Genomic DNA, 56,979 nt, shown 5'->3' with positions numbered 1-56,979 from the left:
TGCCCGGCTTGATCAGATTGAGCTCGTCCCAGGTGTCCTGGCCGAACTCGGAGGCCCACAGCCGTTTGTCGCGGTCCCAGGCCAGGCCCTGGACATTGCGGTGGCCGTAGGAATAGACCACCGAATCGGGATCCGGATTGCCATGGACGGGCTCGCCCTCGGGGGTCATCCGCAGGATCTTGCCGCCGAAGGAGTCCAGGTCCTGGGCGAGTCCGCGGTCCCCGCTCTCGCCCGTGCCCGCGTAGAGCATCTTGTCCGGGCCGAAGGCGATCCGCCCGCCGTTGTGGATCGCGCCCTTGGGGATGCCCTTGAAGATGGTGTCCGGGGCGCCCAGCTGATCGCCCGCGGGGCGCTTGTCGTCGTACATCATCCGCGCGATGCGGTTGTCCGAATCGGTGGTGAAGTACGCGTACACCATGTGGTCCGAGCCGAAGTCGGAGGAGACCGCCAGCCCCAGCAGACCGCCCTCACCCGCCGGGGAGACCCCGGGGACCGACCCCAGCTCGGTCTTCTTCCCGGTGTCCGCCGCGATCTTGAAGATCTTCCCGGTGTCCCGCGAGGACACCAGCAGATCCCCGCCGGGCAGCGGAGCCACTCCCCAGGGCGAATCCAGCTTGGTGGTCAGGGTGCGCTCGACCTTCACCGACCCCTTCCGGGGCGCGGCGGAGGCGGTGGGCGACGGTGCGCCGGGCGAAGCGGAATCGCTCTCGGAACCCGGCTTCGCCGGAGACGACCTCCGGTCCTCCGGTCCGGTGGTGCTGTCACCGTCGGACGAGCAGCCGGCCACGAGCAGCAGCGTGGCGGCAGCGGCGGCGATGACGGGGATGACGCGGGGACGTCGCACGGTGGGATTCCTCTCCATGGGCACAGGTGCCGCGGCGCGACACTGATTCTTATACACCGCGGCCCCGCGCCGGGTTCCCTTCACCGATCATGCAGGATCCCGGCCCCCGGGCCTCAGTCCCACGACCCCCGCGCCCGCGGCAGCCGCTCGATCTCCACCAGGTCCTCGCCGGTCAGCATCACCCCGGCCGCCGCGCAGTTCTCCGCCGCCCACCGCTCCCGCTTCGTACCCGGCACCGGCACCACATGCGGTCCCTGCGCCAGCAGCCACGCCAGCGCCACCTGCGCCGCCGTCACCGACTCCCCGTGCCGCCGCGCCACCCTCCGCAGCCCGACCACGATCGGCTGGTTCGCCGCCATCATCTCGGCCGTGAAGCGCGGGTGGCGGGCGCGCATGTCGTCCGGTTCGAACCCCGACCCCGGGGTCAGCGTGCCGCTCAGGAAGCCGTTGCCGAGCGGCATCGCGGCCAGGAAGCCGACCCCGCGCGAGGAGCACCACGGCACCAGCGTCTCCAGCGCCTCCGGTGACCACACCGACAGCTCCGCCTGCACACAGGCCACCGGGAAGACCTGCTGCACCCGCTCCAGCTGCCGCACCGTGGCGTCGTGCATCCCCGCGCCCGTCCGCCGCGGCCGCTGCGCCCGCGCGCCCACCGCGCACAGCCCCAGCGCCCGTACCTTCCCGGCGGCGACCAGCTCCGCCATCGCGCCCCAGGTCTCCTCTATCGGCACCTCCGGGTCGGCCCGGTGGAGCTGGTAGAGATCGATCACATCGGTCTGGAGCCGTCGCAGCGACGCGTCACAGGCCCGCTTCACATAGCCGGGCCGACCATTGGCCACGATGTGCTGGTCGCCCACCAGCAGTCCGCATTTGGTGGAGACGAACGCGTCCGCCCGCCGTTCCTTGAGCACCCGCCCCACCAGCAGCTCATTGGTGAACGGTCCGTACATGTCGGCGGTGTCCAGCAGGCTCGCGCCCGCGTCGAGCGCGGTGTGCACGGCGCGCACCGAGTCCTCGCCGTTGCGCTGCGAAGCGGTGTACGCCCAGCTCATGGGCATGCATCCGAGGCCGATCGCGCCCACCTCGAGCGCCGCCGGTCCGATTGTCCTGCGCTCCACCTGGCCTGACCCCTCCCGTTCCTCGCACCAAAACTAACCTCTGCCGGGAACCTCTTTTCGCATAGCCTCCTGGCATGAGCGCAGACCACAGCGATACGTTCCGGCACCGCGATCCGTCTCACGGTTCTCCGGGGGACTCCGCGCGTCCGCTGGCCTGGCTGCCGATCCCGCCCGAGGAGATCGACGGTCTTCCCGACGGCCTCTCCTACGCCTTCTGGGACGGCGGTCCGGACTTCCCCACCGACCCCGCCCGCTGCGCCTTCTACTGCGTGCCGTACCTGAAGGGCGTGGAGGTGGCCGTCCGCCCGCTGCCCGAGATGACCGAACTCCAGGTGATCCAGACCCTCACCGCCGGAATAGACCACATGCGGCCCGCGCTCGACGGTCTCCCGCCCGGCGTGCGGCTGTGCAACGCGCGCGGGGTGCACGACGCGAGCACCGCCGAGCTGGCGCTGACCCTGATCCTCGCGTCCTTGCGCGGCATCCCCGACTTCGTCCGCGGCCAGGACGCGGGGGAGTGGCGGGCCGGGTTCCGTCCGGCGCTGGCCGACAAGTCCGTTCTGATCGTCGGATACGGATCCATCGGCCGTGCGATCGAGGACCGGCTTGTGCCTTTTGAATGCGAGCGGGTGATGCGCGTCGCGCGCTCCCCGCGCACCACCGAGCGCGGTCCGGTGCACCCGATCGATTCCTTGCCCCAACTGCTCCCGGAAGCCGATGTGGTGGTGCTGGTGACCCCGCTGACCGAGGCCACCCGCGGTCTGGCCGGGGCGGACTTCCTGGCGCGCATGAAGGACGGGGCGCTGCTGGTGAATGTCTCACGGGGCCCGGTGGTGGACACCAAGGCCCTGCTCGCCGAGGTGGAGACCGGTCGGCTGCTCGCCGCGCTGGATGTCACCGACCCCGAACCGCTGCCCGCCGGGCATCCCCTGTGGCACGCTCCTGGAGTGCTCATCACCCCGCACGTGGGCGGTCCCTCGTCGGCGTTCCTGCCGCGTGCCAAGCGGCTGCTGCGCGACCAGTTGACGCGCTTCGCGTCCGGCGAGTCGCTCCGTCATCTGGTGGCCACGACGGGGTAGACATGCCTCTGGCACCACATACAGGCACCGAATGACTGCACTCCGTATATACAACGCCGAAGTCGGTTACGGTGTGTAGATGACCTATGTCCCTGAGTGACCAGTCTGGTGTATCGTCCCGAGCGGGGGCTGCGCCACTGACCTGACGGCGTCAGCGATGGACCGGAACTCGAGGGGGGCGACGGGCGATGTATGGCCGATGGACCAACGACCCGACGCAGCTCAGGCGTCGACCGCGACTTTTCCGCGCAGCCGCGCGGCTCTCGAACTCGATGAGGCTCACGGGGATACGGCTCCCGGAGCGGCGGTCCCTCACGCAGTGGACGGGCGTCCGGTGACCGCCACCGGAGCGGTGCTCGCCCGCCCGTCGGTGTCCGGCGGCGGCGCGAGGCTGCTGCCTCAGGTCGTCCTCGCCGTGATCTGCGGCGGCTATGCGGCGGGCGCCGTGCTCGGCTGGGGATCGCCGGAACTGGCCGTCGTCATGGGGGACTTCGGGCTGAGCGCCGCCGCGCTGGCCGCCGCCGCCTCCTGCCTGTGGTACGGCCGCAGGCACTCCGGCCGGATGCGCCCCGCCTGGCTGCTGTTCGCCGCCTCCTCCGCCATGGCGGCGCTGGGGAACGGCGTATGGGGCTGGTACGAGGTGGTGCTCGGCCGTACCGTGCCGACGCCCTCGGCCGCCGACTTCTGCTTCCTGCTCTTCGCGCCGCCCGCCATCGTCGGCATGCTGGTGCTCGCCAAGCGCCCGGTCACCCGGGCCGGATGGATCTGTCTGGCGCTCGACGCCTGGCTGATCGCCGGATCCCTGGTCACGCTCTCCTGGAGCCTGGCGCTCGCGCACACCGGACAGACCGGCGCGGACGGCGGGTCGGTGGCCCGCAGAGCGCTGTCACTGGCCTATCCGCTGCTGGACATCGTGCTGGTCAGCATGGTGATCGTGCTGCACTTCCGGCGTGCGTCCGGCAATCGCTCCACGATCAACACGGCCATCGCCGCCTTCGCGCTGACCGTGCTGTGCGACGCGCTGTTCACCTCCCCGATGCTGCGCGAGCACTACCGCTCGGGGCAGATCCTGGACGCCGGATGGTTCGCCGGTTCGCTGCTGCTGGCGTACGCCCCGTGGGTGGCCCGGCGCGAGGCCGCCGAGGCCCCGCCCCCGGTGCGCCGCACGGCCCAGCCGACGCGCCCGATCGCGGGATCCCTCGGCGCGCTCGCGCCCTACCTGGCCGCGGCCGTCTGCACCCTGGGAATCCTGTTCAACGTGATGGACGGGCGGCCGATCGACGGGGTGGTGCTCTTCACCGCCTGCGCGGTCGTGCTCGCCCTGGTCGTACGGCAGGCCATCATGCTCCTGGACAACATCACCCTCACCCAGGAACTCGCCCAGAAGGAGAACCACTTCCGCTCCCTGGTGCAGAGCTCCAGCGATGTGATCATGATCGCAGCGCCCACCGGCATCCTGCGCTACGTCAGCCCCGCCGCCTCCGGTGTCTACGGCCGTGACGCGGACGAGCTGGTCGGCTCCGAACTGGCCTCGCTCATCCACCCCGAGGACCTCGGATCGGTCGTCCACGAGGTGCGCCGGTTCCTGGCCGCCTCCCCGGGGGAGGAGCCCACCACCCGGATCGAGTGCCGCTTCCGCTCCGGCTCCGGCGACTGGCTCAACGTGGAGTCCACGATCAACCGCCACCACGGCGGCCTGATCTTCAACAGCCGCGATGTCACCGAGCGGGTGCGCCTCCAGGCCCAGTTGCAGCACAACGCCGAGCACGATCCGCTCACCGACCTGCCCAACCGCGCCCTGTTCACCAAGCGGGTCCGGCACGCCGTCGCCGGACGCCGCCGTACCGACGCGGGCACCGCCGTGCTCTTCATCGATCTCGACGGTTTCAAGGCCGTCAACGACACCGTCGGCCACCAGGCGGGGGACGAGCTGCTCGTCCAGGCCGCCCGCAGGCTCCAGGAGTCCGTGCGCTCCGGTTCCGGCGACTGCGCCGCCCGCCTCGGGGGCGACGAGTTCGCCGCCCTCATCGTCGGCGACGGCGACGGGGCCGCCGGTGACCGCGAGTGCCGCATCCTGGAGATCGCCGACCGGCTGCGCGCCCGGCTCTCCCAGCCCTACAAGGTCGAGGCCGGCACCGAGGTGAGGGTCGCCGCCAGCATCGGCGTCGCCTTCGCCGAGCCCGGGATCAGCCCCGGTGCCCTGATGCGCAACGCCGATCTGGCGATGTACCGCGCCAAGGCCGGGGGCAAGAACCGCGTCGAGCTGTACGCACCGCAGATGCAGGCCGAGGTGGCCCGCCGCGCCGAGGTCGCCACCCGGCTCCGGGCGGCCCTGCACGACGGCGAGTTCGTGCTGCTGCACCAGCCCGTGGTGGAGCTGGCGAGCGGCCGGATCACCGCCGTCGCCGCGCAGGCCCGCTGGCGCTCGGCGCAGGGCATCCTGTTCACCCCCGCCGAGTTCCTCCGGGTCGCCGACAACGGCCGGGGCGGCGGCGACGAGGCCGCGCGCGCCGCCGAGCTCGCCCGCTGGATGCTGGAGGCCGCCGTCGAGCAGGCCGCCCAGCGCCGCCGGGACGGCCACTCCGTCCCCGTCTGCGTCCGGCTGCCCGCCGGACGCCTGGTGGACAAGTCGATGCCGCCCAAGAGCGTGGAAACGCTGCTCGCCCTGCACGGACTGCCCTCCGGATCGCTGATCCTGGAGCTGACCGACAGCGGTCCGCGGATGGCGCTGGAGGAGCTGGAGCACCGGCTCGGCGCGCTGCGCCGCCTCGGGGTGCGGATCGCCCTGGACGGCTTCGGCAGCGGCTATGCCGCGATCAGGTCGCTGCGCAGGCTCCCCATCGACGTTCTCAAACTGGACCCCGGGCTGGTGGAAGGCGTCCTGGAGTCCTCCCGGCTGCATAAGATCACCTCAGGGCTGCTGAGGATCGCGGGCGACCTCGGGATGCAGTCCATCGCCGAGGGAGTGGACCTCCCGGAGCAGCTCGTCACCCTCCGCGGAATGGGATGCACCCACGCCCAGGGGATGGCCTTCAGCGGTCCGCTGGATGAGCACCGGCTGCGCCGGGCCCTGGCCCGGGGCGCCTATCCGGTGCCGCGCTCGGACGCTCCGCTGCTGGTCGGGGGCGCGCTGGCGGTACGTCACGGCGGCCACGGCGGCCTCCACGGACCGCGCCGGACGGAGTCCCACACCCACCCTCCGACCCGCTCAAATACTGAGACGCCCGTCCCACCCACTTGACACCCGATATGCGCCGGGTGGAGGGTCGGAGCCATGCGCACCCGAATTCTCGTACTTGGACAGCGCGTCGGCTGAGCAGGGCCTCCTTCAAGCCCTGCGGACCCTCCCGGCGCGCTCCCCTCGCTTGCCTCCTGGCACGAGGGGTTTTTTGTTGCACAAGCACCTGGTGCAGCGCCCTCTCCCTCCCGCACAAACCCTCATTCGAGAAGAGAATGCCGATGACCGAGCAGGCCACCGGGGCCCATCATCCCCAGCCGCGGGCCCGTAACGGCGGATCGCAGTCCGCCACCGTCGAGCACGTCACGGGCGCGCAGTCCCTCATCCGCTCGCTCGAGGAGGTCGGCGCCGACACCGTGTTCGGCATTCCCGGCGGTGCGATCCTCCCGGCGTACGACCCGATGATGGACTCCTCGAAGGTCCGGCACGTGCTCGTCCGTCACGAGCAGGGCGCGGGTCACGCCGCCACCGGTTACGCGCAGGCCACCGGCAAGGTCGGCGTCTGCATGGCGACCTCGGGTCCGGGCGCCACCAACCTCGTCACCCCGATCGCCGACGCCCATATGGACTCGGTGCCGATCGTCGCGATCACCGGTCAGGTCGCCTCCAAGGCCATCGGTACGGACGCCTTCCAGGAGGCGGACATCTGCGGCATCACCATGCCGATCACCAAGCACAACTTCCTGGTCACGCGGGCCGAGGACATCCCCCGGACGATCGCCGAGGCGTTCCACATCGCCGCCACCGGCCGCCCCGGTCCGGTCCTGGTCGACATCGCCAAGGACGCGCTCCAGGCCCGGACCACCTTCTCCTGGCCGCCGCAGACCGATCTGCCCGGCTACCGCCCGGTCACCAAGCCGCACGCCAAACAGATCCGCGAGGCCGCCCGGCTGATCACCCAGGCCGAGCGTCCGGTGCTGTACGTCGGCGGCGGTGTGATCAAGGCCAACGCCACGGCCGAGCTGAGGGTCCTGGCCGAGCTGACCGGGGCACCGGTCACCACCACCCTGATGGCGCTGGGCTCCTTCCCCGACAGCCACCGGCTCCATCTGGGCATGCCGGGGATGCACGGCACCGTCGCCGCCGTGACCGCCCTCCAGAAGGCCGATCTGATCGTGGCGCTCGGGGCCCGCTTCGACGACCGCGTCACCGGCAAGCTGGACTCCTTCGCCCCGTACGCCAAGATCGTCCACGCGGACGTCGACCCGGCCGAGATCGGCAAGAACCGCGCCGCCGATGTGCCGATCGTCGGCGACGCCCGTGAGGTCATCGCCGATCTGGTGGTCGCCGTCCAGGCCGAGCACGACGCGGGCCACACCGGCGACTACACCGGCTGGTGGGAGGATCTGAACCGGTGGCGGGAGACCTACCCGCTCGGTTACGACCAGCCCGCCGACGGCAGCCTGTCCCCGCAGCAGGTCATCCAGCGGATCGGCCGGCTGGCGCCGCAGGACACGATCTTCGCCGCGGGCGTCGGCCAGCACCAGATGTGGGCCGCCCACTTCATCGACTACGAGCAGCCCGCCACCTGGCTGAACTCGGGCGGCGCCGGGACCATGGGATACGCCGTGCCGGCCGCCATGGGCGCCAAGGCCGGCGCCGAGGGCCGTACGGTCTGGGCGATCGACGGGGACGGCTGCTTCCAGATGACCAACCAGGAGCTGGTCACCTGTGCGCTGAACAACATCCCGATCAAGGTCGCGATCATCAACAACGGCGCGCTGGGCATGGTCCGCCAGTGGCAGACCCTCTTCTACAACCAGCGCTACTCCAACACCGTGCTGCACTCCGGCCCCAACACCCCCGCTCAGGCGAAGGGCACCCGCGTCCCGGACTTCGTCAAGCTCGCCGAGGCCATGGGCTGTGTGGGCCTGCGCTGCGAGGACCCGGCCGACCTCGACGCCGTCATCGAGAAGGCCAACGCGATCAACGACCGCCCGGTGGTCGTGGACTTCATCGTCCACGAGGACGCCATGGTCTGGCCGATGGTCGCGGCCGGTACCTCCAACGACGAGATCCTGGCGGCGCGTGACACCCGCCCGGACTTCGGCGACAACGAAGACGACTGAGGCCAGGACCGAGCCGAGAGAAGAAGAGAGACCGAGCCCATGTCCAAGCACACGCTCTCCGTCCTGGTGGAGAACACCCCCGGCATCCTGGCCCGGATCGCCGCCCTGTTCTCCCGCCGCGGCTTCAACATCGACTCGCTCGCGGTGGGCGTCACCGAGCACCCCGACATCTCCCGCATCACCATCGTGGTCAATGTCGAGGAGCTGCCCCTGGAGCAGGTCACCAAGCAGCTCAACAAGCTGGTCAATGTGCTGAAGATCGTCGAGCTGGAGGACAGTGCGGCGATCCAGCGGGAACTGGTCCTGGTGAAGGTCCGCGCCGACAACGAGACCCGTTCCCAGATCGTCGAGATCGTCCAGCTCTTCCGCGCCAAGACCGTGGACGTCTCCCCGGAGGCCGTGACCATCGAGGCCACCGGCAGCAGTGACAAGCTGGAGGCGATGCTCCGGATGCTGGAGCCGTTCGGCATCAAGGAGCTGGTGCAGTCCGGCACCATCGCCATAGGGCGCGGCGCCCGCTCCATCACCGACCGGAGCCTGCGCGCCCTCGACCGTTCCGCCTGACCGGCGGGCCCGCGGCGGGCACCCCGCCGCGGCCCCGACCGCATCGCGAGACCCTCAGACCATTCCCCGCCCGCCCGTCATACGGTGGGACGCACAACCCAAACGCTAGGAGAATCCCGAAGTGGCCGAGCTGTTCTACGACAACGACGCCGACCTGTCGATCATCCAGGGCCGCAAGGTCGCCATCCTCGGCTACGGCAGCCAGGGCCACGCCCACGCGCTGTCGCTGCGCGACTCGGGCGTCGATGTGCGGGTCGGCCTGCACGAGGGCTCGAAGTCCAAGGCCAAGGCCGAGGAGCAGGGCCTGCGCGTGGTCACCCCGGCCGAGGCGGCGGCCGAGGCCGACGTGATCATGATCCTGGTCCCGGACCCGATCCAGGCCAAGGTCTACGAGGAGTCCGTGAAGGAGAACCTGAAGGACGGCGACGCGCTGTTCTTCGGCCACGGCCTCAACATCCGGTTCGACTTCATCAAGCCCCCGGCCAACGTGGACGTCTGCATGGTCGCCCCGAAGGGCCCGGGCCACCTGGTCCGCCGGCAGTACGAGGAGGGCCGCGGCGTGCCGTGCATCGCGGCCGTCGAGCAGGACGCCAGCGGCAACGCCTTCGCGCTGGCCCTGTCGTACGCCAAGGGCATCGGCGGCACCCGCGCCGGAGTCATCAAGACCACCTTCACCGAGGAGACCGAGACCGACCTCTTCGGTGAGCAGGCGGTGCTCTGCGGTGGTACCGCGGCGCTGGTCAAGGCCGGGTTCGAGACCCTGGTCGAGGCCGGTTACCAGCCCGAGATCGCGTACTTCGAGTGCCTCCACGAGCTGAAGCTGATCGTGGACCTGATGTACGAGGGCGGCCTGGAGAAGATGCGCTGGTCGATCTCCGAGACCGCCGAGTGGGGTGACTACGTCACGGGTCCGCGGATCATCAACGACTCCACCAAGGCCGAGATGAAGAAGGTCCTCGGCGAGATCCAGGACGGCACCTTCGCCAGGAACTGGATGGCCGAGTACAACGCGGGTCTGCCGAAGTACAACGAGCTGAAGAAGGCGGACGAGAACCACCTGCTGGAGACCACCGGCAAGGAGCTGCGCAAGCTCATGAGCTGGGTCGACGACGAGGCGTAAGCGCCTGGTGGCGCGGGTGGCCGTGCCCCGGGCGCGGCGGGGGTTCCCCGGAACCCCCGCCGCGCCGGTACGCGCCTTGTCCACCCCGCACCACCACGTGCGGGTGATCCTGCCGTATTGGCGCAAGACACACGCCGGACCGCCACTACACTCAAGTGCAACAAGCGCGTCAGGCTCACAGCGTCGTGCGTCTTCCACGCGGCTGACCCCTTCACCGCCAGCGGCCGTCGGGACGGCCGTCCGCTGAGGACTAGTGAGGACTGAAGACCACGTGAGCACTGCTTCCACCGGTAAACCCGTCGTACTCATCGCCGAAGAGCTGTCGCCGGCCACCGTCGACGCCCTGGGCCCGGACTTCGAGATCCGGAGCTGCAACGGCGCGGACCGCGCCGAGCTGCTTCCCGCCCTCGCCGATGTGGACGCGATCCTCGTCCGCAGCGCGACGAAGGTCGACGCCGAGGCCATCGCCGCGGCGAAGAAGCTCAAGGTGGTCGCTCGCGCGGGCGTCGGTCTGGACAATGTGGACGTCTCGGCCGCCACCAAGGCGGGCGTCATGGTCGTCAACGCCCCGACGTCCAACATCGTCACCGCCGCCGAGCTGGCGTGCGGTCTGCTCGTCGCCACCGCCCGTAACATCCCGCAGGCCAATGCCGCGCTGAAGAACGGCGAGTGGAAGCGCAGCAAGTACACCGGTGTGGAGCTGAGCGAGAAGACCCTCGGTGTGGTCGGGCTCGGCCGGATCGGCGTTCTGGTGGCCCAGCGGATGTCCGCGTTCGGGATGAAGATCGTCGCGTACGACCCCTATGTGCAGCCCGCGCGCGCGGCCCAGATGGGCGTGAAGCTGCTCACGCTGGACGAGCTGCTCGAGGTCTCCGACTTCATCTCCGTCCACCTCCCCAAGACGCCCGAGACCCTCGGCCTGATCGGTGACGAGGCGCTGCGCAAGGTCAAGCCCGAGGTCCGGATCGTCAATGCCGCGCGCGGCGGGATCGTGGACGAGCAGGCGCTGGCCGCCGCCCTCAAGGAGGGCCGGGTCGCCGCCGCCGGTCTGGATGTGTTCTCCCAGGAGCCGTGCACCGACTCCCCGCTGTTCGAGTTCGACAATGTGGTGGTCACCCCGCACCTGGGCGCCTCCACCGGTGAGGCCCAGGAGAAGGCCGGTATCGCGGTCGCGCGCTCGGTGCGGCTGGCGCTCGCGGGTGAGCTGGTCCCGGACGCGGTGAACGTCCAGGGCGGTGTGATCGCCGAGGACGTCCGCCCCGGGCTGCCGCTGGCCGAGAAGCTGGGCCGGATCTTCACCGCGCTCGCGGGCGAGGTCGCGGTGCGGCTCGATGTCGAGGTGTACGGCGAGATCACCCAGCACGACGTCAAGGTGCTGGAGCTCTCCGCGCTCAAGGGTGTGTTCGAGGACATCGTCGACGAGACCGTGTCGTATGTGAACGCCCCGCTGTTCGCGCAGGAGCGCGGTGTCGAGGTGCGGCTGACCACCAGCTCGGAGTCGTCGGAGCACCGCAATGTGGTGACCGTGCGCGGCACCCTCGCCGGTGGCGAGGAGGTCGCGATCTCCGGCACGCTGGCCGGCCCCAAGCACCTCCAGAAGATCGTCGCGGTCGGTGAGTACGACGTCGATCTGGCCCTCGCCGACCACATGGCCTTCCTGCACTACACCGACCGCCCGGGTGTGGTCGGCACGCTCGGCCGCATCCTGGGCGAGGCCGGGATCAACATCGCGGGCATGCAGGTCTCGCGTGCCGCGGCCGGTGGCGCCGCCCTGGTGGCGCTGACCGTCGACGACACCATTCCGCCGGCCGTCCTCACCGAGATCGCCGGTGAGATCGGGGCCACCTCGGCCCGTTCGGTCAATCTGGACGGCTGAGTTCCGCACCGCGGACCCACCTGGGGCCCGGTTCCCGCATCGGCGGGGACCGGGCCCTTTCGCATGCGCACATCCGTGGTGCGCGGGGACTTCCCGATCTTTTCTTCGCGTGTTGAATATTGTGGGCGGCCTCGCTACGCTGACAGCTATGTGGAGAAAAAATCTCCACATAGCCAGGTGGCTCTCCCGACGCATGTCCCGCAGGAGTACGCACGTGTCCACTGACCTCCCCACCGACGGCGCGCCCCGGATGCGGGCCGACGCCCGGCGCAACCGTGAGCAGATCCTGCACGCCGCCCGCCAGGTCTTCGTCGACGAGGGGCCCGACGCCCCGCTCGACGAGATCGCCCGGCGCGCCGGCGTCGGCATCGCCACGCTCTACCGGCGGTTCCCGCAGCGCGCCGATCTCTTCCGCGGGGTGGCCACCGAGGTCCTCGCCGCCCTCACCGAGGCCGCGCGGGAGGCCATCGCCGACGAGGGCGACCCGGTCGAGGCGCTGCGCGTCTTCATGCACCGGGCCCTCGACCTCAAGCTCGGCTCGGTGATGCCCCTGCTGCTGGGCCGGATCAGCCTCGATGAGGTGCTCGACGGGGTGGGCGGCGATGCCGTGGACCCGATCGACGAGCTCCTGGTCCGTGCTCAGGCCGCCGGGCAGCTCCGGCCCGATGTGGTCTTCGGCGACATCACCATGATGATCATGCGGCTGTCCCGGCCGCTGCCCGGCGGGGGGCGTGTCCCGGAGGACGACGCCCTCGCCCACCGCCATCTGGATGTGTACGTCGACGGGCTGCGCCCCAGCGGCTCGCCCCGGCCCACCACCATGCTCAGCGGCCCGGCCGTGGACGCCCCCGCGTTCAAGCGGCTCCGGGAGCGAGTGCTCGGCGACGCCCGCGCCGACGACTGACTCCCTTTCTCCCCGCTCGGCTTTCGGAGCGCTCAGAAAGATCAGAAAGGCAACCCCTCATGTCCCAGCCCACCGGCATACAGCCCGAGGCCAACCCTCGGCGCTGGCTGGCACTGATGTTCATCGGCCTCGCCCAGCTGATGATCGTCCTCGATATCACCATCGTGAACATCGCCCTGCCGTCGGCCCAGAAGGACCTCGGCATCACCGACGGCGACCGCCAGTGGGTGATCACGGCCTACACCCTGGCGTTCGGCAGCCTGCTGCTGCTCGGTGGCCGGATCGCCGACTACACCGGCCGCCGGCGCACCTTCCTGATCGGTCTGCTGGGCTTCGCCGGGGCCTCGGCGCTGGGCGGCGCCGCCTCCGGCTTCGAGACGCTGCTGCTGGCCCGTGCCCTCCAGGGCGCGTTCGCCGCGCTGCTGGCCCCCTCGGCGCTCTCCCTGCTCGCGGTGAACTTCACCGAACCGCGGGAACGCGCCAAGGCGTTCGGCATCTTCGGTGCCATCGCCGCGGGCGGTGGTGCGATCGGGCTGGTCGTCGGCGGTGCGCTGACCGAGTACCTCGACTGGCGGTGGTGCCTGTACGTGAACGTGCCGATCGCCGCGATCGCGGTCATCAGCTGGTGGGTGCTGCCCGTCGACACCCGTGCCCAGGGCCGGGCCCGCTTCGACATCCCCGGGGTGTTCCTGGCCGTGACCGGCGTGGTGGCCGTGGTCTACGGATGCAGCGAGGCCGAGTCCGAGGGCTGGGACTCGGGCCCGGTGGCCGGACTGCTCACCGCGGGCGTGGTGCTGCTCCTCGCCTTCATCCTGGTGGAGAAGCGGGTCAGGAACCCGCTGCTGCCGATGCGGGTGCTGGCGGACCGCACCCGGGGCAGCGCCTATCTGGCTGTCGGCCTGTCGGTGGTCGGCATGTTCGCCATGTTCCTGTTCCTCACGTACTACATGCAGGTCGTCAAGGGGTACTCGGCCCTGACCACCGGTCTGGCGTTTCTGCCGATGACCGCGTCGGTGCTGGTCTCCGCGGGCGGTCTCGCCTCGCGGCTCATCCCGAAGGTGGCGCCGCGGATGCTGGCCGGCCCCGGTCTGCTGATCGCGGCCACGGGTGTGGCGCTGCTCGTCCCGCTGGACGTCGACAGCTCCTACGCGGCCGGTGTGCTGCCCTCGGAGATCCTGGTCGGCTTCGGTATGGGCCTGGTGATGGCCCCGGCGATGAACTACGCGACGCACGGGGTGAGCGAGCGGGACGCCGGTGTCGCGTCCGCCACCGTCAACACCGCCCAGCAGATCGGCGGTTCGATCGGCACGGCGCTGCTCAACACCATCGCCACCAGCGCGACCGATGACTACAAGGCCGAGCACCTGCACGAGATCACCCGGCAGAACATGGACGCGCATATGAAGACCGGGCTGGTCGAGGGCTTCTCGGAGGCGTTCGTCTGGTCGTCCGCGATCCTCGCCGGTGCGGCCGTCGTGGTGACCCTGCTGATGAACACGCCGCGGCCCTCCCGGGAACCGGGCGCGCGGGACGCGCTGCCGAAGGCCGTGCACGTGGGCTGACGGCGGCACCCCCGGCCGCTGTCCCACGGGCCCTCCGTTCCGCGCTCTCCCGCGGAACGAGGGCCCTTGTGGGCTTTCCGCCCGGAGCCGTCCGCCCGGAGCCGGGCGTCAGGCCGCGGGGTCCGGCTGCGGGGCGCGGGCCGTCGGCGCGCAGTGGCCGCGATCCTCGCCGAGGCGGGGATCGAGGGCGAGCGGCGGGTCATCGCGCTGCGCACACTGCTCGGTCATGTCATCGGGGCGATCCAGCTGGAACATCTCGGCCCGCTGTCGGGTGAGGGCGCCGTTGTCCTCCGAACTGCCGCCCGCCGGCTTCCCGTACATGGCCTACACGGCGCGGCACCCCCTCGGGGCGGACGCCGACCGGGAGTTCTTCGGGGGGGCTCGCGGTGGTGCCGCGCGGTCTGGGCGACTGACCGGGACGCCGGAGGGCCGCGGTGCCCGGGGTCCGGGATCAGTGGCCGGAGGCGGAGGTGGAGGCCGCGGCGTCACCGGTGTCGGCGCCGGTGGAGGCTTCGGAGGGGCCCGCGGCCGGGGCGGTGGTCTTGGCGATCCGCAGCTGGCGCAGGGTCATGGTCGACAGAACGGCGCCCGCGACCAGCACACCGGCTCCGGTGATGCTCGCGATCTGCATGCCGTGGGTGAACCCCTCGCGTGCGGCATCCAGCACCAGGTCCCCGGTCCGTCCGGGCAGCCGCTCGGCCACCGCGTTGGCGATGCCCAGCGTTTCGCGCACCGCGTCCACCGCGACGGGCGGCAGCCCGTCCGGCAGCGTGTCCTTGACGTCGGCGCGGTAGACGGCGGTGCCGACGCTGCCGAGCACGGCCATGCCCATCGCGCCGCCGAACTCCTGGCCGGTCTCCAGCAGGGCGGCTGCCGATCCGGCCCGCTTCGGCGGTACGGAGCCGATCGCCATGTCGGTGACCAGCGCCATCACCATGACGATGCCGCTGGCGAGCAGGGCGGCGCCGATGAGCACGGTCCACAGCGCGTCCGTCCCGGCCATGGCCAGTACCCCGTAACCCACCGCTCCGAGGACGAAGCCACCGCTGATCACATAGGCGCGGTTGGCGCCGCGCTGGACGAGCACGCTCGCGATCGGCCCGGCGAACGCGACGGAGACCGACGGGACCAGACTCCACAGCGCGGCCTCCAGCGGGCCCTTCCCCAGCACCGATTGCAGGTACTGGGTGGTGAAGTAGGCCGAGCCCATCATGGCGAAGGTGGCCAGTGAGTTGATCGCGATCGACGGTCCGAAGCCGCGGTTGCGGAACAGCTCGGGGCTGATCATGGCGTCCCGCCGGGTGAGCTGACGCCGTACGAAGACCGCGCCGATCGCCAGACCGGCCACGATCGACAGTACCGGGACCAGGCTCACGCTGTTGTCGGCCGACATCTTCTTCAGCCCGTAGATCACCGGGAGGACTGCACCCATCGACAGCGGCACGCTCAGCAGATCGAACCGGCCGGGCTTGGGGTCCTTGAACTCCGGTACCAGGACGGGCACCAGCACCAGCAGCAGCGCCATCGCCGGGACATTGACCAGGAAGACCGAGCCCCACCAGAAGTGATTGAGCATCACCCCACTCATCACCGAGCCGAGCGCGACCCCGCCCGCCATGGCCGACGACCAGATCGCGATGGCCTGACCGCGCTGCTTGTCGTCCTGGAAGATATTGCGGACCAGCGCCATGGTGGAGGGCATCAGGGTCGCGCCGCCGATGCCGAGCCCGGCCCGCGCGGCGATGAGCATCTCGGCGTTCCGCGCGTACGCCGCAGCGACGGACGCGGTGCCGAACGCCACGGCGCCGAACAGCAGCAGCTTCCGGCGTCCGATCCGGTCCCCCAGCGACCCCATCGTGATCAGCAGCCCGGCCAGCGCGAAGGCGTAGATGTCGAAGATCCACAGCTGTTGCGTCGAACTCGGGTCCAGTTCACGGCTGATGGCCGGAACCGCGAAGTACAGCACCGACACATCCATGGAGACCAGGAGGAGCGGAAGCATCAGGACCGCGAAGGCGATCCATTCCTTGCGTCCGGCGCGGGAGTCGGGAGAAGTGGTCGTCATGCCCAAGAAATATACGGTCGTATAAAACGGTTGTCTAGTACGAACGTGTAAGACGTATGTCTAGGACGGCCGTATGGCTTCGGGATAGGCTGGAGTCATGGGACATCGAGAGGATCTGCTGGCCGGGGCGAAACGTTGCCTGCTGGAAAAGGGCTGGTCGCGTACGACGGCGCGGGACATCGTGGCCGCCTCCGGCGCCAACCTGGCCTCCATCGGCTACCACTACGGCTCCAAGGACGCCCTGATGCGGGAGGCGCTCTTCGCCGCCATGGGCGACTGGGCCGATGACGTCCAGCGGTCCCTCGCGGACGACGCCGCGACCGGCAGCGATCTGGTCGGCCGGTTCGAGTCGGGCTGGACCCGGGCCCTGGAGCTGTTCAACAAGCACCAGGCGGTGTGGCGGGCCCAGTTGGAGGCCATCATGCAGGTCGAGCGCGATCCCGAGCTGCGGGAGGCGTTCGCCAAGGCCCAGCCGGAAGGGCGGCTGGGGCTGGTGGCGCTCTTCCACGGCATCGACGAGCGCGAGGTCGACGAGGAGACCGCCCGGACCCTGGGCTCCTTCTACATGACGCTGGTGAGCGGCATGGTGGTCCAGATGGCCATCAACCCCGACCTCACCCCGGACGCGCAGGAGCTGATCGAGGCCATGCGGCGGATCCTCAGCGGCACCCGCCCGGGGCCGTCGGACTGACTCCGGCCGCCGGGACCCGGCCGGGGGCGCGGGCGCTTGACCTTGCCCAAGGGTCGGACTCCAGCGTGTGGGTCACCGGGCGCGGTGCCCGGACGGAGGAACGCAACCCTGGAACCACCCCTGCTCAGTATTGGCGCGTTCGCACGCAGAACGCGGCTGTCGCCCAAGGCGCTCCGGCTCTACGACCGGCTGGGGCTGCTGGCCCCCGACCAGGTCGACGGGACCACCGGCTACCGCTGGTACGGCGTCGACCAGGTGGAGCGGGCACGGCTGGTGGCGCTGCCGCGGCGGCTGGACATGCCGCTGGAGCGGATCGGCCGGGTGCTGGAGCTCCCGGGGGAGTGGGCGGCGCGCGAGGCGGCGGACTACTGGGCCGTCGCCGAGGGCCGAGGCGTGTGTCCCGGTCGCCGACCGTGCCGCCGCCGAGGAGCACGCCGCCGCCCACAGCCGTGAGGTCTCGCTGCGCCATGAGCCCGCCCGCCGGCTGGCGCACACCCGGCTGACCAAGGCTCAGGTCGCCTCTCCGCAGAGCACCTCGGCCTGCGACGCGGTCGAGCGCTGGACCGCCGACGAGGGTCTGACCGTCACCGGCCCCTGCCGCGAGGTCTACTGCGCACACTGGCGCGCGGCGGGCCCGGAGGACGAGGTCTGCGACGTGGCGTTCCCGGTGAAATGACCCTCGGCGCGGTCCCCCCACCCGCGGCGTGCGCCGATCCCGGTCACCCGCCGTCCGGCCCGCCGGACGGGTCCAGGCGGGCCGCCTTGAGGGCCATGTGGAGGAGCAGACGGTCCTCGCCGGAGTCCAGGTCGAGGCCGGTCAGCTGCTTCACGCGGGAGAGGCGGTAGTAGAGGGTCTGGCGGTGGACGCCGAGCAGCTGGGCGGTCCGGGAGGCCTGTCCGGCGCAGTCGAGGAACGCCTCGGCGGTACGGGCGAGTTCGGCGTGGCTGCGCTCCAGGAGGGGGCGGACGGCCGCGTCCGGCCGGGTCGGGGGCAGACCGGCCAGCAGCCGGTACGGGCCGATGGCGGTCCATTCGGCCACCGGGCCGAGCCGGGCGTCCGCGCGGGCGGCGCGGGCGGCGGCCAGTGCCTCGCCCCAGGCGGTGGGCAGCTCGTCCAGACCGCGGCGCGGTCCGGAGACGCCCGCGGCCGTCTCCCGGCCGCCGCCCGGCGGCAGCTCGGGGGCGGGCCCGCTCGGGGCGCTGGCGCGGGGGGAGCGCAGCAGCTGTTCGGCGGTGGCGCGGGCCGGGTCCAGCGCGCTGGGGGCGCGCAGCCGGACCAGGGCGGCCAGAGTGGCGTCCGCGGCGCCGGGCACCACACAGGCGGCCGCGATCCCCGGCAGCCGGGGGAGCCCCGGATGGTCGGCGTCCGCACCGGTGTCCGGGGTCCAGGGCACCACCGCCACCAGCGCCAGCGGACCGTCGGCCGCCTGCCGCAGCGCGGCCCGGAGCCCCGCGCGGGCCGCGTCCCGGCCGCCCGGCGGTCCGGTCAGCAGCTCGCCGAGCAGTTCGCCCAGCTCCTCCCCGGCCCGTGCCTCGGCCGCCAGCAGCGCGCCGATGCGCGCGGCGGTCTCCATGGCCCGCGCCAGCCGCGGGTCCGGCGCCCCCGAAGGGCCGCCGAACTCCAGGTCGGAGAGGTGGCCGTCGTCCAGCAGCCACACATAGCCGTGCACCACGCCGCGGTGCCGCACGGGCAGGCAGATACGGCCCATGAACACCCCGGCCGCCGGATCCGGCGGGATCCGCAGCGGGGCCTGGGCGCGGGCGATCCCGAACGCCTCGAACCAGGCCCGCACCGCCGCCGTCGAGCGCCGCTGGAGGATGGAGCGGGTACGCACCGGGTCCAGCGCCGGTTCCTCGGCGTCACCGCTGTCGTGAGCACCGAAGGCGATCAGGGCGAAGTCGCGGTTCTCCAGTGTGGCGGGCGCGCCGAGCGCCGCCGTGATCTCGTCCACCAGCTGCTGATAGTCGTCACGCACCGGCCGCTCGCCTCCTTCCCGGATCCGCCTCCCCCATTCTCATACAGATGTCTGAGATCCCGGACACGGATGTAGGACAGCTGTCGATGGCCGCGGATACGAGAGATCCTTAGGTTTCACGGTGAGTTGTTGGTGCCGTTCGACGGCTGTCATCGTGGAGGTGCCCCGTGCTGGGACCCGTGCTGCTCGCCGCGTCGCGCAGTGCCGCCATCCGCCGAGTCGTCTCGGCCGCGCCGGTCACCCGCCCGATGGTGGACCGGTTCGTGGCCGGGGAGCGACTGGGCGAATCGCTGGCGGCCGTGCGGTCCCTGACCTCGCGCGGGCTCGAGGTCACCCTCGACCATCTGGGTGAGGACATCACCGACCGCGCCGAGGCGCTCCGCAGCCGGGACGCCTATCTCGCGCTGGCCGAGGCACTGGCCACCGAGGGGCTCGGCGCCCGTGCGGAGATGTCGGTCAAGCTGTCGGCCTTCGGCCAGGCGCTGCCCGGCGGGCACGAGGTGGCGCTCGCCAATGTCACCCCGGTCGTCGAGGCGGCGGCCGAGGCGGGGACGACCGTCACCCTGGACATGGAGGACCACACCACCGCGGACTCCACCCTGGCGATCCTCGGCGAGCTGCGCGGCCGCTTCCCGCAGACCGGCGCGGTGGTGCAGTCGTATCTGTTCCGCACCGAGGACGACTGCCGGGCGCTGGCCGGGGAAGGCTCCCGGGTGCGGCTGGTGAAAGGCGCGTACAACGAGCCCGCGAGCGTCGCCTACCAGGACAAGCGCGAGGTGGATCGGGCGTATGTGCGCTGTCTGAAGATCCTGATGGCCGGTGACGGCTACCCCATGATCGGCTCGCATGATCCGCGCATGGTCGCCATCGCCCAGGAGCTGGCCCGCCGCGTCGGCCGCAAGCTGGACGAGTACGAGTTCCAGATGCTCTACGGGATCCGCGAGGCCGAGCAGGCGCGGCTGGTGGCGGAAGGGCACCGGATGCGGGTTTACGTCCCGTATGGAACAGACTGGTATGGGTACTTCATGCGCCGCCTCGCGGAGCGCCCCGCGAACCTCGCGTTCTTCCTGCGCTCGCTGGTCAGCCGCGGCTGACGCCCCGCCCCGCAGCCCCCCGCAGCCCGCGGGCTTCCCCTCGTAACCCGACGATCGAAGGAGACAACGGCCACCATGGACGCCGTCACCCAGGTCCCCGTTCCGGTGAACGAGCCGGTGCACACCTACGCCCCCGGCACCCCGGAGCGCGCCCGCCTCGAGACCAAGCTCAAGGAGCTGGCCCAGAACCCGGTCGAGCTGCCGATGACCATCGGCGGCGAGAAGCGGATGGGCGGCGGAGAGCGCTTCGACGTCGTACAGCCGCACAACCACGCGGCCCGCCTCGGCACCTACGCCAACGCCACCCAGGCCGACGCGCAGGACGCGATCGACGCGGCGCTGGCCGCCGCCCCGGCATGGCGCGCGCTCAGCTTCGACGACCGCGCCGCGATCATCCTCAAGGCCGCCGATCTGCTCTCCGGGCCGTGGCGGGAGACCCTCGCCGCCTCGACCATGCTCGGTCAGTCCAAGACCGCGCAGCAGGCCGAGATCGACACCCCCTGCGAGCTGATCGACTTCTGGCGCTTCAATGTGCACTTCGCGCGCCAGATCATGGCCGAGCAGCCGGTCACCAACTCGCCGGGGGTGTGGAACCGCACCGACCACCGGCCGCTGGAGGGGTTCGTCTACGCGATCACCCCCTTCAACTTCACCGCCATCGCGGGCAACCTCCCCACCGCCCCCGCGCTCATGGGCAATGTGGTGGTCTGGAAGCCGTCCCCGACGCAGACCCACGCCGCCGTGCTGCTGATGCAGCTGCTGGAGGAGGCCGGGCTGCCCAAGGGCGTCATCAACCTCGTCACCGGTGACGGCAAGGACGTCTCCGAGGTGGCGCTGGCCCACCCGGATCTGGCGGGCATCCACTTCACCGGCTCCACCCGCACCTTCCAGTACCTGTGGAAGACGGTCGGCGCCAACATCGAGAAGTACAAGACCTATCCGCGTCTGGTCGGCGAGACCGGCGGCAAGGACTTCATCGTCGCCCACCCGTCCGCGGACCCGGCGGTGCTGAAGACGGCGATGACCCGCGGCGCCTTCGAGTTCCAGGGCCAGAAGTGTTCCGCCGCCTCGCGTGCCTACGTCCCGCGCTCGCTGTGGGACGGCGGTCTCAAGGAGGAGTTCGCGACCGAGGTCAACGGGCTGTCGATGGGCGACGTGACCGAGCTCGGCAACTTCATGGGCGCGGTCATCGACGACCGTTCGTTCGCCAAGAGCAAGGCGGCGATCGACCGGGCGAAGTCCGATCCGACCATCGAGGTGATCGCGGGCGGTACCTACGACGACAGCGAGGGCTACTTCGTCCGTCCGACCGTCCTGATCTCCACCGACCCGGAGAACGAGATCTTCAAGGACGAGTACTTCGGCCCGATCCTCGGGGTGTACGTCTACGAGGACGCCGAGTACGACGCGATGCTCCAGCAGATGGAGTCGGCCTCGGCCTACGGTCTGACCGGCTGTGTCATCGCCCAGGACCGCGCAGCCGCCGCGGCCACCTGTGAGGCGCTGCGCTTCGCGGCCGGCAACTTCTACATCAACGACAAGCCCACCGGCGCCGTGGTCGGCCAGCAGCCGTTCGGCGGCGGCCGCGCCTCCGGCACCAACGACAAGGCGGGCGCCAAGCAGAACCTGATGCGCTGGACCTCGACCCGCTCCATCAAGGAGACCCTGGTCCCGCCGACGGACTACCGCTACCCGCACATGGGCTGACCTGCCGGGCGCGCTCCGCGCCCCGTAACCCCGCCCCCGGCCGTGCCCTCACCGGCCGGGGGCGGAGTGCTGCGCGGAGTCGGAATACGCCGTAAAGCTGTGGACGCCCGAGCCGTGACGATGCTAGCGTCAGGCAATCAAGTAGGCATTATTTACCGCAGTTTACGTGGGTAACCAGAGGCAAGGTCACCCACGGTGGTACGGGATCGGCCACGGTGGTCGAGGTCGGACGGGGGTCGGCCTCGATCATCAGGACGGGCCCGCCGCGGAACAGCAGGACGGCCGGTGGTTTCCATCGGCCGTTTTTTGCGTCTCAGATAGTAGGACGTCCGACTAATTGTGCAGACACCGAAGCCCGGCTGCCGTACTTTTGTGGAGACCGAACGTCTCGCTCCATCGAGCGACGGCGGACGTGGCCGGTGCACAGCCGCAGGTGACCCCTGCCGCATCCAGGCCCCCGCCCCCTTCCGGTTGCCACCTTCTCGGGGATTCCCCCCGGCCTTTTCCGGGGTTCAGCCAAGGAGACGTGAACATGGCCGAGACGACCATCCGCAGGGTTCGCCGCAAGACGGACAACACCGACCGCCAGAAGGCGGCCGCCGCGCTTCAGCGCGCGCTCGACCGCCGGGACAACGGCGGCTCGACCGGTCACTGAGGCCGGTCCCGGGGCCGGTCGCGGAGGCGGTCACCAGGCCGGTCACCAGGCCGGTCACCGGCGCCGGGAGCGCGTGATCGTGAAGTGATCCACGCGCTCACCGGACTCCGCCAGTGCCGTGACCTTCAGCTTCGGGTCGGTGCCGGGCTCCACCTCCACCGCGAGGAAGGAGAAGCCGGTGTAGCGGACCCGTGACCACTCCACGGTGTCGTGGTTCTTCTCCCCGCCCTTCGTCCAGTGGTAGGTCTTCACCTCGTCGAGGTCCTTGACCTTCCCCTCGTAACTGTCGGGCACGGGGAAGGAGTACAGCTCCGCGCCCGCCCCGCCCGCCGTCACATAGACGATCCCGTCGCGTACCGCGTCGGCGTCGCCGCCGACCGGGACCCGGCGGGCGGCCTTCCCGCCCCGGATGGCGTCGGTGCGCTCGTAGACGTGGTTGTGGCCGTTGATCACCAGATCCACCTGGTGTTTGTCGAACAGTGGCACCCACGCGTCGCGCACACCCCCGTCCGAGGCGTGGGAGCTGGTCGTGGAGAAGGCGCAGTGGTGGAAGAAGACCACCACGAAGTCGATGTCGTTCCGCGCCCGCAGCGCCGTCAGCCGCCGCTCCAGCCAGCGGGTCTGCTCACCATCGCTCCAGCCGGCATTGGCGGGGATCTCGTGGCTGACGTCATTGGCGTCCAGCGCGACCACGCCCACGTTCCCGTAGGTGAACGAGTAGACGCCGGGCGCCGTGCGCGGCGCGGGCCCGTTCTGCGGCAGCGACCAGCGGGCCAGCTGTCCGCCGTAGCCCTCGGGGGAGTACCACGCCTCCATGTCGTGGTTGCCGGTGGTCACCATCCAGGGCACGGTCGCCGCCACCGCGTCGGTCTGGGCGAGGAAGGAGTCCCAGACCCGGGCGTCGTAGAGGTCGGACTTCCTTCCGTGGCCGGTGGTGTCCGCGTAGCACAGATCGCCCGCGTGCAGATGGAAGGACGGGTTCTGGCCGAGGATCACCCGGTCGTTGGCGAGCGCGTGATAGCTCACGCCCTGGTCGCCGAAGGCGGTGAAGACGAACGGCACCGGCCGCTCGGGCGCGGTGCGGAAGGTGCCGACCGAGGAGAAGCGGCGGGGGTCGGCCGGGTCCCAGCCCTCGTGGCCGACGCCGTAGTAGTACGTGACATCGGGGCTCAGCCCGTCCACCGCCGCGTGCAGGTAGTACTGGTCGACCGCGGGGAGATCGCCGCCGAGCGCGGGGGTGTGCAGCGGGCGCACCTCGGCCTCCACCTTCCGGGACAGCTCCCCGGGCCCCGGACCGATCCGCACATAGGGCTTCCGCACCGCCAGCGGCACCTGCCAGGAGATCCTCATCTGGGTCGTGGGGTCGTCGCCGAAGGCCAGGTGGCGGCCGAACGGCGCCACCACCGCGCCGTCCACCGTGGCCCGGCGCGGGGCCGGGACCGCCGCGGGGGAGGGCCGGGCGCCGGTGGCGCACGCCGAGCCGCCCAGCAGCCCCGCGCCGACGGCCGCGCCCGCCGTGGCCGCACCCCCGCGCAGCACCCTCCGGCGGGAGAACCGCTCCCGCAGGTACGCGTGCTGCTCGGCCATGCCCATCCGGCGCGCGAGCGGCTCAGGGATGCCGAACCGTGGTGTGTCCATGCACCGGAATCTCCCCCGTGCGGTCAACAGCGCGCGGTACGAGGGGTGAACGGCGGCTTACCGATCGGCGCGCGCCGGTTTGTCCGAATGGCGGACAGCCGGTGTCAGTCCATGGGACGAGGAGTAGGGTCCCGGTATGTCTCGCTCCCTTCGCCTCGCAGTGATCCCCGGTGACGGTATCGGCCAGGAGGTCGTGGCCCAGGGCCTCAAGGTCCTCGCGGCGGCCCTTCCGCAGGACGTGAAGCTGGAGACCCGCAACTACGACCTCGGCGCCCGGCGCTGGCACGCCACCGGCGAGACCCTGCCGGACGCCGAACTGGAGTCGCTGAAGGACCACGACGCGATCCTGCTCGGTGCCATCGGCGACCCGTCGGTGCCCTCCGGGGTGCTGGAGCGCGGGCTGCTCCTCAAGCTCCGCTTCGCCTTCGACCACTACGTCAACCTGCGTCCGTCGAAGCTCTTCCCGAACACCGCGACCCCGCTGGCCGGCCGCCCCGACATCGACTTCGTGGTCGTCCGCGAGGGCACCGAGGGCCCGTACGTCGGCAACGGCGGCTCGCTGCGCACCGGTACCCCCGCCGAGGTGGCCACCGAGGTCAGCCTGAACACGGCGTACGGCGTGGAGCGGGTGGTACGTGACGCGTACGAGCGCGCCAACGCCCGGCCGCGCAAGAAGCTGACCCTGGTGCACAAGAACAACGTCCTGGTGTACGCCGGTCATCTGTGGAAGAACATCTTCGACCGGGTCGGCCAGGAGTACCCCGAGGTCACCACCGACTATCTGCATGTCGACGCCGCGACGATCTTCTTTGTCACCCAGCCCGAGCGGTTCGACGTGATCGTCACCGACAACCTCTTCGGCGACATCCTGACCGACCTCGCGGCCGCCGTCACCGGCGGGATCGGGCTCGCCGCGAGCGGCAACATCAACCCCTCCGGCGCCTTCCCCTCGATGTTCGAGCCGGTCCACGGCTCCGCGCCGGACATCGCGGGCACCGGCAAGGCCGACCCGACCGCGACCGTGCTGTCGGTGGCGCTGCTCCTGTCGCACCTCGGCTACACGGAGGAGGCGGCCCGGATCGAGACCGCCGTCGCACAGGACCTCGCCGGGCGGGACACCACGACACCCCGCACCACCGACGACATCGGAGACGCGCTCGCCGCGCGGGTGGCCGGCTGACCCCAGCCGGTGCCCCTGCGCGGCCGAGTGCGACCATCGACCTGGGCCGCGCGCAACCGCACGCCTCTTCCCCCGGCCCCACCTAGGCGATAATCCTGGTGGGGCCGCTGTGCGCGATGCGAAACTTGGACGTCCTCGTACCGATCACGGTCAGGACAGTGTGAGCGCGGTCCGCGACAACCGAACGGTGAAGGACTACCACTCATGACGACGCCCACGATCGAGCTCAAGCCCTCGGCCCACCCGCTCTCCGACGCCGAGCGGGAGCGGATCCTGGCCAATCCCGGGTTCGGCCGCCACTTCACCGATCACATGGTGACCATCAAGTGGACGGAGGGCCGCGGCTGGCACGACGCCCAGCTCGTGCCGTACGCCGCGCTGCCGCTCGACCCGGCGAACATGACGCTCCACTACGCCCAGACCATCTTCGAGGGGCTCAAGGCGTATCGGCAGCCCGACGGCACCGTGGCCACCTTCCGCCCCGAGCAGAACGCCGAGCGCTTCCAGTCCTCCGCCCGCCGGATGGCCATGCCCGAGCTGCCCGTGGAGACCTTCATCGCGGCCTGTGACGCGCTGGTCACCCAGGACCGGGCGTGGGTGCCCGGCACCGGCGAGGAGTCGCTCTACCTGCGGCCGTTCATGTTCGCCACCGAGGTCGGGCTCGGCGTCCGGCCCTCCAACGAGTACCTGTTCGTGGTGATCGCCTCCCCGGCCGGGGCGTACTTCCCCGGCGGGGTCAAGCCGGTCTCGGTGTGGCTCTCCGAGGAGTACGTCCGTGCCGCCCCCGGGGGCACCGGCGCGGCCAAGGCGGGCGGCAACTACGCCGCCTCGCTGGTCGCCCAGGCGCAGGCCGCCGAGCAGGGCTGTGACCAGGTGGTCTGGCTGGACGCCATCGAGCGCCGCTGGATCGAGGAGATGGGCGGGATGAACCTGTACTTCGTGTACGGGAACCGCATCGTCACCCCCGAACTGTCCGGTTCGCTGCTGCCCGGGATCACCCGCGCCTCGCTGCTGCGGATCGCCGGAGACCTCGGCCACGAGGTCTCCGAGGGCCGGATCTCCGTGGACGACTGGCGTGAGGGGAACGCGGACGGATCCCTCACCGAGGTCTTCGCCTGCGGTACCGCGGCGGTCATCACCCCGGTCGGCTCGGTGAAGTCCGCCCGCGGCAGCTGGACGGTGGGCGACGGCCAGCCCGGCGAGGTCACGATGAAGCTGCGCCGCGCGCTGCTGGACATCCAGACCGGTGCCGCCCCGGACACCCATGGCTGGATGCATCGCCTGGGCTGAGTGGTGTGCCTCCGGCGAGTGAGCCGAAGGGGCGCGCCGCTGTTCGAAAGGGAGACGCGCACGGGGAGCGAGGTACGCGCGACCGAGCACGTCGACCGTCGACAGGGGCTTTCGCGCCCCGGCGGGGCACCTCCCAGCGGTAGCCGGGGGAGAACCGAGCCCCCAAGAGGAGGGGTTCGCATACTGAGACGGAAGGGAGCCCGGGGGCGGAATGTGCCAGACTGCCCCCGTGCTCTCGTTCGCCATGATTATTGGCAGCAGGCGCGCCGGTCCGCAGTGACCGCCCCGTACGACCCGGTACGGCGCGGACACCGTGCCCCAGACCCGCGCGCAGACCTCTCGCACCCGCGAGGGGTCTTTTCGTTTTCCGGACCATCCCACCGGAGGCGGAGCGTGAGGGATCATAGGAGGGCGCGGAACCGGTTATTCCGGTAGACCGAGATCCATCCGACAGGAGCCCGACCACCATGAAGGAACTGCCCGACGACGGTTTCCATGTCTTCGACACCACACTGCGCGACGGTGCGCAGCGCGAGGGCATCAATCTGACGGTCGCGGACAAACTCACCATCGCCCGTCACCTCGACGACTTCGGCGTGGGCTTCATCGAGGGCGGCTGGCCCGGAGCCAACCCGCGCGACACGGAGTTCTTCGCACGGGCGCGCGAAGAGATCGACTTCAAGCACGCCACTCTCGTCGCCTTCGGCGCGACCCGTAAGGCGGGGGTGTCCGCCGAGGACGATCCGCAGGTGAAGGCGCTCCTCGACTCCGGCGCACCGGTGATCACCCTGGTCGCCAAGTCCCATGACCGCCATGTGGAGCTGGCCCTGCGCACCTCGCTCGAGGAGAACCTCGCGATGATCCGCGACACCGTCGCGTATCTGCGCTCCCAGGGCCGCCGCGTCTTCCTCGACTGCGAGCACTTCTTCGACGGCTACCGCGCCAACGCCGGGTACGCCAAGCAGGTCGTGGCCACCGCCCACCAGGCGGGCGCCGACGTGGTCGTGCTCTGCGACACCAACGGCGGAATGCTGCCCGGCCAGATCGAGGCGGTGGTCCGCACCGTCCTCGCCGACACCGGGGCCCGTCTGGGCATCCACGCCCAGGACGACACCGGCTGCGCCGTGGCCAACACCCTGGCCGCGGTGGACGCGGGCGCCACCCATGTCCAGTGCACCGCCAACGGCTACGGCGAGCGGGTCGGCAACGCCAACCTCTTCCCGGTCGTCGCGGCGCTGGAGCTGAAGTACGGCCGCGCGGTGCTGCCGGCGGGCGCGCTGTCGGAGATGACCCGGATCTCGCACGCCATCGCCGAGGTCGTCAATCTGACGCCCTCGACCCACCAGCCCTATGTGGGTGTTTCCGCCTTCGCCCACAAGGCCGGGCTGCACGCCTCGGCCATCAAGGTCGATCCGGACCTGTACCAGCACATCGACCCCGAGCGGGTCGGCAACACCATGCGGATGCTGGTTTCGGACATGGCGGGCCGCGCCTCGATCGAGCTCAAGGGCAAGGAACTGGGCATCGATCTCGGAGATGACCGGGCGCTGGTCGGCCGGGTCGTCGAGCGCGTCAAGGAGCGGGAGCTCGCGGGCTACACCTACGAGGCCGCCGACGCCTCCTTCGAACTGCTGCTGCGCGCCGAGGCGGAGGGCCGGGCCCGCCGCTTCTTCCGGGTCGAGTCCTGGCGGGCGATCGTCGAGGACCGCCCGGACGGCATCCACGCCAACGAGGCCACCGTGAAGCTGTGGGCCAAGGGTGAGCGGATCGTCTCCACGGCGGAGGGGAACGGTCCGGTCCACGCCCTCGACCGCGCGCTGCGGGTGGGCCTGGAGCGGATCTATCCGGAGCTGGCCGCGCTGGAGCTGGTGGACTACAAGGTCCGCATCCTGGAGGGCAAGCACGGAACGCAGTCCACGACCCGGGTGCTGGTCTCCACCACCGACGGCAAGGGGGAGTGGTCCACGGTCGGCGTCGGGGAGAACGTGATCGCCGCGTCCTGGCAGGCGCTGGACGACGCCTACGCCTACGGGCTGCTGCGGGCCGGGGTGGAACCGCAGGAGTGAACGGCCGCGGCCCCGGCAATGCCCTCGGGGCGTGGCTCTGCCGGGGCCGCGGGTGTGCGCGGGGGCTCGGGTCAGTCCCGCGCGGTGTTCCTGATCGCGGAGATGTCGAAGGTCAGCCGGACCTTGTCGCCGACCATCACGCCGCCGGTCTCCAGCGCGGCGTTCCAGGTCAGGCCCCACTCGGAGCGCAGGATCTCGGCGCCGCCCGCGAAGCCGACCCGCTCGTTGCCGTACACCTCGGTGGCCGAGCCGTTGAACTCCAGGTCGATGGAGAGCGGGCGGGTCACGTCCTTGATGGTCAGATCGCCGGTGATCCGGTAGCGGTCGCCGCCGAGCCGCTCCGCGGCGGTGCTGCGGAAGGTCATCAGGGGGAAGGTCTCGGCATCGAAGAAGTCGGCGCTGCGCAGATGGGCGTCGCGGTCCTTGATCCCGGTGTCGACGCTGGCGATGGTGATGTCGATCGAGGCGGTCGAGCGGGACGGGTCGGCGCCGTCGAGGTCCAGGGTGCCGCGGTGGTCGGAGAACGATCCGCGGACATTGGTGACCATCGCGTGCCGCACCGTGAAGCCGATGGTGCTGTGGGCCGGGTCGATCCTGTAGTCACCGGTCAGGGCGGCGAGCGCCGGGTCCGGTGCGGTCACGGAGCCGGCGGCCGCGGCGCCGGGGGTCGTACTGCTGGGGGGTGTGGCGACGGAACAGAGCCGTGGCTCCTCCTCCGGGCCGATGTGGTTGAACATTGAACAACCATGGACGCGGTGGAGCGTGGACCCATTCAGTTCACGTTTCAACATCTCTGTCGTGATCGGTTCCGCCCCGGCGGCTGCGGACCATCCGGGTGGTCAAGCTCGGACGGTGACGGTGCGGGGGTCGGAAGTTTGTGGAGGACCCACAGCGGCGAAAGTGGTACGACGCACCAGGTGACGCGGAATCCACTGCCTAGTTCTGTTCCGCCTGCCCACCAAAACGCGTCCGACGTTGTATGGAATTGACATGCGTTTCCAGGGGTCCGGGAACGTACCGTCGATGCATGACCAATCTCGAAGGTGCGCCCGCTGAGGCGAGTGACGTTCGCGGGCGCGTCGCCGAGCTGCACGCGATCCGCGAGCAGGCTCGGCGCGGCCCGAGCGAGCGGGCGACCGAGGCCCAGAAGGCCAAGGGCAAGCTGACGGCTCGCGAGCGGATCGATCTGCTGCTGGACGAGGGGTCCTTCAACGAGGTGGAGCCGCTGCGGCGGCACCGCGCGACCGGCTTCGGGCTGGAAGCGAAGAGGCCCTACACCGACGGGGTCGTCACTGGCTGGGGGACCGTCCACGGCAGGACGGTGTTCGTCTACGCACACGACTTCCGGATCTTCGGCGGGGCGCTGGGGGAGGCCCACGCGACCAAGATCCACAAGATCATGGACATGGCCATCTCGGCCGGGGCCCCGCTGGTGTCCCTCAACGACGGTGCCGGAGCCCGCATCCAGGAGGGCGTCTCCGCGCTCGCCGGATACGGCGGCATCTTCCAGCGCAACACCAAGGCGTCCGGTGTCATCCCGCAGATCAGCGTGATGCTCGGCCCGTGCGCGGGCGGCGCCGCCTACTCCCCGGCCCTCACCGACTTCGTGTTCATGGTCCGTGAGACCTCGCAGATGTTCATCACCGGACCCGATGTGGTCCAGGCGGTGACCGGCGAGAAGGTCTCGCAGAACGGGCTGGGCGGCGCCGATGTGCACGCCGAGACCTCCGGTGTGTGTCACTTCGCCTACGACGACGAGGAGACGTGCCTGGAGGAGGTGCGCTACCTGCTGTCGCTGCTGCCGCAGAACAACCGGGAGAACCCGCCGGTCGCCGAGTGCGACGACCCGGCGTCCCGGCGCGGCGAGGCGCTGCTCGACCTCGTCCCGGCCGACGGCAACCGCCCCTACGACATGCGCAAGGTCATCGAGGAGATCGTCGACGACGGCGACTACCTCGAGGTCCACGAGCGCTGGGCGACCAACATCATCTGCGCCCTGACCCGCCTGGACGGCGCGGTGGTCGGCTTCATCGCCAACCAGCCGCAGTCGCTGGCCGGAGTGCTGGACATCGAGGCGTCGGAGAAGTCCGCGCGCTTCATCCAGATGTGCGACGCCTTCAACATCCCGCTGATCACGCTGCTCGACGTGCCCGGCTTCCTGCCCGGTGTCGACCAGGAGCACGGCGGGATCATCCGGCACGGCGCGAAGATGCTGTACGCGTACTGCAATGCCACGGTTCCGCGTATCTCGGTCATCCTGCGCAAGGCGTACGGCGGGGCCTACATCGTCATGGACTCCCAGTCCATCGGTGCGGACCTGACCTACGCCTGGCCGACCAACGAGATCGCGGTGATGGGCGCGGAGGGCGCGGCCAACGTGATCTTCCGCCGCCAGATCGCCGACTCGGACGACCCGGAGGCCATGCGCGCGCGCATGGTCAAGGAGTACAAGTCCGAGCTGATGCACCCCTACTACGCGGCCGAGCGGGGCCTGGTCGACGATGTCATCGACCCGGCCGAAACCCGTGAGGTCCTGATCCGGTCCCTGGCGATGCTGCGCGACAAGCACGCCGACCTGCCGTCCCGTAAGCACGGCAACCCGCCGCAGTGACCGCGGCATCGCGACAGAGGGAACAGAGGGAGAAGCCCACCATGAGTACGTCTCCGGACTCCGCCGATACCGCCGCCGCGGTGGCGGCCACGCTCGTCCGCGTCGAGAAGGGCCACGCGGACGCCGAGGAACTGGCCGCGGTCACCGCGGTCCTCCTCGCCCGCGCCGCCGCCACCGCCGGCCACCGCCGCACCGGTGCCTCGGTCCGCCCGCGCCGCAGCGCCGCGCGCTGGCGCCGTCTGGAGCGCCAGTCGGCGTTCCGCGCCCCGCACAGCTGGCAGGGCTGAGCACCGGGTCCCGCGTCTCGCCGCCGGGCGACCGCACATCGTCCGGACCTGACGCAAACAGCGAAAATCCCCCGCTCTCCACGGAGAGCGGGGGATTTTCGCGGTACGGGACCGGCGGTAGCGCCAGGACCTAGCGCAGCCGGGCCATCAGCGCGTGCTCGACCAGGGTGATCAGCGCGCTCTTGGCCTCGCTGCGGTGGCGGGCGTCGGTGACGATGATCGGGGCGTCGGGGCCGATCTGGAGGGCCTCGCGCACCTCCTCGGGGCTGTACGGCTGGTGGCCGTCGAAGCCGTTGAGGGCGATGACGAAGGGCAGACCGGAGTTCTCGAAGTAGTCCACGGCCGGGAAGCAGTCCGCCAGGCGGCGGGTGTCCACCAGCACCACGGCGCCGATGGCACCGCGGACCAGGTCGTCCCACATGAACCAGAACCGGTCCTGACCGGGGGTGCCGAACAGGTACAGGATCAGATCCTGGTCGAGCGTGATACGGCCGAAGTCCATCGCCACCGTGGTGGTGGTCTTGTCCGGCGCGTGGGTGAGATCGTCGATCCCCGCCGAGGCGGAGGTCATCACGGCTTCGGTGCGCAGCGGGTTGATCTCCGAGACCGCGCCGACGAACGTGGTCTTGCCCACGCCGAAGCCGCCCGCCACCACGATCTTCGCGGAGGTGGTGGAGCGGGCTGCACCGCTAGAGCTTGCGAAGTCCACTGAGCACCCTTTCGAGCAGTGTCACGTCAGGCTGGCCGCCGGCGGACTCTTCGCCGCCGGGCTGGTGAATGGCGACGAGCCCGGCCTCGGCCAGGTCGGCGACGAGGATCCGGGCGACGCCCAGGGGGATGGTGAGCAGTGCGGAGATCTCGGCGACCGACTTGATCTCGCGGCACAGATGGCAGATCCGCTGGTGCTCGGGCAGCTGGCCCTGGAGCTGGGCGGGTTCGGCCGTGGTGTGCACCAGCGCCTCGATGGCGAGCTGGTACCGGGGCCGGGTCCGGCCCCCGGTCATGGCGTACGGCCGCACCAGGGGGTTGTGGGTGCCGCCCGTGGGGGAGGGGTTCGGGGCGGGGCGCGCGGGCGGCTGTACGGGCTGGATACGCGGCGGGGGCGACGGCTCGTACCGCGGCCCCTCCGGCGGCCCCGGCGGCGCGTAGGAGGGCGGATACGGCTGCTGGTGGCCCTGCTGCGGCCGCCGCTGCGGGGGCAGCGGCTGCTGGTGCCGGTCGTCCGGCTCCTGGGAGTGGGCCTGGTTGCTGGGCGCGGAGGGGAAGTTGAAGCGCTTCAGCGGGGCTTCTCCGCGCGGCTCGGACGGCTGCCCGGGGCCGTACGGGTATCCGCTAGGGGGCGTTGCCACGTGTCCTCCTCCAACTCGCCTGTCTTGCCGTGCGCGCCACCGCACCTTATGGCGCGGTGGCGCGGAACGCACTCCATGTTTGCTAGTTGAGAAGACTGCCTTGCAGTTCGGCGCGGAGGTCCGGGGTGAGGACATTGCCCGCGCGGTCGACCAGCAGGGCCATCTCGTAGCCGACCAGGCCGATGTCGCACTCGGGGTGGGCGAGGACCGCCAGGGACGATCCGTCGGAGATGGACATGATGAAGAGAAAGCCTCGTTCCATTTCGACGACGGTCTGGTTGACCGCGCCGCCTTCGAAGATGCGGGAGGCTCCGGCGGTGAGAGAGGTCAGGCCGGAGGCGACCGCCGCCAGTTGATCGGCTCGGTCACGGGGGAAGCCTTCGGACATCGCCAGAAGGAGTCCGTCGGCGGAGACCACCACCGTGTGGGACACCCCGGGGGTGTTGTCCACGAAGTTCGTGATCAACCAGTTCAGGTTCTGCGCCGCCTGGCTCATCGGGCTCACACTAACGCTCCTGATCGTAGGTGCTGCCGGGGCCGTAGCCCTGTTGGTCATGCTGGTCACGCCCGGGGATCCCGGATCCCGCGGTGCGTCCCCGCTGGACGCCGCGCCGCAGGTTGCTCAGCCTGCCGCGGACGTCCTCCGGGGCGCGGGAGACCTGGGGGCCGCCCTGTCCGGACTGCTCGGCGGCGCCCTCGACCAGGTTGGCCTTGGGTACCCGCCGGGGCAGACCGGAGGAGGTGACCCCGCCGGCCTTCGGCTCGCGGAGCTGCTCGGCCCGGCGCCAGCGCTGGTCGTTTGCCGACTGCCACTGGTCCTGGCCGGTGTCCACCTGCCGGGGAGCCTGCTGAGGCCGCTCCGGCGCCGCGGGCGCCGGAGGCTCACCGGCCACTCCCTGTGCCCCTGGGTCCCCGGACGGCTGCCACTGCTTGTCCCGACGCGGAAGCCAGGCGTCGGTCCGAGAGCGGCTGTCGCTCGGGGCGGGGCCCGGACGGTGGAACTCTACGCGCTCCCCGGAGACTTCGGGAGCGCTGGGTCCGGATTCCGTTTGGGTCCCGAACTGCGATGCGTAGGGCATCTCGAATGATCCGGAATCGCCCCACTCTCCCTGCTGGGAGGGTGAGTTGTAACCGACGTACGGCTGTTGTCCGGTCTCCGACTGAGAGCGGTAGTGCGGTTCCGGTTCAGCGTAGGAGGGCGCCTCGTAGGACGGCTGGGCCGGCTCCGCGGGGGTGGGGTCGCGCCGGGGCTCCTGCTCGTGCGGCGCGGCCTGCATCCCGCTGTACTGGCCCTGGTACTGGGGGTACGGGGAGTCGTCGAAGCCCAGCTCGGCGGCGGTCCGCTGGGTGACGGCCGGCTGGTCCTGGTAGGAGTGCTGCTGTTCGGGGACGATCCGGGAGACCGTGAAGTCGTCCGGGGGCAGCTCCTCGCCGCCTCCGCCGTGCGTGATCGCCTCGGGCAGCATCACCAGCGAGGTGGTCCCCGCCTGCTCCCCGGAGGGGCGCAGCTGGACGCGGATGCCGTGCCGGTCGGCGAGGCGGCCGACCACGAACAGACCCATGCGCTGGGAGACCGCCGCGTCCACTGTCGGCGGGTTGGCCAGCTTGTGGTTGATGTCGGCGAAGTCCTCGGGGGTGAGCCCGATGCCCTTGTCGTGGATCTCCACCATGACCCGGCCGTCGGGCAGCCGTGTCGCGGTGACCCGCACCTTGGTGTGCGGGGAGGAGAAGGTGGTCGCGTTCTCCAGCAGCTCGGCGAGGAGGTGCACCAGGTCGGTCACCGCGGTGCCGTGGATGTCGCCCTCGGAGATCCCCGCGAGCTCGATCCGCTCGTACGATTCCACTTCCGAGGAGGCGGCGCGCAGGACGTCGATCAGCGCCACCGGCTGGTTCCAGCGTCGGCCCGGCTCCTCGCCCGCGAGAATCAGCAGGTTCTCGCCGTTGCGCCGCATACGGGTGGCCAGGTGGTCGAGCCGGAAGAGGTGCTCCAGCTGGTCCGGATCGGCCTCCCGGCTCTCCAGTTCGGAGATCAGGGTGAGCTGCCGCTCGATGAGTCCTTGGTTGCGACTGGAAAGGTTCGTAAAGATTGCGTTGACGTTGCCCCGCAGCATCGCCTGCTCGGCCGCGAGCCGGATCGCCTCGCGGTGCACCTGGTCGAAGGCGCGGGCCACCTCGCCCATCTCGTCCTGGCTGTTGAGCGGGATCGGGGCGACGCGGGTGTCCACCCGTCCCGGGTCGTTCCGGGAGAGCTGGTCGACCAGCATGGGCAGCCGCTGCTCGGCGACGTCGAAGGCGGCGTTGCGCAGCTGCTGCATGCTGCGGCTCATCGAACGGGCCATCCGGGCGGCCACGACGAACGCGGCGAGCAGCGCGAGCACCACGATCGCGGAGTTGACGATCGCATCGCGCTTTGCATCCGAAGAGATTTGCGCTGCCTCGTTCACCGCCTTGTTGACCAGGCTCTGCTCGACCTCGCGGTAGGCGTCGAACTTGCCCGTGGCGGTGTTGAACCAGACGTCCGGGGTGATACCCCGGGCCTTCAGCTCCTGCGGCGAGGCACCACTGCCGATGGCGGTGAGCATCCGCTTCATGGAGGGCGGGGTGGTGAACTTCTGCCCCGCGGCCTCGGCCTTCCGCTTCGCCTCGGCGAGCTGTGCCTTGCCGCGCTTGTCGGCCGCGGCCATGGTGTCCTCGAGCTTCGAGACGTCCTCGGGCATACCGGCGGAGGTGAACTCCCCGAGCGCGATGCCCTCCAGGTAGACGTACGAGCCGAAGGCGGTCAGCTGGACCTTGCGCTCGGCCGCGGAGGGGCCGGGCTTGACCAGCAGATGGGTGCCGATGGAGCGCTGGAGCGACTCGGCGCCCTTGGCCAGGGAGACCGCGTAGACCGTGCGGCCGTAGGAGGTGATGTTGCCGGTGCCCAGACCCAGCTCATTGGCGAACTCGGTCAGTGCGTGCTGGACCGCGACATAGCCCTCTTCGGTCTTCACACCGTCGAGGCGGTCGGTGTAGGCGTTCCGGCGCAGCGCTGTGAGCTGCGGTTCGGCCGACCTGAACGCCGCGAGGCGCCGCTTGAGGGTCGCCGTCTGCGGCATGTCCTTGACGGCTTCGTCGAATTCCTCGCGCGCCTGGTCGGTGGCGGACCGGGCCTTGCGCACCACATCGGCGTTGGTGCCGCTGAGCAGCGGACCGGCGGTGCGGTCGCGCTCGTCGATGATTGCCTGGCCGTAGGTCGCGGCGGCGCGGACGACCCGCGCGGTGCGCTCGGCGTCCTGTGCCTCGCTCCAGGTCTTGACCGACGCGGCGACCTGGAATCCACCGAAGACCAGGGCGACCAGCACCGGAATCAGCAGAATTGCGTACAGCCGAGTGCGGACCCGCCAGTTCCGCGGGGAGAACCGGCCGCCGCTGCCGGCGGGCGGATCGGGTGCATCGGCGGGCGACGCCGCTGTGCGCGTACGCGGCGGCGGGGTGAAGTTCCCTCGCGCCTCTTGCACGGAGTCCGCCTTGCTTCGCCTCACTCGACCAACAACCTCTCGGCGTCGGCACCTGATGTTGTGCCGTTCCAGCTGAGCCCTTACTGCCCAGTTCAGCGAATTCCAGCACGCCGCGCAGGTGCTTTCCAAACACTGCGCAAAACGGTCAGTCTGTTGTCTAGACCAGAGATAAAACGGGCGTTAAGGGTGAGGTGTGTCAAATACCGAACCAATTGAGTGCGGTCCGAAGCGGACTGAACGCACTCGGTGGCGGCCCGGAAGTTTTTCTCTGTCGAAACGTTATGAATGGGAGAGCGGGCCGTGTCGTCCGACACGGCCCGCTCCGACATCCGTTCCGGACAACTTCCGGAGGCCGGCTCCTACTTGAGCCGGGCCATCAGCGCGTGCTCGACCAGGGTGATCAGCGCGCTCTTGGCCTCGCTGCGGTGGCGGGCGTCGGTGATGATGATGGGGGTGTCCGGTCCGATCTGGAGGGCCTCGCGCACCTCCTCGGGGCTGTACGGCTGGTGGCCGTCGAAGCCGTTGAGGGCGATGACGAAGGGCAGACCGGAGTTCTCGAAGTAGTCCACGGCCGGGAAGCAGTCCGCCAGGCGGCGGGTGTCCACCAGCACCACGGCGCCGATGGCACCGCGGACCAGGTCGTCCCACATGAACCAGAATCGGTCCTGACCCGGGGTGCCGAACAGATACAGGATCAGATCGTCGTCGAGCGTGATGCGCCCGAAGTCCATCGCCACGGTGGTCGTGGTCTTGTCCTGGACATGGCTCAGGTCGTCGATCCCCGCCGAGGCGGAGGTCATCACGGCTTCGGTGCGCAGCGGGTTGATCTCCGAGACCGCGCCGACGAACGTGGTCTTGCCCACGCCGAAGCCGCCCGCCACCACGATCTTCGCCGAGGTGGTCGCGCGCGCGGGCGGAGCGCCGCTAGAGCTTGCGAAGTCCACTGAGCACCCTTTCGAGCAGTGTCACATCCGGGGTACCGCCCGCTTCCGAACCGCCACCGGGCTGGTGGATCGCCACCATGCCCGCCTCGGCCAGGTCGGCCACCAGGATCCGCGCCACACCGAGCGGTATGTTCAGCAGCGCCGAGACCTCCGCGACCGACTTGACCTCCTGGCACAGATGGCAGATGCGCTGGTGCTCGGGGAGCAGCCCCGCCAGATGGGCTGGATCGGCCGTGGTGCTGACCAGTGCCTCGATGGCGAGCTGGTACCGCGGCCGGGTCCGGCCTCCGGTCATGGCGTACGGGCGCACCAATGGCTGGTCGCCTTCACCCCCGTACGGCGAATGGTGGTGGCCGCCGTACGGGCCGGGCGAGGCAGGGGGCGGGGTCATGGAGTCCTCCGGTCGGACAACAAGGTGACGGTTCGTGCCGTCGGTCGGTGCCGGTGGGGGGCCGCCCGGTGGACCGGGCGGGGCGGGCGTCGGATGGTCGATGGGTCAGTTCAACAGGCTGCCTTGCAGTTCGGCGCGGAGGTCCGGGGTGAGGACATTGCCCGCGCGGTCGACCAGCAGGGCCATCTCGTAGCCGACCAGGCCGATGTCGCACTCGGGGTGGGCGAGGACCGCCAGGGACGATCCGTCGGAGATGGACATGATGAAGAGAAAGCCTCGTTCCATTTCGACGACGGTCTGGTTGACCGCGCCGCCTTCGAAGATGCGGGAGGCTCCGGCGGTGAGAGAGGTCAGGCCGGAGGCGACCGCCGCCAGTTGATCGGCTCGGTCACGGGGGAAGCCTTCGGACATCGCCAGAAGGAGTCCGTCGGCGGAGACCACCACCGTGTGGGACACCCCGGGGGTGTTGTCCACGAAGTTCGTGATCAACCAGTTCAGATTCTGCGCCGCCTGGCTCATCGGGCTCAACTAACGCTCCTGCTGGTAAGTCGGGCCTACGCCGCGATCGTGATTGCCGTCGAAACCGGTTCCGGCCCGACGGCCCTGCTGGATCCCCCGGCGGAGGTTGGTCAGCCTCCCGCGTACATCATCGGGCGCACGAGACACCTGCGGTCCGCTCTGGTCGGCCTGGGCCGGCTGCGCGGCGCCTTCCACGAGATTCGCGCGGGGCACCCGTCGTGGCAACCCGGACGACGTGACACCGCCAGCGGCGGGCTCACGGATCTGCTCGGCACGGCGCCAGCGCTCGTCGTTGGCCGACCGCCAGGAACCGGTGCCGTTGAGACCACCCGCACCGGCGGCGTTCGCACCGGCCGTGCCGTGGAGTCCGGCGAATTCGCCGGTGCCACGGGACGCCGGCTGCGGCTCGCGGCGCGGGGCGGGGGGAACGGCCGGAGCGGGCGGCCCGGATACGGGCGGCTCCGACGCGATGGGCTCGGCCGGCCGCGCGGGCCCGCTCGGCCGGGCGGGCTGCGACGGCGCCGACGGGTACCGGGAGTCCTCACCGGAGGTGCCGGTGGACTCGGTCTGCCCGCGGAACCAGTTCGACTCGATGGTGTCGAAGATCGGCGTACGGCCGTCGCCGGGACCAGCGGGCGGCAGCGCGTCCTCCTGCTCGGCGGTGCCGCGCCCGCTCTGGGGGAGCGGGAACTCCCCGGTGTCGCCGGGTCCGGCGTCGTTGACCTCCGGACGGGCGAACTCCCCGGTGTCGCCGGGGCCCTGGCCGAGTTCCGGGCGGGCGTACTCGCCGGTGCTCCCGGGGCCCTGCCCGAGGTCGGGACGGGCGTACTCACCCGTGCTCCCCGGACCCTGGCCCAGCTCCGGGCGGGCGAACTGGCCGGTGTCGCCGGGGCCCTGCCCGAGGTCGGGACGGGCGTACTCACCCGTGCTCCCCGGACCCTGGCCCAGCTCCGGGCGGGCGAACTGGCCGGTGTCGCCGGGGCCCTGGCTGAAGTCGGGGCGCTCGAACGGGGCGGTGTCGCCCGGTCCGCGTCCCGCGTCCTGCGGGCCGCGGACGTCCGGCCGGCCCGGCATCGCGAACTCGCCGGTGTCGCCCGGTCCGCGGCGCGGCTCGAACATATTGGGGCCGTCGCCCAGGTCGGGCTGCGGGAACTCACCGGTGTCACCGGGTCCGCGGCTGCCGAACGGATCATGCCGCTCCGATGGAGCACCGCCGAGGTCCGGCCGGGCGAACTGGCCGGTGGAGTCGGCCTCCTCATGGCCGCGCGGCGCGTCGCCCGCGTCACGCGGACCGGTCGGCCAGTCGTCGCCCGCCGCGGCGCGGCGCGCGCCCCAGCTGGTGCCGGGCTGGGTGGGGGCGGGCAGCTCCGGCGCGCGGTCACGCGAGGGGAGCTGCGGACGGGCACCCTGGTCGCCGGAGTCGGCACGGGCCGGAGCACCGGTCGGCGGGGCGACGGTCGGGCCGTCACCGCGCTGCGGAAGCGGCGGGCGGCTGGAGTTGCCGCCGGGGCCGCCCGGACCGCCGGGGCCCGTGAAGGAGTTGCCCCGGGGGCCGGGCGGCCGTCCGCTGTCGAAGAGGCTGCCGCCGGAGGGGGCGCCGCCCTGCGGACCCGTCCCGGCACCGATTGGCCGGGTCGGCAGTCCGCTGCCGGTGGAGCCGCCGCCGGTGCCGGGCAGCGCGGTGCGCGCACCCGTACCGGGGACGGGGCGCCGCGAGGGGGCGGAGCCCAGCAGGCCCGCCGCGCCGTTCTCCGGCCCGCCGTTGCCCGGTCCGCCGGAACCCGGGGCGCCCGCACCGGCCTTGCCGCCGCCGGGGGCCTGGGCACCCGGCTTACGGCCGCCCTGGGCGACATCGACGGGCAGCATGACCAGCGCCGTCGTACCGCCCGAGTCGGACGGCCGGAGCTGGATGCGGATGCCGTGCCGCAGGGACAGCCGGCCGACCACGAACAGACCCATGCGCCGGGAGACCGACACATCGACCGTGGGCGGGCTGGCCAGCCGCTCGTTGATCGCGGCCAGGTCCTCGGGCGAGAGTCCGATACCGGTGTCGTGGATCTCGACCAGCACCCGCCCGTCGGGCAGGGCGTGACCGGTCACCTTGACCTTGGTCTGCGGCGAGGAGAACGAGGTGGCGTTCTCCAGCAGCTCGGCGAGGAGGTGGACGAGGTCGTTGACGACCCGGCCCGCGACCTCGGTCGCCGGGACCGAGCTGAGCTCGATGCGCTCGTACTGCTCCACCTCGGAGGCCGCGGCGCGGAGCACGTCCACCAGCGGAACCGGCCGGGTCCACCGGCGGCCCGGCTCCTCACCGGCGAGGACCAGCAGGTTCTCACCGTTACGGCGCATGCGGGTGGCCAGGTGGTCCAGCTTGAACAGCGAGGACAGCTGGTCCGGGTCGGCCTCGCGGCTCTCCAGCTCGGAGATGAGCGAGAGCTGACGCTGGATGAGGCCCTGGCTGCGGCGCGAGAGGTTGGTGAACATCGCGTTGACGTTGCCCCGCAGCAGCGCCTGCTCGGCGGCGAGGCGGACCGCCTCGCGGTGCACGTCGTCGAAGGCCGTGGCCACCTTGCCGATCTCGTCCCGGCTGTGCACACCGACGGACTCCACGGAGGTGTCCACGTCCTGCGGGTCGGACTCGGAGAGCTGCTTGACCAACTCGGGCAGCCGCTTCTGGGCGACGTCCTGCGCGGTGTCCTGGAGCCGGCGCAGCGAGCGGACCATGGAGCGGGCGACGACGAAGGCGCCGACGAGAGAGACGCCGAGGACGAGCAGGATCAGCGCACCGTTGATGATCGCGTCCTGCTGGGCGTCCTGACGGAGCTCACGAGCCTTCTGCTGCATCTCGCCGAGCAGCGTCTCCTCGATCTTGCCCATTTCTTCGATCTTGATGCTGTCCTGGTCGTACCAGTCAAGATCGGTGCGCTTCTCGGCCTTGAGCCCGTCCGGGTCGCGCACCGCGCGGTCCGCGTACATGGTCGCCGCCTTGATGTCCGGGCGGCTGTCCAGCGGCTCGAGAAGGTCCTCGGAGTTGCCCTGGCGGATCTGCTTGAACCGGCCGAGGGCCTCGTTCTCCTTGTCCACCGCGGTCTTGGCGAAGCGGCGGTCGTTGGCGGAGAACTCGGCGCCGTCCGGGTCGGCGAGCGCGGCGCTGATCAGCGCGCGCTGGATGGAGGCGTACTCCTTCGCGGAGGAGAAGGTGGCCAGCGCGCGGGTGTTGTTGATCATCGCGCGGTTGCTGGTCGCCTGCGCCATGTCCTGGGAGAGCGACAGCAGCGAGTTGATCAGCTCGTTGTAGTTCTGGACCGTCAGCGAGTAGTACTGGCGGTTGTCGTACGCCGTGTCGCGGATCTCATTGATCTTGCCGAGCTGACGGCTGATGTCGACGAGCGTGGACTGCACACCGGCCATCGACTGTTCACCGGGGTCGATGCTGTCGGTGGCGTTGCGGAACGCCGAGATGGCGCGGTCGGTGTCCTCACGGGTGGAGACGACCCGGTCGTCCTTGGCGTTGCCCTTGCCCGCCAGCGGCCCCGCCGACTTGTCGCGCTCCTCCTGGAGGGCGCTCGCCAGCTGGGTGGCCTGCTGCGTCATCTCGGTGAGCAGCTTCATCTGGTCCAGCTGCTCGATGTTGTCGAGCGAGTCCTGGATCCGCAGGGCGCCCAGGGTGGTCGCGGCGACGACGGGGAGCGCGAGCAGGGAGACCAGCCTGGTGCTGATGCGCCAGTTGCGCAGGGCCATGCGGTTGCCCGGCCCGCTGGGGCTCTTGGGTTTGGGCTGCTCGGCGGGCTCGCCGTCGCTGGGCTTGCTGGTCTGCTGGGCGCTCAGCACGCCGGACTCGGAGCCCTGGTCGGCCGGCGGCCTGCCGGTGCCCTGGGCGCGCTGGGGCGTGGAGCCGCGCTCGGTCCCACCACGCGGCTCCGGGTCCGCCGAAGCTTCCCCTCGGCCCTGGCGGGCCTGGGGAGCCCCCATTCCATCCCTCTTGAAACGTCCCTGCACTAGCGTCGCAACCTCTGGACCAGGCGCTTCATCGGCCAACGACGAAGCGGTGTCGAGTCGTGGGGGACCGCGATCCCCCCTGTCGATCGTGAGTGACCGGCGCGCTTCCTTTCGTATCGAACAAGAGGAACTCCGCCGCTCGGCAGCCTCTCTGCGCCCCCGTGCGCGCCGGGATGATTCCCACGGCGGTCCCGGGAATTCCAGCACAGTGCCGGATGCTGCAACAAGGGCAAGGGGGGAGGCCGTGATGTGCGTGACGCTGTGTACGGGCTTTATTACCGGACGTAGAAAGCCGTGTCGGCGATAACGGACGTTTGGGAACGACTCGAACATGCACATCGCGTGTCCGGCTAGCCATGATCAAGAGCGGAACGTCAGGTTCAGTACGGCAATGTCCGTTTAGGGTGATTGAATCAACTGTCTTCAATGTGGCATTTGCCCGATGATTCGTGAGCAAAATCACATGCTGTCGCCGACTTTTTCTGCGAACCCATGGGCAAGGCCGCCTCTAGCCTGACGCTTTACACAGCCCGTCGATACGACAACAGCGAGGCATGACCCCAGTGAAGACGACGATGATGTTCCGCACCATAGCCAATCCGCGGCGCACCACCCTGGCGCATCTGAAGGACGCCGAGGAGCTGCGGACCGCGACCGAGGAGCGGCCGGAGCACTCCGTCGACCTGCCGGTCCAGACCGCCAACCCCCGGCGCACCGTGCTGACCGAGGCTCCGGCCCACTGAACCCGGGCCCGCCCGGGCGGCCGGCCGCGGTGAACACCACCGCCCCGGCCGACGGCGCGGCGGCGCGCGGGACGCGGAGCGATAGCCTGGAGCGTCAGTCTCCAGCGAGTCCGGTTTCCAGTTGAGGGGCAGCAGCTTCCCGTGCGCATCGCCAGGTTCTCCATCGACGGCAACGTCGCCTTCGGAGTGGTCGAGGGTGAGCCGTCCGGCCAGGACGGCCCGGTCATCGACATCATCAAGGGCCATCCCTTCGCCGACTTCGAGCGCTCGGGACAGAAGATCCCGCTGAGCAAGGTCCGGCTGCTGCCGCCCGTGCTGCCGAACAAGGTCGTCGCGATCGGCCGCAACTACCGTGAGCACGCCGCCGAACTCGGCAGCGAGGTCCCCGACGTCCCGGTCACCTTCTTCAAGCCGTCCACCTCGGTGACCGGCCCCGGTGACCCGGTCGTGTACCCCTCGTTCTCCTCCGAGGTGCACCACGAGGCCGAGCTGGCCGTGGTCATCGGCCGGATGTGCCGCGAGGTCCCGCGTGACCGCGTCAAGGACGTCATCCTCGGCTACACCTGCGCCAACGACATCACCGCGCGTGATGTGCAGCGCCGTGAGGAGCAGTGGGCGCGGGCCAAGGGCTTCGACACCTCCTGCCCGCTGGGCCCCTGGGTGGAGACCGATATCGACCTGACGCGTGCCGCGGATCTCGGCATCATGTGCACGGTCAACGGTGAACAGCGTCAGCTGGGCCGTACGAGCGAGATGGTGCGCCCGATCGAGGATCTGATCGTGCACATCACCGAGGCCATGACACTGCTCCCGGGCGACGTGGTGCTCACCGGCACCCCGGCGGGCGTCGGCCCGCTCTCCGTCGGCGACGAGGTCGCCGTCACCATCGAAGGCATCGGCACTCTCACCAACAAGGTGATCAAGCGTGGCTAGCGCAAGCTCCCCCGCCCCCGTGCGGGTTCGTTTCTGTCCCTCGCCGACCGGCAACCCCCATGTCGGGCTGGTCCGGACCGCTCTGTTCAACTGGGCCTTCGCCCGCCACCACGGCGGCACCCTGGTCTTCCGTATCGAGGACACCGACGCGGCCCGCGACTCCGAGGAGTCGTACGAACAGCTGCTGGACGCGATGCGCTGGCTGGGCTTCGACTGGGACGAGGGCCCCGAAGTCGGCGGTCCGCACGCCCCCTACCGCCAGTCGCAGCGGATGGGCCTCTACCGGGACGTCGCGGACAAGCTGCTGGAGGCCGGGCACGCCTACCGCTGCTACTGCACCGCCGAGGAGCTGGAGGCGCGCCGCGAGGCCGCCCGCGAGGCCGGGCGTCCCTCCGGCTACGACGGCCAGTGCCGCACCCTGACCGCCGAGCGGATCGCGGCCTACGAGGCCGAGGGGCGCTCCTCGATCGTGCGCTTCCGGATGCCCGATGAGCCGATCGCCTTCACCGACCTGGTCCGCGGCGAGCTGACCTTCACGCCGGAGAACGTGACCGACTACGGCATCGTGCGGGCCAACGGCGCCCCGCTCTACACGCTCGTCAACCCCGTGGACGACGCGCTGATGGAGATCACCCACGTGCTGCGCGGTGAGGACCTGCTGTCCTCCACCCCGCGCCAGATCGCGCTGTACCGCGCGCTGGCCGAGATCGGGGTGGGCGGCGGTCCGGTGCCCGCCTTCGGCCACCTCCCCTACGTCATGGGGGAGGGCAACAAGAAGCTCTCCAAGCGCGACCCCCAGTCGTCGCTGAACCTCTACCGCGAGCGCGGCTTCCTGCCCGAGGGGCTGCTCAACTACCTGTCCCTGCTGGGCTGGTCCCTCTCGGCCGACCGGGACGTGTTCTCGATCGACGAGATGGTCGCGGCGTTCGACATCGCGGACGTGAACGCCAACCCGGCCCGCTTCGACCTGAAGAAGGCGGAGGCGATCAACGCCGATCACATCCGGCGGCTGGACGTGAAGGCGTTCATCGAGGCGTGCGCTCCCTGGCTCCAGGCGCCGCACGCGCCCTGGGCCCCCGAGCGGTTCGACACCGCGGCCTTCGAGGCGCTGGCGCCGCTGGCCCAGACCCGGCTGACGGTGCTGTCCGACATCACGGCCAACGTCGACTTCCTCTTTCTGGCGGAGCCGGTGGCGGACGAGGCGTCCTGGGCGAAGGCCATGAAGCCGGGCGCGGACGCGCTGCTCACCACGGCCCGGGCCAGGCTGGCCGAGGCGGAGTGGGCGGCCGAGCCGCTCAAGGAGGCGGTGCTCGCGGCCGGTGAGGAGCACGGCCTCAAGCTGGGCAAGGCCCAGGCCCCGGTGCGGGTCGCGGTCACCGGCCGTACGGTCGGTCTGCCGCTGTTCGAATCGCTGGAAATCCTGGGGCGCGAGCGCACACTCGCCCGGATCGACGCGGCGCTGGCGAAGCTGGCGGCGTGAGTCCACGGGGCGCCGGGTGCCCGGCTCGCGGCGCCCCCGCAGGACGAATCCGTTTTGGTGGCCCGTCCACCATCGGGTAATGTTCTTCCTGCGCCGGACGGGCGGGCCGCCAGGCCGGACCGGAGGCGCGAACCAGACAAGACCCCTACGGGGGTGGCGTTTTGGTGGGGTATGGTGTAATTGGCAGCACGAGTGATTCTGGTTCACTTAGTCTAGGTTCGAGTCCTGGTACCCCAGCAAGAGAGCTTCGCGGAATTCTCCGGAGATCTCTTGATCAAAGCAGGACCAAGCCCCCGTTGTGTAGCGGCCTAGCACGCTGCCCTCTCAAGGCAGTAGCGCCGGTTCGAATCCGGTCGGGGGTACGGATCTTCTCGGAAACGAGAGATCGCTAGGGCCCCCGTTGTGTAGCGGCCTAGCACGCCGCCCTCTCAAGGCGGTAGCGCCGGTTCGAATCCGGTCGGGGGTACTGGTCTATACCATGGGCTATGGTGTAATTGGCAGCACGAGTGATTCTGGTTCATTTAGTCTAGGTTCGAGTCCTGGTAGCCCAGCGCAGTACAGCTTGTGCTGATCAGGCCCCCGTTGTGTAGCGGCCTAGCACGCCGCCCTCTCAAGGCGGTAGCGCCGGTTCGAATCCGGTCGGGGGTACAGAAGAAAGGCCCTCCGCAATGCGCGGAGGGCCTTTCGCGTATCCGGGGCCGGGGCCCGGGGCGGTGCCCGGAAACGCGCTCCCTCAGGTGTCGAAACGGCGGTGGGACTCCTCGGTCTCCGCCAGCCGCCGCAGGCTCAGCAGCACCGGTTCGTACAACACGGTCAGTGCGACGACCGCCTCGATCCGCTCCTGTGGTGCGTAGGTCTCCACCAGATCCAGGTCCGCGACGGCCAGTTCGGCCGCGAGCCGGGCGTGCAGCTGCAAGTGGTCGGTCTCATGCGGATATCCGAGGCGGTCCAGGGTCGCGATGCCCGACACCAGCATCCGGTACGCGGGGGAGGTGTCGCCCAGCTGACGGCAGTGCGTCCACTCCAGCCGCTCCAGCAGGGTGTCCGCCTGTTCGCGGGCGAGCGCCGTTCCGGGGTCGTCGTCGTCGGGCTCGGGGCCGTGCGGCAGCGCCCAGACCGCCGCTCCCATCCGGGTGTTCTCGCTGAGCGACTCGTCCTCGGCGGCGTCCAGCACCTGGCGGGCGGTGGCCACCGGCATCCGGCCGACCTGGATGAGCGCCCGGACCAGCCGAAGTCTGCGCAGGTGCTCCTCGCCGTACTCCGCCTTGGTGGCGGTGATCCGCTCGCCCTGCGGCAGCAGCCCCTCGCGCAGGTAGTACTTGATCGTCGCGGTGGACACTCCGCTGCGCTCGCTGAGCTCAGCCAGTCGCATACCTGTTGCACCTTCCCTTGGAGAGTGGCACTATCCCATCATGGATAGCACCGCTATCCAATCATGTCGCGGACGCGGAACGAGGGGATCACCATGGGTGCCGAGCTGCTTGCAGGGCGTATGACCGCCGAGGCCGAGGGGGAGGTGACCGTCTTTCTGATCGGTATGCGCATCAACCGCTTCCGGGCGCTGCGCAGCTGGCTGCCGGTGTTCAAGGCGATGCCGCGGATGCTGCGCGAGCTGTCGCGGGACCAGGAGAGCGGAATGCTGGGCTACCAGTTGCTGTTCGGTCCGCCGCGGGTGATCTACGTGGTCCAGTACTGGTCGTCGCACGACAAGCTGCTGGAGTACTCCGTGGCGCAGGACAAGGAGCACCGCCCCGCCTGGGCGGCGTTCAACCGCCGGATACGGGAGGGCAGGGACAAGGTCGGCTTCTGGCACGAGACCTATGTGGTCCCGGCCGGTGCCCATGAGTCGGTGTACATCAACATGCCGGAATTCGGCCTGGGGAAGGCCACCGGAGTGGTCCCGGTCGGCCGCCGCGGGGATCGCGCGGCCGACCGGCTGTCGCTGAAGCGCGCCTGAGGCGCGCCGGCGCCTTCCCGTACGGATGCTGCCCGGCGAGTGAGCCGAAGGGGCGCGGTCGACCGTCGACAGGGGCTTCGGCACCCCGGCGGGGGCACATCCCAGCGGTGGCTGGGGGAGAACCGAGCCCCAGGAGGCGTTGCTCAGTTGCCCCGGCGCAGGGCGTCGGAGAGCCGCGCGGCGGCGTCGATGACGGCCTGGGCGTGCATCCGGCCCGGGTGCCTGGTCAGCCGCTCGATCGGTCCGGAGACCGAGACGGCGGCGACCACGCGGTTGGAGGGCCCGCGCACCGGCGCGGAGACCGAGGCGACGCCCGGTTCCCGCTCGCCGATCGACTGGGCCCAGCCCCGCCGCCGTACGCCCGACAGGGCCGTGGCCGTGAAACGGGCCCCCTGGAGCCCGCGGTGCAGCCGCTCCGGCTCCTCCCAGGCCATCAGCACCTGGGCGGCCGAGCCGGCCTTCATGGGCAGTGTGGAGCCGACCGGCACGGTGTCCCGCAGTCCGGACAGCCGCTCCGCCGCCGCCACACAGATCCGCATATCGCCCTGGCGCCGGTAGAGCTGCGCGCTCTCGCCCGTCACGTCCCGCAGGTGGGTGAGAACCGGTCCGGCGGTCGCGAGCAGGCGGTCCTCGCCCGCCGCCGCGGCCAGCTCGGCCAGCCGCGGACCCAGGATGAAACGGCCCTGCATGTCACGCGCCACCATCCGGTGGTGCTCGAGCGCCACCGCCAGCCGGTGTGCCGTGGGGCGCGCCAGGCCCGTCGCCCCGACCAGCCCGGCGAGGGTGGCCGGACCGGACTCCAGAGCGCTCAGAACCAGAGCCGCCTTGTCGAGAACGCCGACGCCACTAGAGTTGTCCATGCAACGATACTCGCGTCTCACACTGTGAAACGCAAGTTCAATTTTCCGGGAGACCCGCCACCCTGGAATGGCGGGCCCGCAGACCAGGGCACGCACTCGACACGAGTTTGGGCCGCGCAGCGACGCCGGCCGGAGGGAAAGCGATGGGACGGACACTCGCGGAGAAGGTCTGGGACGACCATGTCGTCCGGCACGCCGATGGCGAGCCCGACCTCCTCTTCATCGATCTGCATCTGCTGCACGAGGTGACCAGCCCGCAGGCGTTCGACGGCCTGCGCAAGGCCGGACGCCCGGTCCGTCGCACCGACCTCACCATCGCCACCGAGGATCACAACACCCCGACCCTCGACATCGACAAGCCGATCGCCGACCCCGTCTCCCGCGCCCAGTTGGAGACGCTGCGCAAGAACTGCGCGGAGTTCGGCGTACGGCTGCACCCGCTCGGCGATGTCGAGCAGGGCGTTGTCCACGTGGTGGGACCGCAGCTGGGACTGACCCAGCCCGGCACCACCGTGGTCTGCGGCGACAGCCACACCTCCACCCACGGCGCGTTCGGCGCGCTCGCGTTCGGCATCGGCACCAGCCAGGTCGAGCATGTGCTGGCCACCCAGACGCTGCCGCTGGCGCCGTTCAAGACCATGGCGATCACGGTCGAGGGCGAGCTGCCCGACGGCGTCACCGCCAAGGACCTGATCCTGGCGATCATCGCCAGGATCGGCACCGGCGGCGGTCAGGGCTATGTGATCGAGTACCGCGGCTCCGCCATCGAGAAGCTCTCGATGGAGGCCCGGATGACCGTGTGCAACATGTCCATCGAGGCGGGGGCCCGCGCGGGCATGATCGCCCCGGACGAGACCACCTTCCGTTATCTGGAGGGCCGCCCGCACGCCCCCCAGGGCGCCGACTGGGACGCCGCCGTCGCGTACTGGCGCACCCTGCGCAGCGACGAGGGCGCCGTCTTCGACCGCGAGGTCGTCATCGACGCTTCCGAGCTGGCCCCGTTCGTCACCTGGGGCACCAACCCCGGCCAGGGCGCGCCCCTGTCGGCCTCGGTGCCCGACCCCGCCTCCTACGAGGACGCGAGCGAGAAGCTGGCCGCCGAGAAGGCTTTGGAGTACATGGGTCTGACGGCGGGTCAGCCGCTGCGGGACATCGCGGTCGACACCGTCTTCGTCGGCTCCTGCACCAACGGCCGCATCGAGGACCTGCGCTCCGCCGCCTCGGTCCTCCAGGGCCGTTCGGTGGCCGACGGGGTGCGGATGCTGGTGGTCCCCGGCTCGGTGCGGGTCGCGCTCCAGGCCGTGGAAGAGGGGCTGGACAAGGTGTTCACCGCGGCCGGTGCCGAGTGGCGCCACGCGGGCTGCTCGATGTGTCTGGGCATGAACCCCGACCAGCTCGCGCCCGGTGAGCGGTCGGCGTCCACCTCCAACCGCAACTTCGAGGGCAGGCAGGGCAAGGGCGGCCGTACCCATCTGGTCTCCCCGCAGGTGGCCGCCGCCACCGCGGTACTGGGCCATCTGGCTTCGCCCGCCGATCTGTCCGACGTCGACGCAACCGTTCCCGTGGGGGCCTGAGCAGTCATGGAAGCATTCACCACGCACACCGGCCGGGCCGTCCCGCTGCGCCGCAGCAACGTCGACACCGACCAGATCATTCCCGCCCACTGGCTCAAGAAGGTCACCCGCGACGGCTTCGAGGACGGGCTGTTCGAGGCATGGCGCAAGGACCCGGAGTTCGTGCTCAACCGCCCCGAGCACAAGGGCGGGACCGTCCTCGTGGCCGGTCCGGACTTCGGCACCGGCTCCTCGCGTGAGCACGCGGTATGGGCGTTGCAGAACTACGGTTTCAAGGCCGTCATCTCGTCCCGCTTCGCCGACATCTTCCGCGGCAACTCGCTCAAGAACGGCCTGCTGACCGTCGTACTGCCGCAGGAGACGGTGGACCGGCTGTGGCAGCTGGTGGAGTCCGACCCGTCCGCGGAGGTCACCGTGGACCTCGTCGACCGCCAGGTGCGTGCTCAAGGCATCACGGCTGATTTTGAACTTGACGAGAACGCCCGATGGCGGCTGCTGGAGGGTCTGGACGACATCAGTCTCACCCTCAGGGAGGAGGCCGACATCGCCGCGTACGAGTCCCGTCGTCCTTCCTTCAAGCCCCGTACGGTGGAGGTCTGACCCCCCGGTTCTCCCTGCACAGAGCAGGTTTGGCATGATGCGCCGCCAGTCCTCGGACCGGCGGCGCATCGTCATGTTGAGGCCCCATGAAGCGACAACTCGCCTCAGATGGCACAATCAGTGCATGGAACGCGACGGCCAACTCGAGCTCTACGGTCTTGTCGCCGCCCGGCTCAAAGAAGCGCACACAAGGGTGCGCACACTGCAAGTCCCGGAGGGCGTACGGATGGCGCTGTCCCGGAAGCTGCTGGTCATCACGTCAGCGGCGAAACACGATCTCGCAGACGCGGCACGGCGTCTGGAGCGGTTGATGAACGACCTCGACGAGGGGCGTTTCCCCGAAGATCCCGACTCCGACGGAAGTCCGTGACGATCGAGTGCGTTGCGGCACAAGGGTGATTAGCCCGTTTCGTGTTTGATTTGCGGTATATATCTGCCTAACGTGCGAAAAAGCCTGAACAGATTCGTTCTGGCAATGTCTCCGAAGGGGAAGACGTGAACAAGGCGCAGCTCGTAGAAGCGATTGCCGACAAGCTCGGCGGCCGGCAGAACGCCGCCGAGGCGGTCGACGCGGTCCTGGACGCCATCGTCCGCGCGGTCGTCGGCGGTGATCGAGTTTCGGTCACCGGATTCGGTTCGTTCGAGAAGGTGGAACGTCCCGCCCGGTACGCCCGGAACCCGCAGACCGGGGAGCGGGTCCGGGTCAAGAAGACCTCCGTGCCCCGCTTCCGCGCGGGCCAGGGCTTCAAGGACCTGGTGAGCGGCTCGAAGAAGCTGCCGCGCGGTGGCGAGGTCGCCGTGAAGAAGGCTCCCAAGGGAAGCCTCCAGGTCGCCGCGAAGAAGGCCGCGGCCAAGAAGGTCACCGCGAAGAAGGCGGCGGCGAAGAAGGCCACGGCGAAGAAGGCCCCGGCCAAGAAGACCACCGCCAAGAAGGCGGCGGCGAAGAAGGCCCCGGCCAAGAAGACCACCGCCAAGAAGGCGGCGGCCAAGAAGACCACGGCGAAGAAGGCCCCCGCGCGCAAGACCACCGCGCGCAAGACCACGGCCAAGAAGACCACCGCCAGGAAGCGCTAGTCAGCGGCACACCGCCGTACCGTCATGCGCCGGGCCGGGCTCCCTCGGGGAGCCCGGCCCGCGGTGTTTCCGGGGGTTCGGACGGTATTTTCCGGGGGTTCAGAACGTCTGGAGGGTCACGAAGACCACACGGCGGTCCTCGCCCTCGCCCGCCACCTCGATCCGCACCCGCTGCCCCGGACGCAGCATCCGCAGCCCTCCGGCGTCGAACGCCGCCGCGTCGAAGGGCAGTGGGGTGCCGTCGTCGAGCAGCACACTGCCGGCGCGGGTCTCGGGGTCGTAGGTGTACGCGGTTGCCTGCATGACCGCCACCCTAAGGGCTGTCCTCAGCCCTCGCCGCGGGCCGTTCCGGAGCGGGCGGCCGGGCGCCGGACGCGGGAACGGGCCCCGGCTCCGGGCCGGACGGGGCCGCGGGGCGCAAGCGGCGGGCGGTGTACGGACCCACGCCCAGCGCCAGTGCCGCGCGCAGGTCCTCGCCGGTGTCCACATCGCGCCGTACCGAGTCCACCCCGGCCAGTTCGATCTCCCGTGCCCCCGACGCCCGGTGCCGAGCCCGGGAGGGCCCGCCGAAGGCCGGTGCAAGACCGCTGCCCGGCGCCGCCGAGAGCAGGGTCGTGCCCACCCCCGCCGCATCCGCCAGAAAGGCGCGTGGGAGCCCGGAGGCGACGTCGAGCACCTGGTCGAGCTCCGCGGGCCGCAAGGCCGGGAGATCGGCGTTCAGCGCCGCTACGGCGGCTCCTGGGCGTTCCTCCCGGACCGCGCGGGCGCCGTGCGCGAGCGCCGCGTTCAGTCCGCTTCCCGGTGGGTCGGGCAGGATCCGGGCGCCCAGCGCCGACAGCTCACGCCCGGCGAGCGGGTCGTCGGTGACCACGGTCACCCCCCGCACCAGCCCGGCCGCCAGCGCCGCCGTCACCGTGTCGAGCGCGAACGCCAGCGCGAGACCCGGCCGGAGGTCGTCCCCGGCGGCCCCGGAGAGCCGGCTCTTGGCCCGTGCCAGGGGTTTCAGCGGCACCACCAGCGTCCACGCCACACGGGCTCCGTTTGTTCCCACGGGCCTCATTCTCACCCGCTGCCGGGCTCGCCCGGGACGTGCGGGGTTACGGTGTCCTCGACAGACCGGGTACCTGGAGCGACACTTGTGCGGCTGCCCGGACGGCAGCAAGCCAGCAGGTCAGCAGGGTCAAAGAGGAGGATGTTCCGAGTGTCCGGCCGCAGAATCGGCATCTGGTACCGCATGGCAGCGGTCTTGGTCAAACCGCCGCTGGTGGTTCTGTTCAAGCGGGACTGGCACGGAATGGAGCACATTCCCGCCGACGGTGGATTTATCACCGCGATCAACCACAACTCGTATCTCGACCCGCTCTCCTACGCGCACTTCCAGTACAACACCGGACGAGTGCCGCGCTTCCTCGCCAAGGCCGCGCTCTTCAAGGGCAGCTTTGTCGGAACCTTCCTGCGCGGCACCGGCCAGATCCCGGTGTACCGCGAGTCGACCGACGCGGCCACCGCCTTCCGGGCCGCCGTGGACGCCATCAACAAGGGCGAGTGCGTGGCCTTCTACCCCGAGGGCACCCTCACCCGGGACCCCGAGATGTGGCCGATGCGGGGCAAGACCGGCGCGGCCCGCGTCGCGCTGCTCACCAAGGCGCCCGTCATCCCCATCGCCCAGTGGGGCGCCAACGAGGCCGTACCGCCGTACGCCAAGGAGAAGAAGGTCCGCCTCTTCCCGCGCAAGACCCTCAGGGTGCACGCCGGACCGCCGGTGGACCTGTCCGCGTACTACGGCCAGGAGCCCACCGCCGAGGTGCTGCGGGGCGCCACCGACACCATCATGGCCGCCATCACCGACCTCCTCGCCGAGGTGCGCGGAGAGGCCGTGCCCGACCGGACCAAGAACTTCCGGGCCGTCCGCCCCCACGCCGCCGATCAGCCGCGCCCCGTGGCCGAAGAGGAGAGCAAGTGACGCGCTGCGCCGTCTTCGGCACCGGCTCCTGGGGCACCGCCTTCGCGATGGTGCTCGCCGACGCCGGGTGCGAGGTGACGCTGTGGGGCCGCCGCGCCGGGCTGGTGGACGCCATCAACACCGGCCGCACCAACCCCGACTATCTCCCCGGCACCGAGCTGCCGCGCGGGGTGCGGGCCACCACCGACCCGGCCGAGGCCGCCCGGGACGCCGAGTTCACCGTGCTCGCGGTGCCCTCCCAGACGCTGCGCGACAACCTCGCCGGATGGGCACCGCTGCTGCCCGCCGACACCGTGCTGGTCTCCCTGATGAAGGGCGTCGAACTCGGCACCGCAAAGCGGATGAGCGAGGTCATCGAGGAGGTCGTCGGCAAGGCGTCGCCCGGTACCGACGTGGCCGGGCGGGTGGCCGTGCTCACCGGCCCCAACCTGGCCCGGGAGATCGCCGCCCGGCAGCCCGCCGCGTCCGTCGTGGCCTGCCGCGACGAGGACGTGGCCCGCCGCCTCCAGACCGCCTGCCACACCCCGTACTTCCGCCCCTACACCAACACCGACGTGGTCGGCTGCGAACTGGGCGGCGCCGTGAAGAACGTGATCGCGCTGGCCGTGGGCATCGCCGACGGCATGGGCCTGGGCGACAACGCCAAGGCGTCGCTGATCACCCGCGGGCTGGCCGAAACGACCCGGCTGGGTCTGGCGATGGGCGCCGACGCCCACACCTTCGCGGGCCTGGCGGGCATGGGCGACCTCGTCGCCACCTGCTCCTCACCGCTCTCCCGCAACCACACCTTCGGCACCAACCTGGGCCGCGGGATGACGCTGGAGGAGACCATCGCGGTCACCCGGCAGACCGCGGAGGGCGTCAAGTCGTGCGAGTCCGTAGCCGATCTCGCCCGGCGCCACGACGTCGACATGCCCATCACCGAAACCGTGGTCGGCATCGTGCACGACGGCAAACAGCCGCTGGTCGCACTCAAAGAGCTGATGTCCCGCAGCGCCAAGGCCGAGCGGCACTGACGGCACCGGAACCGCAAGGTAACCTCAACGCGATATGAGCAGCCAGACCCCTTCCCCACGCCCTGTCCCGGCCTCCTCCGAAGGCGAGCCGCGGAAGCCGCGCGTCGCCGTCGTCTTCGGCGGCCGCAGCTCCGAGCACGCCATCTCCGTGGTCACCGCGGGCGCCGTGCTGCGGGCGATCGACCGCGAGAAGTACGACGTGCTGCCGATCGGCATCACCTCGGACGGCCGTTGGGCACTGACCGCCGACGAACCCGAGCGGATGGCCATCGCCAACCGCGAGCTGCCGACCGTGGCCGGGCTCGCCGAGTCCGCCGAGGGCTCGGTCGTGCTCCCCGTCGACCCGGGCAGCCGTGAGGTCGTCTACAGCGAGCCCGGCTCGGTGCCCAAGGTGCTGGGCGACGTCGACGTGGTCTTCCCGATGCTGCACGGCCCCTACGGCGAGGACGGCACCCTCCAGGGGCTGCTGGAGCTGTCCGGGGTGCCCTATGTGGGCGCGGGCGTACTCGCCTCCGCCGTCGGCATGGACAAGGAGTACATGAAGCGCGTGTTCGTCTCCTTCGGGCTGCCGGTCGGCCCGTACGAGGTGATCCGCCCCCGCGAGTGGGAGAAGGACCCCTCCGCCGCCCGCCGCAAGATCGTGGACTTCGCTCAGGAGCACGGCTGGCCGCTCTTCGTGAAGCCCGCCCGCGCCGGTTCGTCCATCGGCATCACCAAGGTCGACGACGCCGCCGGACTCGACGCGGCCGTTGAGGAGGCACGGGTCCACGACCCCAAGGTCATCGTGGAGGCGCTGCTGCGCGGCCGCGAGATCGAATGCGGGGTGCTGGAGTTCGAGGACGGTCCGCGCGCCAGCGTGCCCGCCGAGATCCCGCCGGTCTCCGCCCACGACTTCTACGACTTCGAGGCCAAGTACATCGACTCGGCCGACGGCGTGGTGCCCGCACCGCTCACCGAGGAGGAGACCCGGCGGGTCCAGGAGCTCGCGGTGCGGGCGTTCGACGCGGTGTCCTGCGAGGGCCTGGTGCGCGCCGACTTCTTCCTGCTGGACAACGGCGAGTTCGTGATCAACGAGGTGAACACCATGCCCGGGTTCACGCCGATCTCGATGTACCCGCGCATGTGGCAGGAGAGCGGCGTCAGCTACCCGGAACTGGTCGACCGGCTGATCCAGGCCGCGCTGCGCCGCTCCACGGGGCTGCGCTAGCGGCTAGGCCACGCCCTCGGGCACGGTCTTCTTGACGGCGTTCGCGAGGTCGATCAGCGGATCGACCTCGGGCGCGTACTTCTTCGGCACCGTCACCTCGACATACGCCCGGCGCAGTACCGTGGTGAAGCGATAGCCATCGTCCTGCTTCTCGGGCAGCCACTCGACGCCGTTGACACCGGCGGACCGGGTCGAGGTCGTCATCGCGGCCGGGCGGGAGACCCCGCAGCGCAGCTGTACGGCGGGGTCCCCCCAGACGGCGGTGAAGTCCGAAGCGGGCTCGGCGGTGCGCCGCTTCAGCCCGTTGACACTGCCGGGAAGCTCCTTGTGCAGCGCCCGGCACAACGCGGCCGCCCGCTTCGTCGGCTTGGGAACCGCCGGCGCTCCGGAGTCGTCGGAATCTTCGGTGAACGAGCAGCCGGCCACCGAGAACAGGACCAAGGCCGCGGTGGCGGCCAGCGGGGCGAACTTCCGAGTGGAACTACGGTGTGCGACATTCACCGCTCGAGCATACGGGGGACTACAGATGGACTACCGGGCAGGTGAGGGTTCGCGTGATGCCCTCCACTTGCTGGACCTTGGCGACCACCATGCGGCCCAGCTCATCGACCGTGTCGGCCTGGGCACGCACGATCACGTCGTACGGTCCGGTGACGTCCTCGGCCTGGATCACTCCCGGCAGTTTGGCGATGACGTCGGCCACGGTCGACGCTTTGCCGACCTCGGTCTGGATCAGGATGTACGCCTGTACCACGGAACCTCCAGGGCGGCTACGAGGATCATGTGGGGAGAAGGGACGCCACGGTACCGCGTCGCCAGGCGGCGCGGGGAGACCCGCGCTCGGTGCGCGGCGCGGCGGGCAATGAGCCATCAGCACGAAGGGGCAATGGGATGAAGGGCACCGTGGGCGAGTTGGGGGAGTTCGGCCTCATCAGGGAGCTCACCTCACGGCTCACCACCACCCCGGCGGTGAAGCTGGGGCCCGGTGACGACGCCGCGGTCGTGGCCGCACCCGACCGCAGGGTGGTGGCGAGCACCGATGTGCTGCTGGAGGGCAGCCACTTCCGCCGGGACTGGTCCACCGCCTATGACGTGGGCCGCAAGGCCGCGGCGCAGAATCTTGCCGATATCGCGGCGATGGGCGCGGTGCCGACGGCGCTGCTGCTCGGCCTGGTGGTGCCGGCCGATCTGCCGGTGACCTGGCCGACCGAGCTGATGGACGGCATCCGCGACGAATGC

General features: G+C 70.5%; 50 protein-coding genes, 5 tRNA genes and 1 pseudogene (2 of these 56 running past the window's edge). 35 read left to right on the top strand and 21 right to left on the bottom strand.

Annotated elements, in window-relative coordinates; all coding sequences use genetic code 11:
- Together HUT19_RS12110 and HUT19_RS12105 are read right to left on the bottom strand one after the other, a co-directional pair.
- Positions 1-862, bottom strand: the 5' portion of a protein-coding gene (locus HUT19_RS12110) for a sorbosone dehydrogenase family protein (protein ID WP_176180479.1). The gene continues 341 nt to the left of window position 1, outside the view; only the first 862 of its 1,203 coding nucleotides appear in the window; its start codon is at positions 860-862; its stop codon lies off the left edge, out of view.
- A 95-nt stretch (positions 863-957) separates the two neighbouring features.
- Positions 958-1,962, bottom strand: coding sequence for an aldo/keto reductase (locus HUT19_RS12105; protein ID WP_176180478.1), 1,005 nt, complete (start codon positions 1,960-1,962; stop codon positions 958-960).
- Positions 1,963-2,036: 74 nt separating this feature from the next.
- Here HUT19_RS12105 and HUT19_RS12100 point away from each other — a divergent pair, with 74 nt between their 5' ends.
- The 8 genes from HUT19_RS12100 (at position 2,037) to HUT19_RS12065 (ending at position 14,374) form a co-directional block, all read left to right on the top strand.
- Positions 2,037-3,041 carry a 2-hydroxyacid dehydrogenase gene (locus HUT19_RS12100; RefSeq protein WP_176180477.1) on the top strand — a complete coding sequence of 335 codons (1,005 nt, stop codon included), beginning with the start codon at positions 2,037-2,039 and terminating at the stop codon, positions 3,039-3,041.
- 334 nt (positions 3,042-3,375) lie between these two features.
- On the top strand, positions 3,376-6,282 hold the full coding sequence (locus HUT19_RS12095; protein ID WP_176180476.1) for a bifunctional diguanylate cyclase/phosphodiesterase: 2,907 nt from the start codon (positions 3,376-3,378) through the stop codon (positions 6,280-6,282).
- 212 nt (positions 6,283-6,494) lie between these two features.
- Positions 6,495-8,348, top strand: coding sequence for an acetolactate synthase large subunit (locus tag HUT19_RS12090; protein ID WP_176180475.1), 1,854 nt, complete (start codon positions 6,495-6,497; stop codon positions 8,346-8,348).
- Between the two features lie 39 nt (positions 8,349-8,387).
- Entirely contained in the window at positions 8,388-8,912 is a 525-nt protein-coding gene (gene ilvN, locus HUT19_RS12085; protein WP_176180474.1) for an acetolactate synthase small subunit, read from the top strand.
- A gap of 121 nt (positions 8,913-9,033) precedes the next feature.
- Entirely contained in the window at positions 9,034-10,032 is a 999-nt protein-coding gene (gene ilvC, locus HUT19_RS12080) for a ketol-acid reductoisomerase (protein WP_176180473.1), read from the top strand.
- Positions 10,033-10,303: 271 nt separating this feature from the next.
- Positions 10,304-11,908, top strand: a complete 1,605-nt coding sequence (serA, locus tag HUT19_RS12075) for a phosphoglycerate dehydrogenase (RefSeq protein ID WP_176180472.1) — start codon at positions 10,304-10,306, stop codon at positions 11,906-11,908.
- Positions 11,909-12,122: 214 nt separating this feature from the next.
- Positions 12,123-12,812, top strand: a complete 690-nt coding sequence (locus HUT19_RS12070) for a TetR/AcrR family transcriptional regulator (protein WP_254885541.1) — start codon at positions 12,123-12,125, stop codon at positions 12,810-12,812.
- A gap of 59 nt (positions 12,813-12,871) precedes the next feature.
- Entirely contained in the window at positions 12,872-14,374 is a 1,503-nt protein-coding gene (locus tag HUT19_RS12065; RefSeq protein WP_176180470.1) for an MFS transporter, read from the top strand.
- Positions 14,375-14,482: 108 nt separating this feature from the next.
- Here the strand turns inward: HUT19_RS12065 and HUT19_RS44245 are convergent, their stop codons facing one another.
- Together HUT19_RS44245 and HUT19_RS12055 are read right to left on the bottom strand one after the other, a co-directional pair.
- Positions 14,483-14,695 carry a hypothetical protein gene (locus HUT19_RS44245; RefSeq protein WP_176180469.1) on the bottom strand — a complete coding sequence of 71 codons (213 nt, stop codon included), beginning with the start codon at positions 14,693-14,695 and terminating at the stop codon, positions 14,483-14,485.
- A 130-nt stretch (positions 14,696-14,825) separates the two neighbouring features.
- Entirely contained in the window at positions 14,826-16,439 is a 1,614-nt protein-coding gene (locus HUT19_RS12055) for an MFS transporter (RefSeq protein ID WP_176180468.1), read from the bottom strand.
- A gap of 97 nt (positions 16,440-16,536) precedes the next feature.
- On the opposite strand from HUT19_RS12055, the gene HUT19_RS12050 reads away from it, so the two are divergent.
- Positions 16,537-17,130 (top strand): TetR/AcrR family transcriptional regulator, encoded by a 594-nt coding sequence (locus HUT19_RS12050; RefSeq protein WP_176180467.1) that lies wholly within the window; start codon positions 16,537-16,539, stop codon positions 17,128-17,130.
- Between the two features lie 108 nt (positions 17,131-17,238).
- Positions 17,239-17,806 (top strand): annotated as a pseudogene (locus tag HUT19_RS12045) (MerR family transcriptional regulator).
- 43 nt (positions 17,807-17,849) lie between these two features.
- On the opposite strand, the gene HUT19_RS12040 reads toward HUT19_RS12045, so the two are convergent.
- Positions 17,850-19,106, bottom strand: coding sequence for a CdaR family transcriptional regulator (locus HUT19_RS12040; protein ID WP_176180466.1), 1,257 nt, complete (start codon positions 19,104-19,106; stop codon positions 17,850-17,852).
- Positions 19,107-19,273: 167 nt separating this feature from the next.
- Between HUT19_RS12040 and HUT19_RS12035 the strand changes: the two genes are divergently transcribed.
- The 3 genes from HUT19_RS12035 (at position 19,274) to HUT19_RS43945 (ending at position 22,562) form a co-directional block, all read left to right on the top strand.
- On the top strand, positions 19,274-20,200 hold the full coding sequence (locus HUT19_RS12035) for a proline dehydrogenase family protein (protein WP_176180465.1): 927 nt from the start codon (positions 19,274-19,276) through the stop codon (positions 20,198-20,200).
- A gap of 75 nt (positions 20,201-20,275) precedes the next feature.
- Positions 20,276-21,907: an L-glutamate gamma-semialdehyde dehydrogenase gene (gene pruA, locus HUT19_RS12030; protein WP_176180464.1), complete on the top strand. Its 1,632-nt coding sequence runs from the start codon at positions 20,276-20,278 to the stop codon at positions 21,905-21,907.
- 532 nt (positions 21,908-22,439) lie between these two features.
- Positions 22,440-22,562 (top strand): hypothetical protein, encoded by a 123-nt coding sequence (locus HUT19_RS43945; protein WP_303331856.1) that lies wholly within the window; start codon positions 22,440-22,442, stop codon positions 22,560-22,562.
- A 54-nt stretch (positions 22,563-22,616) separates the two neighbouring features.
- Here the strand turns inward: HUT19_RS43945 and HUT19_RS12025 are convergent, their stop codons facing one another.
- The gene (locus HUT19_RS12025) at positions 22,617-24,200 is read right to left on the bottom strand and encodes a metallophosphoesterase family protein (RefSeq protein WP_176180463.1); all 1,584 of its coding nucleotides are present in this window, start codon (positions 24,198-24,200) and stop codon (positions 22,617-22,619) included.
- 136 nt (positions 24,201-24,336) lie between these two features.
- On the opposite strand from HUT19_RS12025, the gene HUT19_RS12020 reads away from it, so the two are divergent.
- The 3 genes from HUT19_RS12020 (at position 24,337) to cimA (ending at position 28,736) form a co-directional block, all read left to right on the top strand.
- Positions 24,337-25,380 carry a 3-isopropylmalate dehydrogenase gene (locus tag HUT19_RS12020; RefSeq protein ID WP_176180462.1) on the top strand — a complete coding sequence of 348 codons (1,044 nt, stop codon included), beginning with the start codon at positions 24,337-24,339 and terminating at the stop codon, positions 25,378-25,380.
- A gap of 204 nt (positions 25,381-25,584) precedes the next feature.
- Positions 25,585-26,670 (top strand): branched-chain amino acid aminotransferase, encoded by a 1,086-nt coding sequence (locus HUT19_RS12015; RefSeq protein ID WP_176180461.1) that lies wholly within the window; start codon positions 25,585-25,587, stop codon positions 26,668-26,670.
- A 467-nt stretch (positions 26,671-27,137) separates the two neighbouring features.
- Positions 27,138-28,736 carry a citramalate synthase gene (gene cimA, locus HUT19_RS12010; protein WP_176180460.1) on the top strand — a complete coding sequence of 533 codons (1,599 nt, stop codon included), beginning with the start codon at positions 27,138-27,140 and terminating at the stop codon, positions 28,734-28,736.
- A gap of 71 nt (positions 28,737-28,807) precedes the next feature.
- Here the strand turns inward: cimA and HUT19_RS12005 are convergent, their stop codons facing one another.
- A complete protein-coding gene (locus HUT19_RS12005) occupies positions 28,808-29,473 on the bottom strand; it encodes a YceI family protein (RefSeq protein WP_176180459.1) in 666 nt (221 codons plus the stop codon).
- Between the two features lie 290 nt (positions 29,474-29,763).
- Here HUT19_RS12005 and HUT19_RS12000 point away from each other — a divergent pair, with 290 nt between their 5' ends.
- Positions 29,764-31,347: an acyl-CoA carboxylase subunit beta gene (locus tag HUT19_RS12000; protein WP_176180458.1), complete on the top strand. Its 1,584-nt coding sequence runs from the start codon at positions 29,764-29,766 to the stop codon at positions 31,345-31,347.
- A 41-nt stretch (positions 31,348-31,388) separates the two neighbouring features.
- The gene (locus tag HUT19_RS11995; protein ID WP_176180457.1) at positions 31,389-31,634 is read left to right on the top strand and encodes an acyl-CoA carboxylase subunit epsilon; all 246 of its coding nucleotides are present in this window, start codon (positions 31,389-31,391) and stop codon (positions 31,632-31,634) included.
- 130 nt (positions 31,635-31,764) lie between these two features.
- Here the strand turns inward: HUT19_RS11995 and HUT19_RS11990 are convergent, their stop codons facing one another.
- From HUT19_RS11990 to HUT19_RS11955, 8 genes are all read right to left on the bottom strand, one after another.
- Positions 31,765-32,343 carry an ATP/GTP-binding protein gene (locus HUT19_RS11990; protein ID WP_176180456.1) on the bottom strand — a complete coding sequence of 193 codons (579 nt, stop codon included), beginning with the start codon at positions 32,341-32,343 and terminating at the stop codon, positions 31,765-31,767.
- A complete protein-coding gene (locus HUT19_RS11985; protein WP_176180455.1) occupies positions 32,324-32,983 on the bottom strand; it encodes a DUF742 domain-containing protein in 660 nt (219 codons plus the stop codon). The genes HUT19_RS11990 and HUT19_RS11985 overlap by 20 nt, the downstream gene beginning before the upstream one ends.
- Positions 32,984-33,065: 82 nt before the next feature.
- Positions 33,066-33,479, bottom strand: a complete 414-nt coding sequence (locus tag HUT19_RS11980; protein WP_009714795.1) for a roadblock/LC7 domain-containing protein — start codon at positions 33,477-33,479, stop codon at positions 33,066-33,068.
- Between the two features lie 10 nt (positions 33,480-33,489).
- Positions 33,490-36,504, bottom strand: a complete 3,015-nt coding sequence (locus tag HUT19_RS11975) for a nitrate- and nitrite sensing domain-containing protein (RefSeq protein WP_176180454.1) — start codon at positions 36,502-36,504, stop codon at positions 33,490-33,492.
- Positions 36,505-36,839: 335 nt separating this feature from the next.
- A complete protein-coding gene (locus HUT19_RS11970; RefSeq protein ID WP_176180453.1) occupies positions 36,840-37,424 on the bottom strand; it encodes an ATP/GTP-binding protein in 585 nt (194 codons plus the stop codon).
- On the bottom strand, positions 37,405-37,815 hold the full coding sequence (locus HUT19_RS11965) for a DUF742 domain-containing protein (protein ID WP_176180452.1): 411 nt from the start codon (positions 37,813-37,815) through the stop codon (positions 37,405-37,407). Before HUT19_RS11965 ends, HUT19_RS11970 begins: the two co-directional genes overlap by 20 nt.
- A gap of 105 nt (positions 37,816-37,920) precedes the next feature.
- Positions 37,921-38,334 carry a roadblock/LC7 domain-containing protein gene (locus HUT19_RS11960; RefSeq protein WP_009714795.1) on the bottom strand — a complete coding sequence of 138 codons (414 nt, stop codon included), beginning with the start codon at positions 38,332-38,334 and terminating at the stop codon, positions 37,921-37,923.
- Between the two features lie 9 nt (positions 38,335-38,343).
- On the bottom strand, positions 38,344-42,306 hold the full coding sequence (locus tag HUT19_RS11955; protein WP_176180451.1) for a nitrate- and nitrite sensing domain-containing protein: 3,963 nt from the start codon (positions 42,304-42,306) through the stop codon (positions 38,344-38,346).
- 590 nt (positions 42,307-42,896) lie between these two features.
- Between HUT19_RS11955 and HUT19_RS11950 the strand changes: the two genes are divergently transcribed.
- From HUT19_RS11950 to HUT19_RS11915, 8 genes are all read left to right on the top strand, one after another.
- Positions 42,897-43,076 (top strand): hypothetical protein, encoded by a 180-nt coding sequence (locus HUT19_RS11950; RefSeq protein ID WP_176186780.1) that lies wholly within the window; start codon positions 42,897-42,899, stop codon positions 43,074-43,076.
- Between the two features lie 141 nt (positions 43,077-43,217).
- Complete coding sequence (locus tag HUT19_RS11945) at positions 43,218-44,009, top strand: fumarylacetoacetate hydrolase family protein (RefSeq protein WP_176180450.1); 792 nt, start codon at positions 43,218-43,220, stop codon at positions 44,007-44,009.
- Positions 44,002-45,489 (top strand): glutamate--tRNA ligase, encoded by a 1,488-nt coding sequence (gltX, locus tag HUT19_RS11940; protein ID WP_176180449.1) that lies wholly within the window; start codon positions 44,002-44,004, stop codon positions 45,487-45,489. Before HUT19_RS11945 ends, gltX begins: the two co-directional genes overlap by 8 nt.
- A gap of 165 nt (positions 45,490-45,654) precedes the next feature.
- Positions 45,655-45,726, top strand: a tRNA-Gln gene (locus tag HUT19_RS11935).
- A gap of 52 nt (positions 45,727-45,778) precedes the next feature.
- Positions 45,779-45,851 (top strand) — tRNA-Glu (locus tag HUT19_RS11930).
- A 31-nt stretch (positions 45,852-45,882) separates the two neighbouring features.
- Positions 45,883-45,955, top strand: a tRNA-Glu gene (locus HUT19_RS11925).
- A 13-nt stretch (positions 45,956-45,968) separates the two neighbouring features.
- Positions 45,969-46,040 (top strand) — tRNA-Gln (locus HUT19_RS11920).
- A 24-nt stretch (positions 46,041-46,064) separates the two neighbouring features.
- Positions 46,065-46,137, top strand: a tRNA-Glu gene (locus tag HUT19_RS11915).
- Between the two features lie 85 nt (positions 46,138-46,222).
- On the opposite strand, the gene HUT19_RS11910 is transcribed toward HUT19_RS11915, so the two are convergent.
- On the bottom strand, positions 46,223-46,861 hold the full coding sequence (locus HUT19_RS11910; protein ID WP_176180448.1) for a MerR family transcriptional regulator: 639 nt from the start codon (positions 46,859-46,861) through the stop codon (positions 46,223-46,225).
- Between the two features lie 93 nt (positions 46,862-46,954).
- Here HUT19_RS11910 and HUT19_RS11905 point away from each other — a divergent pair, with 93 nt between their 5' ends.
- Positions 46,955-47,446, top strand: a complete 492-nt coding sequence (locus HUT19_RS11905) for a DUF4188 domain-containing protein (protein ID WP_176186778.1) — start codon at positions 46,955-46,957, stop codon at positions 47,444-47,446.
- 143 nt (positions 47,447-47,589) lie between these two features.
- On the opposite strand, the gene ndgR is transcribed toward HUT19_RS11905, so the two are convergent.
- The gene (gene ndgR / locus HUT19_RS11900) at positions 47,590-48,306 is read right to left on the bottom strand and encodes an IclR family transcriptional regulator NdgR (RefSeq protein ID WP_176180447.1); all 717 of its coding nucleotides are present in this window, start codon (positions 48,304-48,306) and stop codon (positions 47,590-47,592) included.
- A 143-nt stretch (positions 48,307-48,449) separates the two neighbouring features.
- On the opposite strand from ndgR, the gene leuC reads away from it, so the two are divergent.
- The 4 genes from leuC (at position 48,450) to HUT19_RS11880 (ending at position 51,554) form a co-directional block, all read left to right on the top strand.
- Complete coding sequence (leuC, locus tag HUT19_RS11895; protein ID WP_176180446.1) at positions 48,450-49,880, top strand: 3-isopropylmalate dehydratase large subunit; 1,431 nt, start codon at positions 48,450-48,452, stop codon at positions 49,878-49,880.
- Between the two features lie 6 nt (positions 49,881-49,886).
- On the top strand, positions 49,887-50,480 hold the full coding sequence (gene leuD / locus HUT19_RS11890; RefSeq protein WP_176180445.1) for a 3-isopropylmalate dehydratase small subunit: 594 nt from the start codon (positions 49,887-49,889) through the stop codon (positions 50,478-50,480).
- Between the two features lie 124 nt (positions 50,481-50,604).
- Positions 50,605-50,850, top strand: coding sequence for a hypothetical protein (locus tag HUT19_RS11885; RefSeq protein ID WP_176180444.1), 246 nt, complete (start codon positions 50,605-50,607; stop codon positions 50,848-50,850).
- Between the two features lie 125 nt (positions 50,851-50,975).
- A complete protein-coding gene (locus HUT19_RS11880; RefSeq protein WP_176180443.1) occupies positions 50,976-51,554 on the top strand; it encodes an HU family DNA-binding protein in 579 nt (192 codons plus the stop codon).
- 99 nt (positions 51,555-51,653) lie between these two features.
- Here HUT19_RS11880 and HUT19_RS11875 read toward each other — a convergent pair whose 3' ends face one another.
- The gene (locus HUT19_RS11875; protein ID WP_176180442.1) at positions 51,654-51,857 is read right to left on the bottom strand and encodes a hypothetical protein; all 204 of its coding nucleotides are present in this window, start codon (positions 51,855-51,857) and stop codon (positions 51,654-51,656) included.
- Positions 51,858-51,867: 10 nt separating this feature from the next.
- Positions 51,868-52,584: a 2-phospho-L-lactate guanylyltransferase gene (gene cofC, locus HUT19_RS11870; RefSeq protein WP_254885540.1), complete on the bottom strand. Its 717-nt coding sequence runs from the start codon at positions 52,582-52,584 to the stop codon at positions 51,868-51,870.
- A gap of 171 nt (positions 52,585-52,755) precedes the next feature.
- Here cofC and HUT19_RS11865 point away from each other — a divergent pair, with 171 nt between their 5' ends.
- The 3 genes from HUT19_RS11865 to HUT19_RS11855 are packed head-to-tail and all read left to right on the top strand — an operon-like array spanning position 52,756 to position 55,740.
- Positions 52,756-53,517, top strand: coding sequence for a 1-acyl-sn-glycerol-3-phosphate acyltransferase (locus HUT19_RS11865; RefSeq protein ID WP_176180440.1), 762 nt, complete (start codon positions 52,756-52,758; stop codon positions 53,515-53,517).
- Entirely contained in the window at positions 53,514-54,533 is a 1,020-nt protein-coding gene (locus HUT19_RS11860; protein ID WP_176180439.1) for an NAD(P)H-dependent glycerol-3-phosphate dehydrogenase, read from the top strand. The genes HUT19_RS11865 and HUT19_RS11860 overlap by 4 nt, the downstream gene beginning before the upstream one ends.
- Before the next feature lie 34 nt (positions 54,534-54,567).
- Positions 54,568-55,740, top strand: a complete 1,173-nt coding sequence (locus tag HUT19_RS11855; protein WP_176180438.1) for a D-alanine--D-alanine ligase family protein — start codon at positions 54,568-54,570, stop codon at positions 55,738-55,740.
- A gap of 3 nt (positions 55,741-55,743) precedes the next feature.
- Here HUT19_RS11855 and HUT19_RS11850 read toward each other — a convergent pair whose 3' ends face one another.
- Positions 55,744-56,241 carry a DUF3515 domain-containing protein gene (locus HUT19_RS11850; protein WP_254885539.1) on the bottom strand — a complete coding sequence of 166 codons (498 nt, stop codon included), beginning with the start codon at positions 56,239-56,241 and terminating at the stop codon, positions 55,744-55,746.
- 19 nt (positions 56,242-56,260) lie between these two features.
- Positions 56,261-56,494, bottom strand: a complete 234-nt coding sequence (locus HUT19_RS11845; protein WP_014055158.1) for an Lrp/AsnC family transcriptional regulator — start codon at positions 56,492-56,494, stop codon at positions 56,261-56,263.
- A gap of 137 nt (positions 56,495-56,631) precedes the next feature.
- Here HUT19_RS11845 and HUT19_RS11840 point away from each other — a divergent pair, with 137 nt between their 5' ends.
- Positions 56,632-56,979 carry the beginning of a thiamine-phosphate kinase gene (locus HUT19_RS11840; protein WP_176180437.1) on the top strand. It continues 621 nt past the right edge of the window, so only the first 348 of its 969 coding nucleotides appear in the window; it begins with the start codon at positions 56,632-56,634; its stop codon lies off the right edge, out of view.

It is taken from the genome of Streptomyces sp. NA02950 (assembly GCF_013364155.1).
Classification (GTDB): Bacteria; Actinomycetota; Actinomycetes; order Streptomycetales; family Streptomycetaceae; genus Streptomyces.
Note: the sequence above shows the minus strand (reverse complement) of the source record. Positions and strands in the feature narration are given on the sequence as shown.

Bases quoted from the DNA above. Each gene is read 5' to 3' on its own strand.
- HUT19_RS11855 (WP_176180438.1), top strand. From the start codon at position 54,568: ATGAGCAGCCAGACCCCTTCCCCACGCCCTGTCCCGGCCTCCTCCGAA.
- ilvN (WP_176180474.1), top strand. From the start codon at position 8,388: ATGTCCAAGCACACGCTCTCCGTCCTGGTGGAGAACACCCCCGGCATC.
- pruA (WP_176180464.1), top strand. From the start codon at position 20,276: ATGGACGCCGTCACCCAGGTCCCCGTTCCGGTGAACGAGCCGGTGCAC.
- HUT19_RS12100 (WP_176180477.1), top strand. From the start codon at position 2,037: ATGAGCGCAGACCACAGCGATACGTTCCGGCACCGCGATCCGTCTCAC.
- HUT19_RS11965 (WP_176180452.1), bottom strand. From the start codon at position 37,815: ATGACCCCGCCCCCTGCCTCGCCCGGCCCGTACGGCGGCCACCACCAT.
- HUT19_RS12005 (WP_176180459.1), bottom strand. From the start codon at position 29,473: ATGTTCAACCACATCGGCCCGGAGGAGGAGCCACGGCTCTGTTCCGTC.
- HUT19_RS11960 (WP_009714795.1), bottom strand. From the start codon at position 38,334: ATGAGCCAGGCGGCGCAGAATCTGAACTGGTTGATCACGAACTTCGTG.
- HUT19_RS11905 (WP_176186778.1), top strand. From the start codon at position 46,955: ATGGGTGCCGAGCTGCTTGCAGGGCGTATGACCGCCGAGGCCGAGGGG.
- HUT19_RS11910 (WP_176180448.1), bottom strand. From the start codon at position 46,861: ATGCGACTGGCTGAGCTCAGCGAGCGCAGCGGAGTGTCCACCGCGACG.
- HUT19_RS11875 (WP_176180442.1), bottom strand. From the start codon at position 51,857: ATGCAGGCAACCGCGTACACCTACGACCCCGAGACCCGCGCCGGCAGT.
- HUT19_RS12025 (WP_176180463.1), bottom strand. From the start codon at position 24,200: ATGGACACACCACGGTTCGGCATCCCTGAGCCGCTCGCGCGCCGGATG.
- HUT19_RS12055 (WP_176180468.1), bottom strand. From the start codon at position 16,439: ATGACGACCACTTCTCCCGACTCCCGCGCCGGACGCAAGGAATGGATC.
- HUT19_RS44245 (WP_176180469.1), bottom strand. From the start codon at position 14,695: ATGTACGGGAAGCCGGCGGGCGGCAGTTCGGAGGACAACGGCGCCCTC.
- HUT19_RS11980 (WP_009714795.1), bottom strand. From the start codon at position 33,479: ATGAGCCAGGCGGCGCAGAACCTGAACTGGTTGATCACGAACTTCGTG.
- HUT19_RS43945 (WP_303331856.1), top strand. From the start codon at position 22,440: ATGGCCGAGACGACCATCCGCAGGGTTCGCCGCAAGACGGACAACACC.
- HUT19_RS12000 (WP_176180458.1), top strand. From the start codon at position 29,764: ATGACCAATCTCGAAGGTGCGCCCGCTGAGGCGAGTGACGTTCGCGGG.
- HUT19_RS11995 (WP_176180457.1), top strand. From the start codon at position 31,389: ATGAGTACGTCTCCGGACTCCGCCGATACCGCCGCCGCGGTGGCGGCC.
- HUT19_RS12015 (WP_176180461.1), top strand. From the start codon at position 25,585: ATGACGACGCCCACGATCGAGCTCAAGCCCTCGGCCCACCCGCTCTCC.
- HUT19_RS12050 (WP_176180467.1), top strand. From the start codon at position 16,537: ATGGGACATCGAGAGGATCTGCTGGCCGGGGCGAAACGTTGCCTGCTG.
- leuC (WP_176180446.1), top strand. From the start codon at position 48,450: ATGGGACGGACACTCGCGGAGAAGGTCTGGGACGACCATGTCGTCCGG.
- ndgR (WP_176180447.1), bottom strand. From the start codon at position 48,306: ATGGACAACTCTAGTGGCGTCGGCGTTCTCGACAAGGCGGCTCTGGTT.
- HUT19_RS12020 (WP_176180462.1), top strand. From the start codon at position 24,337: ATGTCTCGCTCCCTTCGCCTCGCAGTGATCCCCGGTGACGGTATCGGC.
- HUT19_RS12065 (WP_176180470.1), top strand. From the start codon at position 12,872: ATGTCCCAGCCCACCGGCATACAGCCCGAGGCCAACCCTCGGCGCTGG.
- cimA (WP_176180460.1), top strand. From the start codon at position 27,138: ATGAAGGAACTGCCCGACGACGGTTTCCATGTCTTCGACACCACACTG.
- HUT19_RS11885 (WP_176180444.1), top strand. From the start codon at position 50,605: ATGGAACGCGACGGCCAACTCGAGCTCTACGGTCTTGTCGCCGCCCGG.
- HUT19_RS11955 (WP_176180451.1), bottom strand. From the start codon at position 42,306: ATGGGGGCTCCCCAGGCCCGCCAGGGCCGAGGGGAAGCTTCGGCGGAC.
- leuD (WP_176180445.1), top strand. From the start codon at position 49,887: ATGGAAGCATTCACCACGCACACCGGCCGGGCCGTCCCGCTGCGCCGC.
- HUT19_RS12090 (WP_176180475.1), top strand. From the start codon at position 6,495: ATGCCGATGACCGAGCAGGCCACCGGGGCCCATCATCCCCAGCCGCGG.